Annotated in this window: 55 protein-coding genes and 1 other RNA gene (2 of these 56 only partly in view); 37 read left to right on the plus strand and 19 right to left on the minus strand. The window is 66.2% G+C overall.

The window, feature by feature from the left end:
* The 3 genes in view from fdhF to GJG85_RS05085 are tightly spaced (at most 17 nt apart) and all read right to left on the minus strand, a layout consistent with a single transcriptional unit that may run on beyond the window.
* Positions 1-2496, minus strand: partial view of a formate dehydrogenase subunit alpha gene (gene fdhF, locus GJG85_RS05075; RefSeq protein ID WP_050011554.1) — the 5' portion only. It extends 456 nt beyond the left edge of the window; 2496 of the gene's 2952 nt are visible here — the first part of the coding sequence; the start codon lies at positions 2494-2496; its stop codon lies off the left edge, out of view.
* 17 nt (positions 2497-2513) lie between these two features.
* On the minus strand, positions 2514-4091 hold the full coding sequence (locus GJG85_RS05080) for a formate dehydrogenase beta subunit (protein ID WP_050011553.1): 1578 nt from the start codon (positions 4089-4091) through the stop codon (positions 2514-2516).
* Positions 4088-4588: an NAD(P)H-dependent oxidoreductase subunit E gene (locus tag GJG85_RS05085; protein WP_050011552.1), complete on the minus strand. Its 501-nt coding sequence runs from the start codon at positions 4586-4588 to the stop codon at positions 4088-4090. The genes GJG85_RS05080 and GJG85_RS05085 overlap by 4 nt, the downstream gene beginning before the upstream one ends.
* 131 nt (positions 4589-4719) lie before the next feature.
* On the opposite strand from GJG85_RS05085, the gene GJG85_RS05090 reads away from it, so the two are divergent.
* The 3 genes from GJG85_RS05090 to GJG85_RS05100 all read left to right on the plus strand — a co-directional run bounded on the left by GJG85_RS05090 (position 4720) and on the right by GJG85_RS05100 (position 6904).
* A complete protein-coding gene (locus GJG85_RS05090) occupies positions 4720-5826 on the plus strand; it encodes a substrate-binding domain-containing protein (protein ID WP_050011551.1) in 1107 nt (368 codons plus the stop codon).
* A 101-nt stretch (positions 5827-5927) separates the two neighbouring features.
* Positions 5928-6197, plus strand: a complete 270-nt coding sequence (locus GJG85_RS05095; protein ID WP_050011550.1) for a hypothetical protein — start codon at positions 5928-5930, stop codon at positions 6195-6197.
* Positions 6198-6550: 353 nt separating this feature from the next.
* Positions 6551-6904: a DUF4148 domain-containing protein gene (locus GJG85_RS05100; RefSeq protein ID WP_050011549.1), complete on the plus strand. Its 354-nt coding sequence runs from the start codon at positions 6551-6553 to the stop codon at positions 6902-6904.
* Positions 6905-7197: 293 nt separating this feature from the next.
* Here GJG85_RS05100 and ssrA read toward each other — a convergent pair.
* From ssrA to ompA, 4 genes are all read right to left on the minus strand, one after another.
* Positions 7198-7567: a transfer-messenger RNA gene (gene ssrA, locus GJG85_RS05105) on the minus strand.
* A 17-nt stretch (positions 7568-7584) separates the two neighbouring features.
* Positions 7585-8298, minus strand: coding sequence for a phosphoglycolate phosphatase (gene gph, locus GJG85_RS05110; protein ID WP_089488627.1), 714 nt, complete (start codon positions 8296-8298; stop codon positions 7585-7587).
* A 13-nt stretch (positions 8299-8311) separates the two neighbouring features.
* Positions 8312-9010 (minus strand): bifunctional 2-polyprenyl-6-hydroxyphenol methylase/3-demethylubiquinol 3-O-methyltransferase UbiG, encoded by a 699-nt coding sequence (ubiG, locus tag GJG85_RS05115; RefSeq protein WP_050011547.1) that lies wholly within the window; start codon positions 9008-9010, stop codon positions 8312-8314.
* A 152-nt stretch (positions 9011-9162) separates the two neighbouring features.
* The gene (gene ompA / locus GJG85_RS05120; protein ID WP_050011546.1) at positions 9163-9831 is read right to left on the minus strand and encodes an outer membrane protein OmpA; all 669 of its coding nucleotides are present in this window, start codon (positions 9829-9831) and stop codon (positions 9163-9165) included.
* A gap of 567 nt (positions 9832-10398) precedes the next feature.
* Between ompA and gyrA the strand changes: the two genes are divergently transcribed.
* The 16 genes from gyrA (at position 10399) to cysM (ending at position 28125) form a co-directional block, all read left to right on the plus strand.
* Positions 10399-13002 (plus strand): DNA gyrase subunit A, encoded by a 2604-nt coding sequence (gene gyrA, locus GJG85_RS05125; RefSeq protein WP_050011545.1) that lies wholly within the window; start codon positions 10399-10401, stop codon positions 13000-13002.
* A gap of 83 nt (positions 13003-13085) precedes the next feature.
* Positions 13086-13685: a DUF2059 domain-containing protein gene (locus tag GJG85_RS05130; RefSeq protein WP_006486966.1), complete on the plus strand. Its 600-nt coding sequence runs from the start codon at positions 13086-13088 to the stop codon at positions 13683-13685.
* Positions 13686-13842: 157 nt separating this feature from the next.
* Positions 13843-14925, plus strand: coding sequence for a 3-phosphoserine/phosphohydroxythreonine transaminase (gene serC / locus GJG85_RS05135; protein WP_050011544.1), 1083 nt, complete (start codon positions 13843-13845; stop codon positions 14923-14925).
* A 33-nt stretch (positions 14926-14958) separates the two neighbouring features.
* Positions 14959-16041: a prephenate dehydratase gene (pheA, locus tag GJG85_RS05140; protein WP_050011543.1), complete on the plus strand. Its 1083-nt coding sequence runs from the start codon at positions 14959-14961 to the stop codon at positions 16039-16041.
* A gap of 176 nt (positions 16042-16217) precedes the next feature.
* Entirely contained in the window at positions 16218-17144 is a 927-nt protein-coding gene (locus GJG85_RS05145) for a prephenate dehydrogenase/arogenate dehydrogenase family protein (RefSeq protein ID WP_204383722.1), read from the plus strand.
* Between the two features lie 13 nt (positions 17145-17157).
* Positions 17158-18462 (plus strand): 3-phosphoshikimate 1-carboxyvinyltransferase, encoded by a 1305-nt coding sequence (gene aroA, locus GJG85_RS05150; RefSeq protein ID WP_204383724.1) that lies wholly within the window; start codon positions 17158-17160, stop codon positions 18460-18462.
* Positions 18463-18474: 12 nt separating this feature from the next.
* A complete protein-coding gene (cmk, locus tag GJG85_RS05155; protein ID WP_006476573.1) occupies positions 18475-19161 on the plus strand; it encodes a (d)CMP kinase in 687 nt (228 codons plus the stop codon).
* A gap of 124 nt (positions 19162-19285) precedes the next feature.
* On the plus strand, positions 19286-21016 hold the full coding sequence (rpsA, locus tag GJG85_RS05160; RefSeq protein WP_011694214.1) for a 30S ribosomal protein S1: 1731 nt from the start codon (positions 19286-19288) through the stop codon (positions 21014-21016).
* 22 nt (positions 21017-21038) lie between these two features.
* Positions 21039-21362, plus strand: coding sequence for an integration host factor subunit beta (locus GJG85_RS05165; RefSeq protein WP_006486894.1), 324 nt, complete (start codon positions 21039-21041; stop codon positions 21360-21362).
* Between the two features lie 221 nt (positions 21363-21583).
* Entirely contained in the window at positions 21584-21877 is a 294-nt protein-coding gene (locus GJG85_RS05170) for a LapA family protein (protein ID WP_012328123.1), read from the plus strand.
* Between the two features lie 55 nt (positions 21878-21932).
* Positions 21933-23105: a lipopolysaccharide assembly protein LapB gene (gene lapB, locus GJG85_RS05175; protein ID WP_050011540.1), complete on the plus strand. Its 1173-nt coding sequence runs from the start codon at positions 21933-21935 to the stop codon at positions 23103-23105.
* Between the two features lie 66 nt (positions 23106-23171).
* Positions 23172-24572 carry a UDP-glucose/GDP-mannose dehydrogenase family protein gene (locus GJG85_RS05180; RefSeq protein WP_050011539.1) on the plus strand — a complete coding sequence of 467 codons (1401 nt, stop codon included), beginning with the start codon at positions 23172-23174 and terminating at the stop codon, positions 24570-24572.
* Positions 24573-24579: 7 nt separating this feature from the next.
* On the plus strand, positions 24580-25530 hold the full coding sequence (gene rfaE1, locus GJG85_RS05185; protein ID WP_080334140.1) for a D-glycero-beta-D-manno-heptose-7-phosphate kinase: 951 nt from the start codon (positions 24580-24582) through the stop codon (positions 25528-25530).
* A 63-nt stretch (positions 25531-25593) separates the two neighbouring features.
* Positions 25594-26586: an ADP-glyceromanno-heptose 6-epimerase gene (gene rfaD / locus GJG85_RS05190; RefSeq protein WP_050011537.1), complete on the plus strand. Its 993-nt coding sequence runs from the start codon at positions 25594-25596 to the stop codon at positions 26584-26586.
* A 74-nt stretch (positions 26587-26660) separates the two neighbouring features.
* Positions 26661-27008, plus strand: a complete 348-nt coding sequence (locus GJG85_RS05195; RefSeq protein ID WP_050011536.1) for a helix-hairpin-helix domain-containing protein — start codon at positions 26661-26663, stop codon at positions 27006-27008.
* A 214-nt stretch (positions 27009-27222) separates the two neighbouring features.
* Entirely contained in the window at positions 27223-28125 is a 903-nt protein-coding gene (cysM, locus tag GJG85_RS05200; protein ID WP_050011535.1) for a cysteine synthase CysM, read from the plus strand.
* A 76-nt stretch (positions 28126-28201) separates the two neighbouring features.
* Here cysM and mltB read toward each other — a convergent pair whose 3' ends face one another.
* A complete protein-coding gene (mltB, locus tag GJG85_RS05205) occupies positions 28202-29551 on the minus strand; it encodes a lytic murein transglycosylase B (protein ID WP_080334139.1) in 1350 nt (449 codons plus the stop codon).
* Between the two features lie 43 nt (positions 29552-29594).
* Between mltB and GJG85_RS05210 the strand changes: the two genes are divergently transcribed.
* Positions 29595-30518: a histone deacetylase family protein gene (locus GJG85_RS05210; protein ID WP_050011533.1), complete on the plus strand. Its 924-nt coding sequence runs from the start codon at positions 29595-29597 to the stop codon at positions 30516-30518.
* A gap of 30 nt (positions 30519-30548) precedes the next feature.
* Here GJG85_RS05210 and GJG85_RS05215 read toward each other — a convergent pair whose 3' ends face one another.
* Positions 30549-31466 carry an alpha/beta hydrolase gene (locus tag GJG85_RS05215; protein WP_204383725.1) on the minus strand — a complete coding sequence of 306 codons (918 nt, stop codon included), beginning with the start codon at positions 31464-31466 and terminating at the stop codon, positions 30549-30551.
* Between the two features lie 219 nt (positions 31467-31685).
* Between GJG85_RS05215 and GJG85_RS05220 the strand changes: the two genes are divergently transcribed.
* From GJG85_RS05220 to GJG85_RS05240, 5 genes are all read left to right on the plus strand, one after another.
* Positions 31686-32720: a methionine ABC transporter ATP-binding protein gene (locus GJG85_RS05220; RefSeq protein WP_050011531.1), complete on the plus strand. Its 1035-nt coding sequence runs from the start codon at positions 31686-31688 to the stop codon at positions 32718-32720.
* On the plus strand, positions 32710-33363 hold the full coding sequence (locus GJG85_RS05225; RefSeq protein ID WP_204383726.1) for a methionine ABC transporter permease: 654 nt from the start codon (positions 32710-32712) through the stop codon (positions 33361-33363). The genes GJG85_RS05220 and GJG85_RS05225 overlap by 11 nt, the downstream gene beginning before the upstream one ends.
* Before the next feature lie 29 nt (positions 33364-33392).
* A complete protein-coding gene (locus GJG85_RS05230) occupies positions 33393-34187 on the plus strand; it encodes a MetQ/NlpA family ABC transporter substrate-binding protein (protein WP_089488260.1) in 795 nt (264 codons plus the stop codon).
* Positions 34188-34414: 227 nt separating this feature from the next.
* Positions 34415-35164, plus strand: a complete 750-nt coding sequence (locus GJG85_RS05235; RefSeq protein WP_014897713.1) for an electron transfer flavoprotein subunit beta/FixA family protein — start codon at positions 34415-34417, stop codon at positions 35162-35164.
* Positions 35165-35180: 16 nt separating this feature from the next.
* On the plus strand, positions 35181-36128 hold the full coding sequence (locus GJG85_RS05240; protein WP_050011528.1) for an electron transfer flavoprotein subunit alpha/FixB family protein: 948 nt from the start codon (positions 35181-35183) through the stop codon (positions 36126-36128).
* 326 nt (positions 36129-36454) lie between these two features.
* On the opposite strand, the gene GJG85_RS05245 is transcribed toward GJG85_RS05240, so the two are convergent.
* The gene (locus tag GJG85_RS05245) at positions 36455-37741 is read right to left on the minus strand and encodes a D-amino acid dehydrogenase (protein ID WP_050011527.1); all 1287 of its coding nucleotides are present in this window, start codon (positions 37739-37741) and stop codon (positions 36455-36457) included.
* A 145-nt stretch (positions 37742-37886) separates the two neighbouring features.
* Here GJG85_RS05245 and GJG85_RS05250 point away from each other — a divergent pair, with 145 nt between their 5' ends.
* A complete protein-coding gene (locus GJG85_RS05250; RefSeq protein ID WP_050011526.1) occupies positions 37887-38375 on the plus strand; it encodes an Lrp/AsnC ligand binding domain-containing protein in 489 nt (162 codons plus the stop codon).
* An 89-nt stretch (positions 38376-38464) separates the two neighbouring features.
* Positions 38465-39643, plus strand: a complete 1179-nt coding sequence (locus GJG85_RS05255; RefSeq protein ID WP_124557544.1) for a PA0069 family radical SAM protein — start codon at positions 38465-38467, stop codon at positions 39641-39643.
* A 51-nt stretch (positions 39644-39694) separates the two neighbouring features.
* On the opposite strand, the gene GJG85_RS05260 is transcribed toward GJG85_RS05255, so the two are convergent.
* Positions 39695-40162, minus strand: coding sequence for a TM2 domain-containing protein (locus GJG85_RS05260; protein ID WP_050011523.1), 468 nt, complete (start codon positions 40160-40162; stop codon positions 39695-39697).
* A 111-nt stretch (positions 40163-40273) separates the two neighbouring features.
* Positions 40274-41413: a PQQ-dependent sugar dehydrogenase gene (locus tag GJG85_RS05265; RefSeq protein ID WP_050011521.1), complete on the minus strand. Its 1140-nt coding sequence runs from the start codon at positions 41411-41413 to the stop codon at positions 40274-40276.
* 152 nt (positions 41414-41565) lie between these two features.
* Here GJG85_RS05265 and rpsP point away from each other — a divergent pair, with 152 nt between their 5' ends.
* The 6 genes from rpsP to GJG85_RS05295 all read left to right on the plus strand — a co-directional run bounded on the left by rpsP (position 41566) and on the right by GJG85_RS05295 (position 45693).
* The gene (gene rpsP / locus GJG85_RS05270; protein WP_006476550.1) at positions 41566-41820 is read left to right on the plus strand and encodes a 30S ribosomal protein S16; all 255 of its coding nucleotides are present in this window, start codon (positions 41566-41568) and stop codon (positions 41818-41820) included.
* 40 nt (positions 41821-41860) lie between these two features.
* Positions 41861-42538 (plus strand): ribosome maturation factor RimM, encoded by a 678-nt coding sequence (gene rimM / locus GJG85_RS05275; protein WP_050011517.1) that lies wholly within the window; start codon positions 41861-41863, stop codon positions 42536-42538.
* 1 nt (position 42539) lies between these two features.
* Positions 42540-43334 (plus strand): tRNA (guanosine(37)-N1)-methyltransferase TrmD, encoded by a 795-nt coding sequence (trmD, locus tag GJG85_RS05280; protein ID WP_006476548.1) that lies wholly within the window; start codon positions 42540-42542, stop codon positions 43332-43334.
* Positions 43335-43467: 133 nt separating this feature from the next.
* A complete protein-coding gene (gene rplS / locus GJG85_RS05285) occupies positions 43468-43860 on the plus strand; it encodes a 50S ribosomal protein L19 (protein ID WP_006486838.1) in 393 nt (130 codons plus the stop codon).
* 87 nt (positions 43861-43947) lie between these two features.
* Entirely contained in the window at positions 43948-44634 is a 687-nt protein-coding gene (locus tag GJG85_RS05290) for a CoA pyrophosphatase (RefSeq protein ID WP_089488263.1), read from the plus strand.
* A gap of 120 nt (positions 44635-44754) precedes the next feature.
* Positions 44755-45693 (plus strand): CobD/CbiB family protein, encoded by a 939-nt coding sequence (locus GJG85_RS05295; protein ID WP_050011514.1) that lies wholly within the window; start codon positions 44755-44757, stop codon positions 45691-45693.
* Between the two features lie 81 nt (positions 45694-45774).
* Here GJG85_RS05295 and GJG85_RS05300 read toward each other — a convergent pair whose 3' ends face one another.
* The 3 genes from GJG85_RS05300 to GJG85_RS05310 form a co-directional block, all read right to left on the minus strand.
* Positions 45775-46092: a hypothetical protein gene (locus GJG85_RS05300; RefSeq protein WP_011351362.1), complete on the minus strand. Its 318-nt coding sequence runs from the start codon at positions 46090-46092 to the stop codon at positions 45775-45777.
* A gap of 64 nt (positions 46093-46156) precedes the next feature.
* Positions 46157-47098 (minus strand): ribosome small subunit-dependent GTPase A, encoded by a 942-nt coding sequence (gene rsgA / locus GJG85_RS05305; protein ID WP_050011511.1) that lies wholly within the window; start codon positions 47096-47098, stop codon positions 46157-46159.
* On the minus strand, positions 47095-48354 hold the full coding sequence (locus tag GJG85_RS05310; RefSeq protein ID WP_050011804.1) for a M48 family metallopeptidase: 1260 nt from the start codon (positions 48352-48354) through the stop codon (positions 47095-47097). Before GJG85_RS05310 ends, rsgA begins: the two co-directional genes overlap by 4 nt.
* A gap of 125 nt (positions 48355-48479) precedes the next feature.
* Here GJG85_RS05310 and orn point away from each other — a divergent pair, with 125 nt between their 5' ends.
* Entirely contained in the window at positions 48480-49100 is a 621-nt protein-coding gene (gene orn, locus GJG85_RS05315) for an oligoribonuclease (protein WP_050011510.1), read from the plus strand.
* Positions 49101-49134: 34 nt separating this feature from the next.
* Here the strand turns inward: orn and mog are convergent, their stop codons facing one another.
* Both mog and yjgA read right to left on the minus strand, forming a co-directional pair.
* A complete protein-coding gene (mog, locus tag GJG85_RS05320; protein ID WP_080334138.1) occupies positions 49135-49743 on the minus strand; it encodes a molybdopterin adenylyltransferase in 609 nt (202 codons plus the stop codon).
* On the minus strand, positions 49727-50329 hold the full coding sequence (gene yjgA, locus GJG85_RS05325) for a ribosome biogenesis factor YjgA (protein ID WP_275564760.1): 603 nt from the start codon (positions 50327-50329) through the stop codon (positions 49727-49729). The genes mog and yjgA overlap by 17 nt, the downstream gene beginning before the upstream one ends.
* Positions 50330-50456: 127 nt before the next feature.
* On the opposite strand from yjgA, the gene pmbA reads away from it, so the two are divergent.
* Entirely contained in the window at positions 50457-51827 is a 1371-nt protein-coding gene (pmbA, locus tag GJG85_RS05330; protein WP_048984630.1) for a metalloprotease PmbA, read from the plus strand.
* 90 nt (positions 51828-51917) lie between these two features.
* On the opposite strand, the gene GJG85_RS05335 is transcribed toward pmbA, so the two are convergent.
* Together GJG85_RS05335 and GJG85_RS05340 are read right to left on the minus strand one after the other, a co-directional pair.
* Positions 51918-52418, minus strand: a complete 501-nt coding sequence (locus GJG85_RS05335; RefSeq protein WP_050011507.1) for a dihydrofolate reductase — start codon at positions 52416-52418, stop codon at positions 51918-51920.
* Between the two features lie 289 nt (positions 52419-52707).
* Positions 52708-53034 (minus strand): hypothetical protein, encoded by a 327-nt coding sequence (locus GJG85_RS05340; RefSeq protein WP_089488264.1) that lies wholly within the window; start codon positions 53032-53034, stop codon positions 52708-52710.
* Between the two features lie 500 nt (positions 53035-53534).
* On the opposite strand from GJG85_RS05340, the gene GJG85_RS05345 reads away from it, so the two are divergent.
* Together GJG85_RS05345 and GJG85_RS05350 are read left to right on the plus strand one after the other, a co-directional pair.
* Complete coding sequence (locus GJG85_RS05345) at positions 53535-54932, plus strand: sigma-54 dependent transcriptional regulator (RefSeq protein ID WP_089488265.1); 1398 nt, start codon at positions 53535-53537, stop codon at positions 54930-54932.
* A gap of 42 nt (positions 54933-54974) precedes the next feature.
* Positions 54975-55833: the 5' portion of a thymidylate synthase gene (locus GJG85_RS05350; protein ID WP_089488266.1), read on the plus strand. 113 nt of this gene lie beyond the right edge of the window; the window shows 859 of its 972 coding nt (coding positions 1-859); it begins with the start codon at positions 54975-54977; its stop codon lies beyond the right edge, outside the window.

Consider the following 55833-nt stretch of genomic DNA (forward strand, 5'->3'; position numbering starts at 1 on the left):
TGTGACCTTCTCCGGCGTCGGAATGAACTTGGTGATCACGAACCGCCCCTTGCCGCGCACGAACGTGTCGATGTGCATGGTCGGCGTGCCTTCCGGCGCGTGTTCGTTGCACGGCCACTGGATGCTGCCGAGCGCGTCGAGCTTCTCGTACGACACGCCCGAGAAGGTCGGCGTGAGCCGCGCGATCTCGTCCATGATTTCCGACGGATGCGTGTAGTGCATGTCGTAGCCGAGCGCCTGCGACAGCAGCAGCGTGACTTCCCAGTCCGCGTAGCCCGCGAGCGGCGGCATCACCTTGCGCACGCGCGAGATCCGGCGCTCCGCGTTCGTGAACGTGCCGTCCTTTTCGAGGAACGTCGAGCCCGGCAGCAGCACGTGCGCGTATTTCGCGGTTTCGTTCAGGAAGATGTCCTGCACGACGATGCATTCCATCGCCGACAGCGCGGCCGCGACGTGCTGCGTGTTCGGGTCCGACTGGACGATGTCCTCGCCCTGGCAGTAAAGCCCCTTGAAGCTGCCGTCGAGTGCCGCGTCGAACATGTTCGGGATGCGCAGCCCCGGCTCCGGCTGCAGCGTGGCCGACCACGCCTGTTCGAACTGCGTGCGCACGACCTCGTCGCTGATGTGCCGGTAGCCGGGCAGTTCGTGCGGGAACGAGCCCATGTCGCACGAACCCTGCACGTTGTTCTGGCCGCGCAGCGGATTGACGCCGACGCCTTCGCGGCCGACGTTGCCGGTCGCCATCGCGAGGTTCGCGATGCCCATCACCGTCGTCGATCCCTGCGCGTGTTCGGTCACGCCCAGGCCGTAATAGATCGCGGCGTTGCCGCCCGTCGCGTACAGGCGTGCGGCCTCGCGCACCAGCTCGGCCGGCACGCCCGTCACGTCCGCGGTCGCCTCGGGCGAATTGTCCGCCTGCGCGACGAAGTCGCGCCATTGCTCGAACGCGCGCGTGTCGCAGCGCTCGGCGACGAAGGCGTCGGCCACCAGCCCTTCGGTGACGATCACGTGCGCCAGTGCGTTGACGATCGCGACGTTGGTGCCGGGGCGCAGCTGCAGATGATGCGTGGCCTTCACGTGCGGGCCGTCGACGACGTCGATGCGGCGCGGGTCGATCACGATCAGCTTCGCGCCTTCGCGCACGCGCCGCTTCAGCCGCGAGCCGAACACCGGATGGCCGTCGGTCGGGTTCGCGCCCATCACGACGATCACGTCGGCCTGGCCGACCGATGCGAACGTCTGCGTGCCGGCCGATTCTCCGAGCGTCGTCTTGAGGCCATAGCCGGTCGGCGAGTGGCACACGCGGGCGCAGGTATCGACGTTGTTGTTGCCGAACGCCGCACGCACGAGCTTCTGCACGAGATAGGTTTCCTCGTTCGTGCAGCGCGACGACGTGATCCCGCCGATCGAATCGCGGCCGTACTTCTGCTGCAGCTTGCGGAATTGCGTCGCCGCGTAGGTGAGGGCTTCGTCCCAGCTCACTTCGCGCCACGGGTCGGTGATCTTCTCGCGGATCATCGGCTTCGTGATGCGGTCCTTGTGCGTCGCATAGCCCCACGCGAAGCGTCCCTTCACGCACGCGTGGCCTTCGTTCGCGAGACCGTTCTTGTGCGGCGTCATGCGCACGACCTGCGTGCCCTTCATCTCGGCCTTGAACGAGCAGCCGACGCCGCAATACGCGCAGGTCGTGACGACCGAGTGCTCGGCCTGCCCGAGCTGCACGACGGATTTTTCCTGCAGCGTGGCCGTCGGGCAGGCGGCGACGCACGCGCCGCACGACACGCATTCCGACGCCATGAACGATTCGCTTTCGCCGGCGGCGACGCGCGATTCGAAGCCGCGCGCGGCGATCGTCAGCGCGAACGTGCCCTGCGTTTCCTCGCACGCGCGTACGCAGCGGTTGCAGACGATGCACTTCGACGGATCGTACGTGAAGTACGGATTCGATTCGTCCTTCGTGTCCTTCAGGTGATTGGCGCCATCGAAGCCGTAGCGCACTTCGCGCAGCCCGACCACGCCGGCCATGTCCTGCAGCTCGCAGTCGCCGTTGGCCGGGCAGGTGAGGCAGTCGAGCGGGTGATCGGAGATGTACAGCTCCATCACGTTGCGGCGCAGGGACTGCAGCCGGTCCGACTGCGTGCGCACCTTCATGCCGGCTTCGGCCGGCGTCGTGCACGACGCCGGATAGCCGCGCCGGCCTTCGATCTCGACGAGGCACAGCCGGCACGAGCCGAACGGCTCGAGCGAATCGGTCGCGCACAGCTTCGGGACGTTGACGCCGGCTTCGATCGCCGCGCGCATCACCGATGTGCCGGCCGGCACCGTGACCGGCTGGCCGTCGATTTCGAGCGTGACGTCGGTATCGGCGTACCGTTGCGGCGTGCCGTAGTCGGTCTCGTCGTGCGGATCGCGTGCGTGCGCCTGGGCGGCGCTCTTGCACGCGCATTGGCCCGAGCCGCAGCCGCCTTGGCGGACGTTGTTCGTGTCGAGGGACATGCAGGGCTCCTTCTGGGTCAGGCCGCAGCCTTGACCGGGCCCGACGCGGCATCCTTGCCGGCAGCGAGCCCGAAATCTTCGGGGAAATGGTCGAGCGCGGACAGCACCGGGTACGGCGTCATGCCGCCCATCGCGCACAGCGAACCGGCGAGCATCGTGTCGCACAGGTCGCGCAACAGCGTGATTTGCCGCTCCGACGTGTCGCCGTCGCGGATCCGCGCGATCGTCTCGACGCCGCGCGTCGAACCGATCCGGCACGGCGTGCACTTGCCGCACGATTCGATCGCGCAGAACTTCATCGCGTATTCGGCCAGCTCGGCGAGATTCGACGTGTCGTCGTGCAGCACGATGCCGCCGTGGCCGACCACCGCGCCGATCGCCGTGTACGCCTCGTAGTCGAGCGGCACGTCCCACTGGTGATCGGGCAGGTAGGTGCCGAGCGGGCCGCCGACCTGCGCGGCGCGGGCCGGCCGGCCGCTGGCCGTGCCGCCGCCGAAGTCGAACAGCAGCTCGCGCAGCGTGACGCCGAACGCGAGCTCGACGAGGCCGCCGTGACGGATGTTGCCCGCCAGCTGGAACGGCAGCGTGCCGCGCGAGCGGCCCATCCCGTAGTCGCGATAGAACGCGGCGCCGCGCGCGAAGATCACGGGCGCCGTCGCGAGCGTGATCACGTTGTTGATCACGGTCGGCTGGCCGAACAGGCCCGCGAGCGCGGGCAGCGGCGGCTTCGCGCGCACGACGCCGCGCTTGCCCTCGAGCGATTCGAGCAGCGCCGTTTCCTCGCCGCACACGTACGAGCCCGCGCCTTTCGCGACGTGCAGCTCGAACGCATGCGCGGAGCCGAGCACATGCTCGCCGAGCCAGCCGGCTTCACGCGCGCGAACGATCGCGGCTTCGAGCGTGGCGATCGCGTGCGGGTATTCGCTGCGCACGTAGATGTAGCCGACCGTCGCGCCGGTGGCGACGCCCGCGATGATCATCCCTTCGATCAGGCAGTACGGATCGCATTCCATCAGCAGGCGGTCGGAGAACGTGCCCGAGTCGCCTTCGTCCGCGTTGCAGACGATGTATTTTTGCGCGGCGCGGGCTTGCCGCACGGTACGCCACTTGATGCCGGCCGGGAACGCCGCGCCGCCGCGGCCGCGCAGCCCCGACTCGATCAGCGTTTCGCATGCGGCGTCGCCGTCGAGCGCCAGTGCGTTCTTCAGGCCGGCGAGGCCTTCGTGTTTCAGGTAGTCGTCGATCGACAGCGGATCGGTCAGGCCGATCCGCGCAAACGTGAGTCGTTGCTGGCGGGCGAGATACGGCAGCGCGTCGACGAGGCCGACACCGCTCGGATGCGCGCCGCCATCGAGCCAGTCGGCGTCGAACAGGGTCGGCACGTCGGCGGCCGACAGGTTCGCATAGCCGACGCGGCCCGCGGCCGTCCCGACCTCGACGAGCGGCTCGAGCCACAGCAGCCCGCGCGAGCCGTTGCGGACCAGTTCGATCGCGACGCCGCGCCGTTCGGCTTCGGCCGCGATCGCGGCGGCCAGTGCGTCGGCACCGAGCGCGAGCGCGGACGAATCGCGCGGAACATAGATGCGGGTCGTCATGCGGCCTCCGGCGTGTGGGCGACCGCGTCGGCCAGCAGCGCGTCGAACTTCTCCGGCGTGACCTTGGCGTGGAGCACGCCGTTGACCGTCATCGACGGCGATTGCGCGCACAGTCCGAGGCAGTAGACCGATTCGAGCGCGACGTCGTCCGGCGTGTGGCCCGCGGCCCCGTCGCCGTGCGGGGCGTCGAACCGGCAGCCCGTGCGGGCTTCCGCGTGGGCAGCGAGCGTTTCGCAGCCCATGCTGCGGCACGCTTCGGCGCGGCACATCTGGATCGTCACGCGCGCGGGCGGCGCGGTGCGGAAATGGTGGTAGTAGGTCAGGACGCCGTGCACTTCCGCGCGCGACAGGTTCAGCGCTTTGGCGAGCGGTGCGACGCAGCCCGAAGGCACGTAGCCCGCGTCGTCCTGGATCGCGTGCAGGATCGCGACGAGCGACCGGCCGGCGCGCGCATGGCGCTCGACGAGCGCGTCGGGCGCAGGGGAATTCGGGGACATCGGTTATGCTCCTCCAAAGTCTCATATGCGCTCGGAATTCATATAGTGCGCAGCGTGACTTCGTTCTGATTGATTTTCACCAACGATAAGCGGAAGATTTCGCGGTCGCAATAGGAAATCGGAGTACATAATTGATTCGGATCGAATGCGACGCGTATCTGACCGTGCGCGACACCGAAGGCCGGTCGGCCAGCCTGTCCGACGTCGCGCCGCTGCTGGAACTCGTGGCCGAGACGGGCAGCATCGCTCAGGCTGCGCAAGCCAAGGGGCTGTCGTACCGGCACGCGTGGGGCATGCTGCGCGCGCTGGAGTTGTGCGTCGGCGGCGCGCTGATCGAGACCGCGCGCGGCAAGGGGTCGACGCTGTCGGCGCTCGGGCAGGCGGTCGTCGATGCGCAGCGCCTCGCGCGCAGCCGCCTCGACGGGAACCTGCGCACGCTGGCGGCCGAGGTGGCCAGCGAACTGAACCGCCGGCTCGCGCAGCGCGACGGGGCCGTGCGCATTCATGCGTCGCACGGGTACGCGGTGGCGACGCTCGTCTCCGCGCTCGTCGATGCGCAGGCGGCCGTCGACATCAAATACCGCGAGAGCGTCGAGGCCGTGCAGGCGCTCGCGCGCGGCGAATGCGACCTCGCCGGCTTCCATTTGCCGCGCGGCGCGTTTCGCGCGCAGTGCGCGCAAATCTACCGGCCGTGGCTCGACGACACGCGCCACGTGCTGATTCACCTGACGCGCCGCCAGCAGGGATTGTTCGTTCCCCGCGGCAACCCGAAGCAGGTCCGTGGGCTCGCGGATCTGGCACGCAACGACATCCGCTTCGTCAATCGGCAGCCGGGATCTGGCACGCGCATGCTGCTCGATCTCGCGTTGCGCGCGATCGGCATCGATCCGGAGCGCATCGACGGCTATGCGTCGGCCGAACTCACGCATTCGGCGATCGCGGCGTTCGTCGCGAGCGGCATGGCCGATCTCGGTTTCGGCGTCGAGCCGGCCGCCCGTCATTTCGGGCTCGACTTCATCCCGGTCGTCGACGAGGACTATTACTTCGCCTGCGAACGCGCGCGGCTCGATGTGCGGCCGCTGGCCGATGTGCTGGCGCTGCTGCGCGACGCACGCTTCGTCGAGCGCGTCGCGCATCTCGACGGCTACGATCCGGCCGCGTGCGGCGCGCTGGAACACATCGCGACCGGGCTGGCCGGCGGCGACGGCGCGCCCGCGCCGGACGGCAATTCCCGGTAACGCGGCGGCGATCGAATCGCGCTGCAGCAGCGGGGGATTTGCGCTACGCTTGCCGCTCGATCAACGTTCCAACAAGCACGCCGTTCAGGCGTCATCCCGACATGAAATTTTCCGTTCCCCTTGCCGCGGCAGCGTTGACCGCGGGGCTGCTGGTCGTCGCTTCGCCGTTTGCGTTCGCGCAGAATTCCCCGGGTGTGCCCGGCGGCATCCTGAGCGAACAGTTCCGCCTGAACGAACACCCGCAGATGCCGTTCGCGGCGTCGGCGCCGTCGGAGAAATATCAGAGCGGCAAGAAGTCGGCATTGCGCCGCAAGGGTGACCTGGGCGACCCGAACGGCTGCAACCTGAAGTGCCCGATGGATACCCGGTAACGGGCAGGCAGCGTGTCGGCGCCCGAGCGGGGCGCCTCTTCTGCGCCGCAGCGTGATCCACTGACGGAGCTGCGTACGTTCCACCCCGATCTCGCTTTATTCGAGCCCCGCGAAGCCCGTCGCTTCGCGGGGCTCGTGCTTTCTGGCGAGCGTTCATGTAATGCGGGATGGACGAAGCGGCCGTTCGCCCGCATGGGCCGCGCCGACAGTGATTAAGGGTTAACCCGTAAATCAGGAAGGATGTCTTCCTCAAACCTGCCTTATTCTTAAGCATCCACCTACATAAACTTCGGTTTGTCGGCGCTGATCAAGGTGTTCACCGCCGAATCAGACAAATCTGGAGGTAGGTCATCATGAAGTCGCTCGTTCAAGCCGTTGTCGTTGCCGCTGCTCTCGTTGCTCCGGTCGTGTCGTTCGCCCAGTCGGGTTCGACGATCACCCGTGCGCAGGTCCGTGCCGAACTGGTTCAACTCCAGCAGGCCGGTTACAACACCGCCCGCGGCGAGGACCCGCATTATCCGGAAGCGATCCAGGCCGCAACGGCGCGTGTCGCGGAGCAGCAGCGCAGTGCGCTCGCACAGGCTCGAGGCGCCGACGCCGGCGGCTACGGTGCGCAGGCGCAGGGCGCATCGGCGTCGGGTTCGCGCGCAATGGGTGTGCGCCCGGCCAGCGCGGAGGAAATGAAGTCGCTGTATCGCGGCAGCTAAGCGGCACCTCGCCCGGTATGGGCGGCGCGGGCCCCGGCGCGGCGATGCGTCGCGCGCTGCCCGAAGCCTGACCACCGGGCCGGCCGCCACCCGGCGCAATCGACGATGGCGCGGGCGCGGGAGAAACATCCGTCACCTCCGGCCGCCGAACACCGGCGGCATTCCGCCCGGCCCGTCCGTGGCTGGGCGCTTTTTCGGAAGGGAAGGGAAGGCGTGGGGCGTGCGCGTTACGCCGGCAACAAAAAACCCCGCAGACTGGCGTCATGCGGGGTTCGTGCGACGAGCGCGGAATTTGGTGGAGGCGGCGGGAATCGAACCCGCGTCCAGAAGCGCTCCACGACTAGTTCTACATGTTTAGTCCAGTCTTTTGATTTAACCGCAGCGACGCGGACGAACACGCTGCACTACGGCGATTCGCTAGATTTTCGACCCTGGCGTCGCGACGCCGACAGGGCTTAACTGACGTAAATGACCTCTGGCGGTATTGCTACCGGTCTTGCGACACTAGCCCGTCAGTGAACTAGGCAGAGGACGGCGGCCCTTAGGCTGCCAGTGCGAACGTATCGTCGTTTGCAGTTACGATTTTCCCATTGATTAACGAGGTGACGGGTCCTCGACATGCCCTAGCCGCTTCACAACCCCTGTCGAAACCAGGTCGCCCCCGCGGATAAGATCGATCATTATAGCCCAACATCGCGCAGCAGGTCCCGCAGTTCCTGCGTCGTATCGACGAGGTGCTGGGCCTGCCAGTCGGTCGGCGCGACGCCGTCGCCGCAATAGCCGTATGCGGCTGCGACGGTGGCCATGCCGGCGGCGCTGCCGGCCTGAATGTCGCGCAGGTCGTCGCCGACGTAGACGATACGCTCGGGCGCGAGCGTCAACTGGTCGGCCGCATGCAGCAGCGGGGCCGGATGCGGTTTCGGGTGCGGCGTAGTGTCGCCCCCGACGATGCAGGCGGCGCGCGGCGCGAGGCCGAGCAGCTCGACGAGCGGCGCGGTGAGCCGCATCGCCTTGTTCGTGACGATGCCCCAGCGTACGCCGCGCGCATCGAGTTCGTCGAGCACGTCGCCGATGCCGGGGAACAGCGTCGTATGCACGCAGAGGTCGGCTGCGTAGTTGGCCAGGAACTCGTCGCGCATCGCTTCGTAGCCGGCCGTGTGCGGATCGATGCCGAACGCGCCGCCGAGCAGGCCGCGTGCGCCGGCCGAGGCCAGCGGCCGCAACACGTCGAGCGACGTTTCGGGCAGGCCGCGCGCGCGCTGCATCTTGTTGACGGCTGCCGCGAGATCGGGCGCCGTGTCGGCGAGCGTGCCGTCCAGATCGAACAGGACCGCATCGCAGTGCAGCAGGCGCGGTTCGTCTGCGATCCGCGCGGTCGAAAGGGGAGTCGTCATGCCGGTCAAAAGGTCATGCGCCGCGTCGGCATGCGACGAGGTAGTTGATGTCGGTGTCGTTCGACAGCGCGAAGCGCTTGCCGATCGGGTGATACGTGATGCCCTTGATCTCGGCGATGTGCAGATCCGTCGCGCGCACGAAGCCGGCCAGTTCCGACGGGCGGATGAAGCGCGCGTAATCGTGCGTGCCCTTCGGCAGCATTTGTGCGATGTATTCCGCGCCGATCACCGCGAACAGGTAGGACTTCAGGTTGCGGTTCAGCGTCGAGAAGAATACCCAGCCGCCCGGCTTCACGAGCGTCGCGCACGCGGCCACGATATCGGCGGGCGACGGCACGTGCTCGAGCATCTCCATGCACGTGACGACGTCGTAGCTGCTCGGTTCGCGCGCGGCGATCGCTTCGGCGGCGATCGCCTCGTAATCGACCGAAATGCCGCTTTCGAGACTGTGCAGATCGGCCACGCCAAGCGCTTCGGTCGACAGGTCGATGCCTTTCACCTGTGCGCCGAGTCCGGCCATCGATTCGGACAGGATGCCGCCGCCGCAGCCGATGTCGAGCACGCGCTTGCCGGCCAGGTGCGCATGCGCGTCGATCCAGCCGAGCCGTACCGGGTTCAGGTCGTGCAGCGGTTTGAATTCGGCATTCGGGTCCCACCACCGATGGGCGAGGTCGCTGAATTTCTGGAGTTCGTGCGGATCGGCGTTGGTCATGTCGGCAAACGGGCTACGAGAGGAGGGCGGTGCGTCGGTGCGTCAGCCCCGAGTATATAAGCGGGCGGACGGCGAGGCCAGCGAGCGCCTGGACGGGCGTCAATGAAAAAGCCCCGCCGGAGCGGGGCTTTGAAGCAGTCGAAAACCGCGGCTTAGTTTGCCGGAACGGTCGTCTTCTGGACTTCTTGCGTACCGACCACTTCGACTTCCACGCGGCGGTCCGGTGCGAGGCAGGCGATGAGTTGCTTGCGGTTCTTCTGGTTGCAGCCGGTCGTAACCGGGTTGCGCTTGCCCTTGCCTTCCGTGTAGATCTTGTTGGCCGGCACACCCTTGCTGACCAGGTACGACTTCACGGCTTGCGCGCGGCGCAGCGACAGACGGTCGTTGTACTTGTCCGAACCGATGCGGTCCGTGTAGCCCGTTGCGACGACCACTTCCGTGTTCATGCCCTGGATCTTCGACGACAGTTCGTCCAGCTTTTGCTTGCCCAGCGGCTTGAGCGTTGCCTTGTCGAAGTCGAACAGTGCGTCAGCTTGATACGTGATCTTCTGGCTCGTGATGGCCGGAGCGACCGGAGCGACCGGCGGCTGCGGTGCCTGGGCGACCAGTGCGCCATCGCACTTCGCGTTGGCGGTGGCCGGCGTCCAGAACGCATCGCGCCAGCAGAGCTCGTTCGTGCCGTTCATCCACACCCATTCGCCCGTGCCGTTCACCCAGTTGTCATTGACGGCTTGACGCGACGCCGGCACCGACTGTGCCGAAGCGGATGCAGCCATAACTGCGGTAGCTGCAATGAACGCGAGCTTTGAAAGTTTATTCATATTTCTCCTCTCGAAATTGAGATTACCGCAGGTTTACTGCGAGCCTGTTGACGGTGACAAGTCATACATTGCTCGAAGTATAACATTGGTGCGGCACAAAAAACGCGGCACCGCTCTGTGTAGACTTCGAGCAGCGTCTAACTTTCAGTGCGTTGGCATTTTGCCATATCGTTCCCTTCCTACGAAAAAAAATCCTCCCCACCCCAAGATCGCTTCAACTTTGTGGTGCATGCGCAACACCCGCCTGCCGTAACTTTTAGAGATTGTCAAGAGCGGGGCGGCGAAATTGCGCGATTGCATGCGGTTGTTTACTCGCGCGCAGGAAACGCGGCGGATGCGATCGCCTGCGACGTCGCGTCGCGTCGCGTACCCGCGTACCCTTTCGTCGGCCCGATTTCGACCGAGGATTTCGGCCGATTCGCCGCGGCCGCGATTTTTGCTGTTTACATATAGTGGGGGAGGCGGATTGGCGGCCGATGGGCGCATGTTAGAATCTCGCGTTGCGTTGCGCATGCAGCGCCCACGCGAAAGGCGTTCGCCGTCTTCGCTCCGAAACGATACGGATACATGGATCAATTCGCCAAAGAGACCCTGCCCACCTCCCTAGAGGAGGAAATGCGCCGTTCGTATCTCGATTACGCGATGAGCGTGATCGTCGGACGTGCCCTCCCGGATGTCCGCGATGGCCTCAAGCCCGTGCACCGGCGCGTGTTGTTCGCGATGCACGAACTGAACAACGACTGGAACCGCGCGTACAAGAAGTCGGCGCGTATCGTCGGTGACGTGATCGGTAAATACCACCCTCACGGCGATACCGCGGTCTACGACACGATCGTGCGGATGGCGCAGGATTTCTCGCTGCGCTACATGCTGATCGACGGGCAGGGCAACTTCGGCTCGATCGACGGCGACAATGCCGCGGCGATGCGTTACACCGAAATTCGCATGGCGAAGATCGGCCACGAGCTGCTCGCCGACATCGACAAGGAAACCGTCGATTTCGAGCCGAACTACGACGGCAACGAAATGCAGCCGTCGGTCCTGCCGTCGCGCATTCCGAACCTGCTGATCAACGGCTCGTCGGGCATCGCGGTCGGCATGGCGACCAACATCCCGCCGCACAACCTGAACGAAGTCGTCGACGCGTGCCAGCACCTGCTCGGCAACCCGGAAGCGACGATCGACGAGCTGATCGAGATCATCCCGGCGCCGGACTTCCCGACGGCCGGCATCATCTACGGCGTCGCCGGCGTGCGCGACGGCTACCGCACCGGGCGCGGGCGCGTCGTGATGCGTGCGGCCACGCACTTCGAGGAGATCGACCGCGGCCAGCGGATGGCGATCATCGTCGACGAGCTGCCGTATCAGGTGAACAAGCGCTCGCTGCTCGAGCGGATCGCCGAGCTCGTCAACGAGAAGAAGCTCGAAGGCATTTCCGACATCCGCGACGAGTCCGACAAGAGCGGCATGCGCGTCGTGATCGAGCTCAAGCGCGGCGAAGTGCCGGAAGTGGTGCTGAACAACCTGTACAAGGCGACGCAGCTGCAGGACACGTTCGGCATGAACATGGTCGCGCTCGTCGATGGCCAGCCGAAGCTGCTGAACCTGAAGGAAATCCTGCAGTGCTTCCTGTCGCACCGACGCGAAGTGCTGACGCGCCGCACGATCTACGAACTGCGCAAGGCTCGCGAACGCGGCCACGTGCTCGAAGGTCTCGCGGTCGCGCTCGCGAACATCGACGAGTTCATCGCGATCATCAAGGCCGCGCCGACGCCGCCGATCGCGAAGCAGGAACTGATGGCGAAGCCGTGGGATTCGTCGCTCGTGCGCGAGATGCTGACGCGCGCCGAGAGCGAGAACGCGGCGGCCGGCGGCCGTTCCGCGTACCGTCCGGAAGGCCTGAACCCGGCGTTCGGGATGCAGACCGACGGGCTGTACCGCCTGTCCGACACGCAGGCGCAGGAAATCCTGCAGATGCGTCTGCAGCGCCTGACCGGCCTCGAGCAGGACAAGATCATCGGCGAGTACCGCGACGTGATGGCGCAGATCGCAGACCTGCTGGACATCCTCGCGCGCCCCGAGCGGATCACGACGATGATCGGCGAGGAACTGACCTCGGTGAAGGCCGAATTCGGCGACGCGCGCCGCTCGAAGATCGAGCTGAACGCGACCGAGCTGAACACCGAGGATCTGATCACGCCGCAGGACATGGTCGTCACGATGTCGCACGCGGGCTACGTGAAGTCGCAGCCGTTGTCCGAGTACCGCGCGCAGAAGCGCGGCGGTCGCGGCAAGCAGGCGACGCAGATGAAGGAAGACGACTGGATCGAGACGCTTTTCATCGCGAACACGCACGACTACATCCTGTGCTTCTCGAACCGCGGCCGCGTGTACTGGGTCAAGGTCTATGAAGTGCCGCAGGGCTCGCGCAATTCGCGCGGCCGTCCGATCGTCAACATGTTCCCGCTGCAGGAAGGCGAGAAGATCAACGTCGTGCTGCCGGTCAAGGAATTCTCGGCCGACAAGTTCATCTTCATGGCGACGTCGCTCGGCACCGTGAAGAAGACGCCGCTCGAAGCGTTCAGCCGCCCGATGAAGAAGGGCATCATCGCAGTCGGCCTCGACGACGGCGACTACCTGATCGGTGCGTCGATCACCGACGGCGCGCACGACGTGATGCTGTTCTCGGACTCCGGCAAGGCCGTGCGTTTCGACGAGAACGACGTGCGTCCAATGGGGCGCGAGGCGCGCGGCGTGCGCGGCATGCAGCTCGAGGACGGGCAGCAGGTCATCGCGATGCTCGTCGCGGGCAGCGAGGAGCAGACCGTGCTCACCGCGACCGAAAACGGCTACGGCAAGCGCACGCCGATCACCGAGTACACGCGCCATGGCCGCGGCACGAAGGGTATGATCGCGATCCAGACGTCCGAGCGCAACGGCAAGGTCGTGGCTGCCACGCTCGTCGACGCCGAGGATCAGATCATGCTGATCACGACGGCCGGCGTGTTGATTCGCACCCGCGTGTCCGAGATTCGCGAGATGGGGCGCGCCACGCAAGGTGTTACACTCATCAGTCTCGATGAGGGTACGAAGCTCTCTGGCCTCCAGCAGATCGCCGAGGCCGAAGAGGGAGAGGGCGAAGCCGACGAGGCGTCGGACGGCGAAGCCTGAAGAACGGATGAGACTCTGGCCGCCGCGGGCGAAAAGCGCCGCGGCCGGCGAGCAACCATTCATATTTCCAAAAGGGAGTGATGATGCAAAAGCAATTCAAGCAACTGGTTCTGCTGGCTGCACTGGTGCCGACTTTCGCGATGGCGCAGGCGCTGTCGAATTCCGCACCGGCTGCTCCGGCGGCAGCTGCGCCGATCGACGCCGACAAGAAGGCAGCGATCAAGGATCTGCTCGACGCGATCGACGCGCCGAAGCTCGTGTCGGCAATCGGCAACAGCGCCGAAATGCAGGCCAAGCAGCTCGTGCCGGCCATCCTGTCGGACGCGCTGTCGGAAAACAAGACGCTGAACGACAAGCAGAAGCAGGCTGCCGTTCCGACGCTGCAGAAGAACGCGGTGCCGAAGCTGGTCGACGGCGCGGGCAAGGTGTTCGGCACGCAACAGTTCCAGAGCGACGCGATGTCGGCTCAGTACGACGCGTACGCGAAGTACTACAGCACGTCGGAGATCAAGGATCTGACGACGTTCTACAAGAGCCCGACGGGCCGCAAGTTCATCCAGGTTCAGGATCAGGTCGGTCGCGACGTGGTCAACGGCCTGATGCAGAAGTACATGCCGCAAGCGATCCAGGCAACGCGTACGCAGGCTGACAAGGAAGTCGCAGCAGTCAAGCCGGGCAAGTAAGCTGTCCGGGCGCGCGCCCCCGGCCGTTCGGCCGGGTTTGGCGGGAGCCTGACGACAGTGCGATAATGGCCGTTTGCGCGCGAGCGCAAGCGGCCATTTCTTTTCTGGCGCGTTTTGCCGGCGACAAGCCGGTCGCGTCCCTCCCGAGGTTTTCACGATGCGCGTCTTTAATTTCTCCGCCGGCCCTGCGGCGATGCCCGAGGAAGTGCTGCGGCAGGCCGCCGACGAAATGCTCGACTGGCACGGCAGCGGCATGAGCGTGATGGAGATGAGCCATCGCGGCAAGGAATTCATGTCGATCCACGAGGCCGCGCTGACCGACCTGCGCGACCTGCTAGGCGTGCCGGCGAGCCACCGGATCCTGTTTCTGCAGGGCGGCGGCATCGCGGAAAACGCGATCGTGCCGATGAACCTGCTGGGCGCGCGCAAGACGGCCGACTTCGTCGTGACGGGTTCGTGGTCGCAGAAATCGTTCGGCGAGGCGAACAAGTTCTGCACGCCGCATCTGGCCGCGAGCGGCAAGACGGAAGACGGCTTCACGCGTGCGCCCGTGCGCGCGGAATGGCAGTTGTCGGACGATCCCGCCTACGTGCATCTGTGCACCAACGAGACGATCGACGGCGTCGAGACGTTCGAGATCCCCGATCTCGGCGACGTGCCGCTGGTCGCGGATGTCTCGTCGCACATCCTGTCGCGTCCGATGGACGTCGCGAAGTACGGCGTGCTGTTTGGCGGCGCGCAGAAGAACATCGGGATGGCCGGCGTGACGGTCGTGATCGTGCGCGAGGATCTGCTCGATCGCGCGCTGTCGATCTGCCCGTCCGCGTTCGAATGGAAGACCATCGCCGCGAACAACTCGCTGTACAACACGCCGCCCACCTACGCGATCTACATCGCGGGCCTCGTGTTCCAGTGGCTGAAGCGGCAGGGCGGCCTCGAAGCGATCGAGGCCCGCAATATCGAAAAATCGAAGCTGCTCTACGACACGATCGACGCGAGCAGCTTCTATCTGAACAAGGTCGAGCCGGCAGCACGTTCGCGGATGAACGTGCCGTTTTTCCTGGCCGACGAAACGCGCAACGAAGACTTCCTTGCCGGCGCAAAGGCGCGCGGGCTGCTGCAGCTGAAGGGCCACAAGTCCGTCGGCGGCATGCGGGCGTCGATCTACAACGCGGTGCCGCTCGAGGGCGTGAAGGCGCTCGTCGAGTACATGAAGGACTTCGAGCAGCGCGGCGCCTGACGGCGGCGCTGCTCAAACAGCACGGCAAAACGCATGGACGACGAACTGAATTCCCGCCTGAAACCGCTGCGCGACCGCATCGACGCGATCGACGCGCAGCTGATCGCGCTCCTGAACCAGCGCGCCGCGGTGGCGCTCGAGGTGGGCGAGGTCAAGAAGCATTTCAACGCGCCGGTGTTCCGGCCCGAGCGCGAGCTGCAGGTGATCGCGCGGCTGCAGGACATGAGCGCCGGGCCGCTCGCGAGCGAGCACATCAGCGCGATCTGGCGCGAGATCATGGCGGCGAGTCGTGCGCTCGAGCAGACGATCCACGTCGCGTTCCTCGGGCCGGTCGGCACGTATAGCGAGCAGGCGATGCTCGAGTATTTCGGCCAGTCGATCGAAGGGCTGCCGTGCCCGTCGATCGACGAGGTGTTCCGCTCGGTCGAGGCCGGTGCGTCCGCGTTCGGCATCGCGCCGGTCGAGAATTCGACCGAAGGCGCGGTATCGCGCACGCTCGACCTGCTGCTGCAGACCCAGCTCGTGATCAGCGGCGAACTCGCGCTGCCGATCCATCACAACCTGCTCACGCAGAGCGGCACGCTCGACGGCGTGACGCGCGTCTGCGCGCATGCGCAGGCGCTCGCGCAATGCCAGCAGTGGCTCGCGGCGAATGCGCCGCAGCTCGAGCGGCAGGCCGTGGCGAGCAACGCGGAGGCCGCGCGCCTCGCGGCGGCCGATCCGACCGTCGCGGCGATTGCCGGCGACCGCGCGGCCGCACACTATGGATTGCAGATCGCGTTCTCGCTGATCCAGGACGATCCGCACAACCGCACGCGCTTCGTGATCGTCGGCAAGCAGCCGGCCGGGCAGAGCGGTCACGACCAGACGTCGCTGATCGTGTCCGTGAAGAACGAGCCGGGCGCCGTGTTCAAGTTGCTCGAGCCGCTCGCACGGCACGGCGTGTCGATGACGCGCTTCGAGTCGCGTCCGGCGCGCGTCGGCACGTGGGAGTACTACTTCTATATCGACATCGAAGGGCACCGTGACGATGCGGCGGTGGCGGCCGCGCTCGCGGAACTCGGCCAGAAGGCCGCGTTCCTGAAGATACTCGGTTCGTATCCGCGCGCACGCTGACGCGCGGCGGCCGTCGCGTGCTTGGCGCAGGCGGGGCGGGCAGGGCAGGCCGGTCCGCTGCCGAAGGCGGGTTCGGGCGGTATCCGGCGCAGGTGGCGCCGGGTGCGGGCCCGTTGCCCGGAATCTGGAATTCCGCGTGCGGGGCGTCGTTTCGCGCGCGTAACTTGGCTCTTGTCGTGTCAGGCTTTGCATTCAACAAACTGGTCATCTTCGGCGTCGGCCTGATCGGCGGATCGCTGGCCCGCGCGCTGCGCGAGCGCGCGCCGGGCGGCGCGGGCGAGATCGTCGGCGTCGGCCGTTCGCGCGCGTCGGTCGAACGTGCGTGCTCGCTCGGCGTGATCGACCGCGCGGCGGCGCTCGACGACGACGCGCAATTGCGCGACGCGCTTGCCGGCGCCGATCTCGTCCTGCTGGCCGCGCCCGTCGCGCAGACGGGCCCGTTGCTCGCGCGCATCGCGCCGTGGCTCGACGGCGCGACGATCGTCACCGATGCCGGCAGCACCAAGTCCGACGTCGTCGCGGCTGCGCGCGACGTACTCGGCGCGCGGATCGCGCAGTTCGTGCCCGGTCATCCGATCGCGGGGCGCGAATCGAGCGGCGTCGAGGCGGCGTTGCCGGACCTCTACGTCGGCCGCAACGTCGTGCTGTGCCCGCTGCCGGAGAACGCGCCCGACGTGGTGGCCCGGATCGACGCGATGTGGCGGGCGACCGGCGCCGACGTGCGCATGATGAGCACCGAGCAGCACGATCGCGTATTCGCGTCGATCAGCCATCTGCCGCACGTGCTGTCGTTCGCGCTCGTCGAGCAGATTCTCGGCGAGGCCGACGCGGAACTGAAATTCTCGTACGCGGCCGGTGGTTTCCGCGATTTCACGCGTATCGCGGCGTCGAACCCGGAAATGTGGCGCGACGTGTGCGTCGCGAACCGCGCGGCGCTGCTCGACGAACTCGACGGCTACACGCGCGTGCTCACGCGGTTGCGTGCGGCGATCGACGCCGGCGACGGCGCGGCGCTCGAAGCCGTATTCACGCGCTCGCGCGCCGCACGCAAGGCATGGCAGGAGCGCGGCGGCGCGCCCGCTGCCGAACCGGTCAAGAAATAACAGGACGATTCCCATGGACTACCTCGATCTCGGCCCGTACTCCAGCGCTTCGGGTACCGTGCGCCTGCCCGGCTCGAAGAGCATTTCGAACCGCGTGCTGCTGCTCGCGGCGCTCGCCGAAGGCGAAACGACGATCACCAACCTGCTCGACTCCGACGACACGCGCGTGATGCTCGACGCACTCGGCAAGCTCGGCGTGAAGCTCGCGCGCGACGGCGACACCTGCGTGGTCACCGGCACGCGCGGCGCGTTCACCGCGAAGACGGCCGACCTGTTCCTCGGCAACGCGGGCACGGCCGTCCGGCCGCTGACCGCCGCGCTCGCGGTAAACGGCGGCGACTATCGCGTGCACGGCGTGCCGCGCATGCACGAACGGCCGATCGGCGATCTCGTCGACGGCTTGCGCCAGATCGGCGCGCAGATCGACTACGAGCTGAACGAAGGCTACCCGCCGCTGCGGATCAAGCCCGCGACGATTGCGGTCGATGCGCCGATTCGCGTGCGCGGCGACGTGTCGAGCCAGTTCCTCACCGCGCTGCTGATGACGCTGCCGCTCGTGAAGACGAAGGACGGCACGACCGTCGTCGAAGTCGACGGCGAACTGATCTCGAAGCCGTACATCGACATCACGATCCGGCTGATGGCGCGCTTCGGCGTGACCGTCGAGCGCGACGGCTGGCAGCGCTTCGTCGTGCCGGCCGGCGTTCGCTACAAGTCGCCGGGACGGATCATGGTCGAGGGCGATGCGTCGTCCGCGTCGTACTTCCTCGCGGCCGGTGCACTGGGCGGCGGCCCGCTGCGGGTCGAGGGCGTGGGGCGCGCGAGCATCCAGGGCGACGTCGGTTTCGCGAACGCGCTGATGCAGATGGGCGCGAACGTGACGATGGGCGACGACTGGATCGACGTGCGCGGCATCGGCCACGATCACGGCAAGCTCGAGCCGATCGACATGGACTTCAACCTGATTCCCGACGCGGCGATGACCATCGCGGTTGCGGCGTTGTTCGCGAGCGGCGCGAGCACGCTGCGCAACATCGCGAGCTGGCGCGTGAAGGAGACGGACCGCATCGCCGCGATGGCGACCGAGCTGCGCAAGGTCGGCGCGATCGTCGAGGAAGGCCCCGACTATCTCGTCGTCACGCCGCCGGAAAAGCTCACGCCGAACGCGGCGATCGATACGTACGACGATCACCGGATGGCGATGTGCTTCTCGCTCGTCAGCCTCGGCGGCGTGCCCGTGCGGATCAACGATCCGAAGTGCGTCGGCAAGACGTTCCCCGACTATTTCGACCGCTTCGCCGCGCTCGCCAAGGCCTGACCCACTGTTCCGATGAAATCGACCCGACCCTTTCACCCGACTCCCGTCATCACGATCGACGGCCCGACCGCTTCCGGCAAGGGCACCGTCGCGGCGCTCGTCGCCGCGCACCTCGGCTTCCACCTGCTCGACAGCGGCGCGCTGTACCGGCTCGCCGCGCTCGCGAGCGTGCGCTACGGGATCGCCGCGGAGGACATCGACGCGCTGGTGAAGCTGATCGACGATCTGCACATCACGTTCCGTGAAGGGTGCGCGCAGCTCGACGGCGTCGACGTGTCGAACGACATTCGTGCCGAAGCGGTCGGCAACCGCGCGTCGGCCATTGCCGTGCACGGCCCCGTGCGCACCGCGCTCGTCGCGCGCCAGCGCGCATTCCGCAAGACACCCGGCCTCGTCGCGGACGGGCGCGACATGGGCACGGTGATCTTCCCGGACGCCGTGCTGAAGGTGTTCCTGACGGCCAGCGCCGAGGCGCGCGCGACCAGACGGCATAAGCAATTGATGCAAAAAGGTTTTTCTGCTAATATAGATGACTTGCTACGGGATCTTCGTGAACGTGACGCGCGCGACAGCAATCGCGCAGCCGCGCCGCTGAAGCCTGCGGCAGATGCCAAGCTGCTCGATACGTCGGCGCTTTCGGTCGATGAAGCGGTCGATCAGGTGCTGCAGTGGTACCGGGCGCTCGGCCAGCCCGCCTGAGAAGGCGGGCAGCGGTAGGTGCTTCGCGTCGCAAGCGCGGAGCGTGTTTCGAACCCTTAACCCCGTGTGGTCCTCGATCTGGCCCTTTCAGCCTGCCATTCCGGCCGGCGTGGCACAGCGAGCCATGCACAATCAGATTTTTATGTCCGACCTGCAAACCTCCACCCCGAATACCGAATCCTTTGCGGCTCTGTTCGAAGAGTCGCTGACCCGCCAAGACATGCGCGCCGGCGAAGTGATTTCCGCCGAAGTCGTGCGCGTCGACCACAACTTCGTGGTCGTCAATGCAGGCCTGAAGTCCGAGGCTTACATTCCGATCGAGGAATTCCTGAACGATCAGGGCGAGGTTGAGGTGCAGTCGGGCGATTTCGTGTCCGTCGCGATCGACGCACTCGAAAACGGCTACGGCGACACGATCCTGTCGCGCGACAAGGCGAAGCGCCTTGCATCGTGGCTGTCGCTGGAAAAGGCCCTCGACAACAACGAACTCGTCACCGGCACGATCACCGGCAAGGTGAAGGGCGGCATGACCGTGATGGTCAACGGCATCCGCGCGTTCCTGCCGGGTTCGCTGGTCGACACGCGTCCGGTCAAGGACACGACCCCGTACGAAGGCAAGACGCTCGAGTTCCGCGTGATCAAGCTCGATCGCAAGCGTAACAACGTCGTGCTGTCGCGTCGTGCAGTGATCGAAGCAACCCAAGGCGAAGAGCGCGCGAAGCTGCTCGAGACGCTGAAGGAAGGCGCGATCGTCAACGGCGTGGTCAAGAACATCACCGACTACGGCGCATTCGTCGACCTCGGCGGCATCGACGGCCTGCTGCACATCACCGACATCGCATGGCGTCGCGTGCGTCACCCGAGCGAAGTCCTGTCGGTTGGCCAGGAAGTCACCGCGAAGATCCTCAAGTTCGACCAAGAGAAGAACCGCGTCTCGCTGGGCATCAAGCAACTGGGCGACGATCCGTGGGAAGGCATCTCGCGCCGTTACCCGTCGGGCACGCGCCTGTTCGGCAAGGTCACGAACATCACCGACTACGGCGCATTCGTCGAAGTGGAATCGGGCATCGAAGGCCTCGTCCACGTGTCGGAAATGGACTGGACCAACAAGAACGTCGCGCCGTCGAAGGTTGTCCAGCTGGGCGACGAAGTCGAAGTCATGGTCCTCGAGATCGACGAAGACCGTCGTCGTATCAGCCTCGGCATGAAGCAGTGCAAGCCGAATCCGTGGGATGACTTCAGCCGCAACTTCAAGAAGGGCGACAAGATCACGGGCGCAATCAAGTCGATCACCGACTTCGGCGTGTTCATCGGTCTGCCGGGCGGCATCGACGGCCTGGTCCACCTGTCGGACCTGTCGTGGAGCGAAGCCGGCGAAGAAGCCGTTCGCAAGTACAAGAAGGGCGACGAAGTCGAAGCAATCGTGCTCGGTATCGACGTCGAGAAGGAGCGCATTTCGCTCGGCATCAAGCAGCTCGAAGGCGACCCGTTCAGCAACTACGTTGCAATGAACGACAAGGGCTCGATCGTCGACGGCGTCGTGAAGACGGTCGATGCGAAGGGTGCGGTCGTCACGCTGACGGGCGACATCGAAGGCTACCTGCGTGCGTCGGAAATCTCGCAGGATCGCGTCGAAGATGCACGCAACGTGCTGAAGGAAGGCGACAAGGTCAACGCGATGGTGATCAACATCGATCGCAAGTCGCGCGGCATCAACCTGTCGATCAAGGCGAAGGATTCGGCTGAACAACAGGAAGCGATCCGCGGCCTGCAGTCGGACTCCAGCGCTGCTGCGACCGGTACGACCAACCTCGGCGCGCTGCTGAAGGCGAAGCTCGACGGCCAGAACCAGTAAGCCTTACGAGGTCTGCTGAAGTATGACCAAATCCGAGTTGGTCGCGCAGCTGGCATCGCGATTTCCGCAACTTGTCCTCAAGGATGCGGATTTCGCGGTGAAAACGATGCTCGATGCGATGTCCGACGCCCTGGCGAAAGGGCATCGCATTGAAATTCGGGGTTTCGGCAGCTTCGGCCTCAATCGTCGCCCGGCGCGCGTCGGACGCAACCCGAAGTCGGGGGAGAAAGTGCAGGTGCCCGAGAAGTTCGTGCCGCACTTCAAACCTGGCAAGGAATTGCGTGAACGCGTCGACGGCCGCGCCGGTGAACCGCTGAAGGCTGACGATCCGGACGACGAGCGTTGAGCGTCGTTCGGTGAGCCCGGAACCTGTCCGGCGAAGGCTGAAAAGAAAAGCGCCCCTTGTGGGCGCTTTTTTCATTTCCGGCGGCATGTCCGGTAACCGACCCGCAACGCCGCGCACAGGATCTGCGCAGCCGCGGAAACGCTTCCTTTACAATACGGGTCGATTCGGTGCGACGAAGGGGAGTCGCGCGCCGCGGCAAACCTCAACAAAGAGAGGGCTTCATGAAGTTTATCGTCTGGCTGATCCGGGTATTGGTGTTCGTCCTGCTGCTGGTGCTTGCGCTGGCCAATACACAAACCGCGACGCTGAATTTCGTTGCCGGCTATGCATGGCAAGCGCCGCTGATCCTGATCGGCCTGGCATTCTTCGCCGTGGGGCTGCTGGCCGGCCTGCTGTCCGCGCTGCCTTCGATCTTTCGTTTGCGTCTCGAGAACGGGCGTTTGAAGCGCGATCTGCGTGCGGCGCGCGAAACGCCTGCCGTCATCGACCAGCCGCCGATGCCGCCCGTCATTTAACCCCGGACGCCGCGCGATTCCTCGCGCGGTTTTCGTCTCTGCTTCGATATTTCGCATGGATCTGGATTTCTGGTGGTTGCTCGCGATTCCGGTCGCGTTCGCGCTCGGTTGGGCGGCGTCACGCTATGACCTGAAGAATCTCCTGTCGGAGAGCGCTAACCTGCCGCGCTCGTATTTTCGCGGCCTGAATTTTCTGTTGAACGAACAACCCGACAAGGCGATCGATGCGTTCATCGAGGTGGCCAAGCTCGACCCCGAAACGGTCGAGCTGCACTTCGCGCTCGGCAACCTGTTTCGCCGTCGCGGCGAGACCGACCGCGCGATCCGCGTGCACCAGAACCTGCTGAGCCGCACCGACCTGCCGGTCAACGAGCGCGACCACGCGCTGTACGAACTGGGTCAGGATTTTCTGAAGGCCGGCCTGCTGGATCGCGCCGAAGAGGCGTTCCACAAGCTCGCGGACGGCGACTACGCGCTCGGCGCACAGCGGGCGCTGCTGACGATCTACGAGATCGAGAAGGACTGGAACAAGTCGATCGATACGGCGAAACGTATCGAATCGATGAGCGACAAGCCGCTCGGCATCGAAATTGCGCAGTTTCACTGCGAACTCGCGCAGGACGCGCTGCAGCGCAAGCAGGCCGACGTGGCGGCCGAACAGTTGCGCCGTGCGCTGACCGTGAATCCGCAGAACGTCCGTGCGACGATCCTGTCCGGCGACGCGGCGCAAGCGGCGGGCGACCACGCGGCCGCAATCGAGCACTGGAAGCGCGTCGAAGCGCAGAACCCGGCGTATCTGCCGCTCGTCGCCGACAAGCTGATGAAGGCGTACGTCGCGCTCGGCAAGAACGTCGAAGGCGCCGAGCTGCTGATGGGGTACGTCGATCGCTATCCGTCGAACGACCTGCTCGACATCGCCTATCAGCATATCGCCGGGTTGCGCGGCCAGGATGAGGCGCACACGCTCGCGCGCACGCAGATGGAAAAGTCGCCGAACCTGTCGGGGATGCTGCACCTGCTCGATGCGCAGATCGCGGCGGCCGACGAACCGCGTCGTAAGGAACTTGAAATGATGCGTGCGCTGATCAAGCAGCGTACGAAAAATCTGCCGCGGTATACGTGCCAGAATTGCGGTTTCCGGGCACGGCTCTTCTACTGGCAGTGCCCCGGATGCAGCGGCTGGGAAACCTATGCGCCGCGCCGCGTCGAACCCGCGATGCCGGGCTGATCCCGGCACGCGGAGCCAACGCGCTGCGGCCAAGTTAGTCTATTACCGGGAAGTACCGGAACATCTATGAAAATCACCATCATCGGCACCGGCTATGTCGGCCTCGTCACGGGCGCGTGCCTCGCGGAGATCGGTCACGACGTCTTCTGTCTCGACGTCGATCCGCGCAAGATCGACATCCTGAACAACGGCGGGATGCCGATTCACGAACCGGGGCTGCTGGACATCATCGCACGCAACCGCACGGCGGGGCGCCTGCGCTTCTCGACCGACATCGAGGCGAGCGTCGCGCACGGCGAGATCCAGTTCATCGCGGTCGGCACGCCGCCCGACGAGGACGGCTCGGCCGACCTGCAATACGTGCTCGAGGCCGCGCGCAACATCGGCCGCCACATGACGGGCTTCAAGGTGATCGTCGACAAGTCGACGGTGCCGGTCGGCACCGCGCGGCGCGTGCACGGCGTGGTCGACGAGGCGCTGGCCGCACGCGGGCTCGCGGGCAGCGTCGCGCATCGCTTCTCGGTCGTGTCGAACCCGGAATTCCTGAAGGAAGGCGCCGCGGTCGAGGACTTCATGCGCCCGGACCGGATCATCATCGGCGTCGACGACGACGAAACCGGCACGATCGCACGCGAGAAGATGAAGAAGCTCTACGCGCCGTTCAACCGCAATCACGAGCGCACGATCTACATGGACGTGCGTTCGGCCGAATTCGCGAAGTACGCGGCGAACGCGATGCTCGCGACGCGCATCTCGTTCATGAACGAGATGTCGAATCTCGCCGACAAGGTCGGCGCCGACATCGAGGCCGTGCGCCGCGGGATCGGCTCCGATCCGCGCATCGGCTATCACTTCCTGTACGCCGGCGTCGGCTACGGCGGCTCGTGCTTCCCGAAGGACGTGCAGGCGCTGATCCGCACCGCGGGTGAGAACGGCCAGCCGCTGCGTATCCTGGAGGCCGTCGAGGCCGCCAACCATGCGCAGAAGGACGTGCTGATCGGCAAGATCGAGCAGCGTTTCGGCGCCGACCTGACGGGCCGCGAGTTCGCAGTCTGGGGCCTGGCGTTCAAGCCGAACACCGACGACATGCGTGAGGCGCCAAGCCGCCGCCTGATCGCCGCGCTGCTCGAGCGCGGCGCGACCGTGCGCGCCTACGATCCGGTTGCCGTCGACGAAGCGCGGCGCGTGTTCGCGCTGGATTTCGGCGACGATGCCGACGTGCTGGCGCGATTGCACCTCGTCGACACGCAGGACGCCGCGGTCACGGGCGCGGACGCACTCGTGATCGTGACCGAGTGGAAGGAATTCCGCAGCCCCGATTTCACGCGCCTGAAGGCCGAGCTGAAAGCGCCGGTGATCTTCGATGGGCGCAACCTGTACGAGCCGGATGCGATGGCCGAACTCGGCATCGACTACTACGCGATCGGTCGGCCGTACGTCGATCCCCAGTCGTTTTCCCGTGGCTGAACGTACGATGAATACTCTTCGTGAAGTCGTTCCGGTGCCGCGCGAGCAACTCGCGCGTTCGCGTGTGCTCGTCGTCGGCGACGTGATGCTCGACCGCTACTGGTTCGGCAACGTCGATCGCATTTCGCCTGAAGCGCCGGTGCCGGTCGTGCACGTGCAGCGTCAGGAAGAGCGGCTCGGCGGCGCGGCCAACGTGGCGCGCAATGCGGTGACGCTCGGCGGCCAGGCCGGGCTGCTGTGCGTCGTCGGTTGCGACGAACCCGGCGAGCGGATCGTCGAGCTGCTCGGCAGCAGCGGCGTGACGCCGCATCTCGAGCGCGATCCGGCGTTGCCGACCACGATCAAGCTGCGCGTGCTCGCGCGCCAGCAGCAACTGCTGCGCGTCGACTTCGAGGCGATGCCGACGCACGAGGTGCTGCTCGCGGGGCTCGCGCGCTTCGATGCGCTGCTGCCGCAGCACGACGTCGTGCTGATGTCGGATTACGCGAAAGGCGGCCTCACGCACGTCACGACGATGATCGAGAAGGCGCGTGCGGCCGGCAAGGCGGTGCTGGTCGACCCGAAGGGCGACGACTGGGCACGCTATCGCGGCGCATCGCTGATCACGCCGAATCGCGCGGAACTGCGCGAGGTGGTCGGGCAGTGGAAATCGGAAGACGACCTGCGCGCGCGCGTCGCGACCCTGCGTGCGGAGCTCGGCATCGACGCGCTGCTGCTCACGCGTTCGGAAGAGGGCATGACGCTCTTTTCCGCGGGCGGCGAACTGCATGCGCCGGCGCTCGCACGCGAAGTGTTCGACGTGTCGGGCGCGGGCGACACCGTGATCGCGACGGTCGCGACGATGCTCGGCGCCGGTGTGCCGCTCGTCGATGCTGTGGTGCTCGCGAATCGCGCGGCAGGCATCGTGGTCGGCAAGCTCGGCACGGCCACCGTGGACTACAACGAACTGTTTCACTGAGCGCATTCGGCGGCGCGACGAGCGCGCCGCACGAGTGGCTCGCACTTTTCAGGCAGGACGATCATGACCCTCATCGTCACCGGCGCAGCCGGTTTTATCGGCGCGAACATCGTCAACGCGCTCAACGCGCGCGGCGAGACGCGCATCATCGCGGTCGACAACCTGACGCGCGCGGACAAGTTCCGCAATCTCGTCGACTGCGAGATCGACGACTATCTCGACAAGACCGAATTCGTCGAACGCTTCGCGCGCGGCGATTTCGGCAAGGTACGCGCGGTATTTCATGAAGGCGCCTGTTCGGACACGATGGAAACCGACGGCCGCTACATGATGGACAACAATTTCCGCTACAGCCGCGCGGTGCTCGATACCTGCCTCGCGCAGGGCACGCAGTTCCTGTATGCATCGTCGGCCGCGATCTACGGCGGCTCGACGCGCTTCGTCGAGGCGCGCGACGTCGAGGCGCCGCTGAACGTGTACGGCTATTCGAAGTTCCTGTTCGACCAGGTGATCCGTCGCGTGCTGCCGAGCGCGAAGAGCCAGATCGCGGGCTTCCGCTATTTCAACGTGTACGGCCCGCGCGAGACGCACAAGGGCCGCATGGCGTCGGTCGCGTTCCACAACTTCAACCAGTTCCGTGCGGAAGGCAAGGTGAAGCTGTTCGGCGAGTACAACGGTTATGCGCCGGGCGAGCAGACGCGCGATTTCGTGTCGGTCGAGGACGTGACCAAGGTGAACCTGTTCTTCTTCGATCATCCGGAGAAGTCGGGCATCTTCAACCTCGGCACGGGGCGCGCGCAGCCGTTCAACGATATCGCGTCGACGGTCGTCAATACGCTGCGCGCGCTCGACAACCAGCCGCCGCTGACGCTCGCGCAGCAGGTCGAGCAGGGATTGATCGAATACGTGCCGTTCCCCGATGCGCTGCGCGGCAAGTACCAGTGCTTCACGCAGGCCGACCAGACGAAACTGCGCGCGGCCGGCTACGACGCACCGTTCCTGACCGTGCAGGAAGGCGTCGACCGCTACGTGCGTTGGCTATCCGGCCAGGTTTAAACCGGCGCGTTGCATCGATAGACTGGGTCTCACGGTCGGCAGCCGCCGGCCGTTTTTCTTCGGAGATCCAGCACATGATCAGGAAATGGTTTGCCGCAGCGGTCATGCTCGGCGCAGTGGCGTCGGCCTGGGCGGCCGTCGACGTCAACACCGCGAACGAGGATGCGCTCGTCGGCATCAAGGGCATCGGCCCGGCGCGGGCGAAGGCGATTCTCGACGAGCGCGGTGCACGCGGTCCGTTCAGGAATGCGGACGATCTCGCCGCACGCGTGAAGGGCATGGGCGGGCATACCGTCGAGCGGCTTCAGCAGGAAGGGTTGACGGTCGGTACGGCGGCGGGCGCGGGCACGACGCCGGCGGCCGCGGGCAAGCCGGCGGCAGCGAAGCCCGCCGCCGTGCCGGCCCGCACCGCGCAGAAATAACGGGTCGCGCGTACCCGACACCGGGCTCCTTCAGTCGCCGTCGTTGCGACGGCTTCCCGCGGCATGCCGCGGGTTTTTTGCGTGGGGCCGCGCGCGCGGCGAAACGCGAACCGCGCGGTACGCGTATTCCATCGTCGCAAAGGGGTTGCCGGCGCGCGTGCCGGTGCTGGTTTACAATCGATCGATTGATCGGCCTCGCACTCACGGTATATCCATGGCTTACAAAACTATCGAAGACACGATCGGCAATACGCCGCTCGTGCAACTGGTCCGCCTGCCGGACGACGAGATTCGCGCGCGCAACAACGTGCTGCTCGCGAAGCTCGAGGGCAACAATCCGGCCGGTTCCGTGAAGGATCGCCCGGCGCTGTCGATGATCAGCAAGGCCGAGGCGCGCGGTCGCATCAAGCCGGGCGATACGCTGATCGAGGCGACGAGCGGCAACACGGGCATCGCGCTCGCGATGGCCGCGGCGATCCGCGGCTACAAGATGGTGCTGATCATGCCGGAGGATCTGTCGGTCGAGCGCCGCCAGAGCATGGCGGCCTACGGCGCCGAAATCATCCTGACGCCGGTGAAGGGCGGGATGGAGCTGGCGCGCGACCTCGCGGAGCAGATGCAGCGCGAGGGCAAGGGCGTGATCCTCGACCAGTTCGGCAACCCCGACAATCCCGTCGCGCACTACGAAGGCACGGGGCCGGAGATCTGGCGCGATACCGAAGGGCGCATCACGCACTTCGTGTCCGCGATGGGCACGACGGGCACGATCATGGGCACGTCGCGCTATCTGAAGGAACAGAATCCGGCGATCGAGATCGTCGGTGCGCAGCCGGAAGACGGCTCGCGTATTCCGGGCATCCGCAAATGGCCGGAAGCGTACATGCCGACCATCTTCGATCGCAGCCGCGTCGACCGCGTCGAGAGCGTGAGCCAGGCTGCGTCGGAAACGATGACGCGCCGGCTGGCGGCGGTCGAAGGCATCTTCGCGGGCATTTCGTCGGGCGGCGCATGCGAAGTCGCGATGCGCATCGCGCGTCAGGTCGAGAACGCGACGATCGTGTTCATCATCTGCGATCGTGGCGACCGCTACCTGTCCACGGGCGTGTTTCCAGCGTGAGCCCGGGCGGCACGCACTGCCGCCACACGCAAAAAAAACGCCGCATATGCGGCGTTTTTGTTTTGTGCGGGCGTGCTTATTGTGCAGGTGCTTCCGTGTCCGCCGCAGGCAACGGGAGCGCGCCGCTCGCTTGCATCTGCGCTTTCACGGCTTCGCCGAGCTGGTACACGGTGAGTGCGTAGAAGAAACTGCGGTTGTAGCGCGTCAGCACGTAGAAGTTCTTCAGGCCGAGCATGTATTCGGTCGCGCGCCCCGGCGTCGGCAGGTCGACCACGGTCACCGGCGTGCCGGCTTCGGTCGTGATGTTGACCGTCGGCTCGTTCAGCGTCATGCCTGCGCGCAGCAGTTGCGACAGCGCCCAGTGCGGTTCGGGCTGGCCGTCGGCGGCGGCCTGTGCGATGCCCAGGCTGCCCGTATCGGGCGTGATTTGCCAGACCACCGGGCGGTCGGTTTCCCAGCCGTGCTGTTTCAGGTAGTTCGCGACGCTGCCGATCGCATCGACAGGACTGCTGCGCAGATCGACGTGGCCCGTGCCGTCGAAGTCGACTGCATATTCGCGGATGCTGCTCGGCAGGAACTGCGGAATCCCGATCGCGCCGGTGTACGAGCCGAGCACGGTGGTGGGGTCGAGCTGGTTGTCGCGGGTCCAGACCAGGAAGTCTTCGAGGTTCTTGCGGAACGTGGCCTGGCGGCTGTCGCGATTCGGCGTGTCCGGGTAGTCGAACGTCAGTGTGGTCAGCGCGTCGAGCACGCGGAAATTGCCCATGTAGCGGCCATAGATCGTCTCGACGCCGATGATGCCGACGATCACCTCGGGCGGCACGCCGAACTGCTCGGACGCGCGCTGCAGCGTCGCCTGGTTCGCCTTCCAGAACTTCACGCCCGCATTGATGCGGATCGGCTCGATGAAGCGCGAACGATAGACGCGCCAGTTCTTCACCGAAGGCGTCGGTGCGGGCCTCACGAGCTTGACGGCCGTGGCCGAGTAGCTGACGCGCGAGAACAGCGCATGCAGGCTCGCCGAATCGAAGCCGTTGCGGCTCACCATCTCGTCGATGAACGCGTCGACCTTCGCGTTGCTCGCGTAACGCTGCGGAACGATTTCCTCTTCGAACGTCTGGCCTTGCGGCGTCGGCTGCTGTGGCTGGGCCTGGGCGACGAGCGTGCCGGCGGGCTTCGCCGGCTGCGTCTGCGCGACGGCGGGCGCGGTGCCGAGGGCCGCCGCGACGGCAGCGACGACGAGCGGAGCGCGAACACGGAACAGCGCGGAGAGAAGGGCGGCGGGCTTGCTGGAATTCATGTCGAAGCGGGCGGACAGGGCGATTGTGTTCGGCGCAGTATACCCGACGCATCCGGCGCGCCGGGCCGAAGCCGGCCGCCGTTGTGGTAAGTTAGCGGCGAATTCGCGGCAGACGATGGACATCATTGACGGAGACCTGCGACGCACCGCGCGCCGCGGACGACAGCTTATGGCAACCGCTTTCTATACGCACCCCGACTGCATGCTGCACGAGATGGGGGAATGGCATCCGGAATGTCCGGCCCGCCTGTCGGCGATCCAGGATCAACTGATCGCGAGCCGCATCGACGACCTGATCGTGCACGAAACCGCGCCGTTCGCGAGCGAGGTCGCGCTCGGCCGCGTGCATACGCAGGCGCACATCGACTACATCCGCAGCATGACGCCGGTCGACGGTTACGTCGAGATCGATCCCGATACGCTGATGAATCGCGACACGTGGCGCGCGGCACTGCGCGCGGCCGGCGCCGCGGTCGCGGCGACCGATGCGGTGATCGAAGGCCGCTACGCGAATGCGTTCTGCGGCGTCCGGCCGCCCGGTCATCATGCGGAGCCGGCGCGCGCGATGGGCTTCTGCTTCTTCAACAACGTCGCGATCGCCGCGCGGCACGCGCTCGACGTACACGGCATCGAGCGTGTCGCCATCATCGATTTCGACGTGCACCACGGCAACGGCACCGAGGCGGCGTTCGCGAACGACGAGCGCGTGCTGATGTGCAGTTTCTTCCAGCATCCGCTGTATCCGTTCTCGGGCGTCGATCACCAGGCGCCGAACATGGTCAACCTGCCGATGCCCGCACGCAGCAACGGGATGGCGATCCGCGAAGCCGTCGACATGCTGTGGCTGCCGCGCCTCGACGCATTCAAGCCGCAGATGCTGTTCGTGTCGGCCGGGTTCGATGCGCATCGCGAGGACGACATCGGCAATCTCGGTCTCGTCGAGGCCGACTTCGAATGGCTGACCGCGCGGATCGTCGACGTCGCGCGCCGGCATGCGCAGGGCCGTATCGTCAGCTGCCTCGAGGGCGGTTACAACCTGTCCGCGCTCGGCCGCAGCGTCGTCGCGCACCTGCGCGTGCTCGCCGGGATCTGATTCCCGCTCGACCGGCCGGTCAGGGCGCGCTCAGCGCGCCGGCACGCGCGCGTGAATCCACGCGATCAGCGCGTCGATCACGCGGTCGCGTTCGAGATCGTTCATCGTTTCGTGGAAGCCGCCCTCGTACAGCGTCAGCGTACGATCGGGCGAGCCGACGCGTGCGCCGAACGAACGGCTGCCGTCGGGTTCGGTCAGCTTGTCCTCGGTGCCGTGATAGACGAGCACCGGGACGCGCAGCGCGCCGCGGCCGGCTTCGATGCGCGCCATCGCGTCGAGAATCTCCGCGCCGGTGCGGGCGGGCACTGCGCCGTGATGCACGAGCGGATCGGCGCGATTGGCCGCGACGATGGCCGGATCGCGCGACAGCAGGGCCGCGTCGATCCTGATCGCGGGGAAGGTGGGCCACACACGGCTGATGACGCGGCTGACCGCGAGCATCCAGCGCGGCACGTCGCGCCCTGGCGCAAGCGCCGGGCTCGACAGCACGAGGCCCGCCAGCGCGTGGCAGCGGGCGGGTGCGCGTTCGATCGCGTAGAGCGCCGCGACCGCGCCGCCCATGCTGTGCCCCATCAGGAACAGCGGCGCATCGCCGCGCGCGGCTTCGGCGACCAGCGCATCCGCGTCGTTCAGGTAGCCGTCGAAACGGTCGACCCACACGCGCGCGCCGGGCGACTGGCCATGCCCGCGCAGATCGATCGCCAGCACGTCGATGCCCGCTGCGTTCAGTCGGCCGGCGAGCGCGGCATAGCGGCCCGCGTGTTCGGCGAGGCCGTGCACCAGCGCGATCGTCGCGTGCGGCGGCGCGGCGCCGTCGCCGGCCGGCCAGCGGTACGACGCCAGTTCGAGCCCGTCCGCGGTACGCAGGCGGCCCATGCGCGGCGCGGGCGCCGAAGGTACCGACCCGGCGGTGGCGGGCGCGGCGGCCCGCGGGGTGGTGGTGCTCATCGGGCGTGTCTCCTGGTCGTTGGCATGTGCGTTTCGCGATCATAGTCGCGGCCCTCCGGCGCGGGCCCAGCAGCACCCCTCTAATTTCGTCTGGTTATGAAAAGATCGAAATCGATTATTAAGGGGAATGAGGGGTTTGCGGTAAAATCGCCGGCTATTCCAGATGCATCGGCGGCCGACTGGCGGGCCAACTCGCCGGCCGGCCGCCATTTTGTTTACATGATCGAATTACGCAATCTTTCGCAGCGTTTCCCCGGCCCGGGCGGCTGGGTCGAAGCGTTGCACAACGTCAACCTGACGATCCCGCAAGGCGAGGTGTTCGGCATCATCGGCCGAAGCGGCGCCGGCAAGAGCACGCTCGTGCGCACCATCAACCTGCTGACGCGGCCGACCGAAGGCAATGTCGTCGTCGGCGGGCGCGATCTCACGCTGCTGTCGGCCGGCGCGCTGCGCGAAGCGCGCCGCGAGATCGGCATGATCTTCCAGCACTTCAACCTGCTGTCGTCGCGCACGGTGTTCGACAACGTCGCGCTGCCGCTCGAGCTGGCCGGCGCGAGTCGTGCCGACATCGAGGCCGCCGTGCTGCCGCTGCTCGACCTGGTCGGGCTGTCCGCGCAGAAGGATCGCTATCCGGCGCAGATCAGCGGCGGGCAGAAGCAGCGCGTCGGTATCGCCCGCGCGCTGGCGAGCCAGCCGAAGGTGCTGCTGTCGGACGAAGCGACGTCCGCGCTCGACCCCGAAACCACGCGCTCGATCCTCGATCTGCTGAAGCGCATCAACCGCGAGCTCGGCCTGACCATCGTGCTGATCACGCACCAGATGGAAGTGATCAAGCAGGTCTGCGATCGCGTCGCGGTGCTCGATGCGGGTCGCGTGGTCGAGGAAGGCCGCGTGATCGACGTGTTTCTGCAGCCGCACCACGAAGTGACGCGCGCGCTGATCGGCGACGTGATCGCGCAGGAACTGCCGCCCGCGCTGAAGGCGCGCGTGGCCGAGCGGCTGAAGACGGGCCGCGGGCATCTGCTGCGGCTCGCGTTCACGGGCTCGGGGGTCGACCAGCCGATCCTGTCGGAGACGATCCGCCGGTACGAACTCGATTTCAACATCCTGCACGGCCAGATCGACGAGATCCAGGGGCAGGCATTCGGTTCGCTCGCGGTGCTCGCGGGCGGCGAGCCGGGCAAGGTCGGGCAGGCGCTCGCGTTCCTGCGCGAGCAAGGTGTGGTGGTAGAGGAGCTTTCGTATGTTGAGTGAGATGTTCGATATGTTCGTGCAGTCGTTCTGGGAGACGCTGATCATGGTCGGCATCGCCGGGGCGGTCGGCGCGCTCGTCGGCCTGCCGCTCGGCGTGCTGCTCTACCTGACCGACCGCCAGGGCGTGCTGCAGAACCTCGCGGTGAATCGCGTGCTCGGCGGCATCGTGAATGCCGTCCGCTCGACGCCGTTCATCATCCTGCTGGTCGCGGTGATTCCGTTCACGCGGCTCGTCACGGGTTCGTCGATCGGCACGGCCGCGGCGGTCGTGCCGCTGACGCTCGCGTCCGCGCCGTTCATCGCGCGTCTCGTCGAAACGGCGCTGCGCGAAGTCGACCGCGGGCTGATCGAGGCCGCGCAATCGATGGGCGCGACCACGTCGCAGATCGTCTTCAAGGTGCTGCTGCCCGAATCGCTGCCGGGCATCGTCGCGGGCCTGACGATCACGTTCGTGTCGCTGGTCGGCTATTCGGCGATGGCGGGCGCGATCGGCGGCGGCGGGCTCGGCGATCTCGGGATCCGCTACGGTTACCAGCGCTATCTGCCCGAAGTGATGTGGACGGTCGTCGCAATCCTGATCGTGTTCGTGCAGATCGTGCAATCGTTCGGCGACTGGCTGGTGCGCCGGCTCAGCCACAAATAAAACCAAACCGATCCGATAGGGGAGAAACGATGCAACGACGCTTCATGCTCAAGTTCGCGGCGGCGCTGGGCGCGGCCGCACTGTTCGCGGGCGCGCATGCGCAGGCCGAAACCATCAAGGTCGGCGTGACGGGCGGCCCGCACGCGCAGATCATGGAAGTGGTGAAGAAGGTCGCGGCGAAGGACGGCCTGGAGATCCGCATCGTCGAATTCTCCGATTACGTGCAGCCGAACGCCGCGCTCGCGTCGGGCGACCTCGACGCGAACAGCTACCAGCACGATCCGTATCTGCAGGCGCAGGTGAAGGATCGCGGCTACAAGCTGCTCAAGGTCGCGGACACCGTCACGTTCCCGATGGGCATCTATTCGAAGCGCGTGAAGTCGCTGGCCGAACTGAAGCCGGGCGCGCGCGTCGCGGTGCCGAACGATCCGACCAACGGCGGCCGCGCGCTGCTGTTGCTGCAGAAGCAGGGGCTGCTGAAGCTGCGCGCGGATGCGGGGCTGAAGGCGACGCCGCTCGATATCGTCGACAATCCGCGCAAGCTGAAGATCGTCGAACTCGATGCCGCGCAGATTCCGCGTTCGCTCGGCGACGTCGACGCGGCCGCGATCAATACCAACTACGCGATGGAAGCGGGGTTGAAACCGAAACAGGACGCGATCGCGATCGAGGGCCCGAACGGCCCGTACGCGAACATCCTCGCGATCCGCGAGGCGGACCGGAACAAGCCGTGGGTCGCGAAGCTGATCGCCGCGTATCACTCGGCCGACGTGAAGCAGTTCATCGAAGGCAAGTTCGGCGGCGCGGTCATTGCCGCCTGGTAACCGGCAGCGCACGGACGCCCGGCGGGATTAGAGTCGATGATCGAAAACCCGGGCTTTGCGTCCGGGTTTTTTCTCTTTTAAAATAGAACGACCGTTCGCTATCATTGGCGCGTCGCCAAGAAGCGGTATCCTCGACAACCATCATGGTTGGGTCCGCCTGGCCGCGCAGTCATGAGGCCGCGCTATAAAATGGCCTCTGGTCGTATTCGTAACTTTGGAGCGTGTGCATGAAAATCCTGGTGCCAGTGAAAAGAGTGGTCGATTACAACGTGAAGGTCCGCGTGAAGTCGGACAACACGGGCGTCGACATCGCGAACGTGAAGATGTCGATGAACCCGTTCGACGAAATCGCGGTGGAAGAAGCGGTGCGCCTCAAGGAAGCGGGCGTCGCGACCGAAGTGATCGCGGTGTCGGTGGGTGTCACGCAAGCGCAGGAAACGCTGCGCACGGCGCTGGCGATCGGCGCGGATCGCGCGATCCTCGTCGAATCGAACGACAGCGTCGAGCCGCTGGCCGTCGCGAAGATCCTGAAGGCGCTGGTCGACAAGGAGCAGCCGCAGCTGGTGATCCTCGGCAAGCAGGCGATCGACGACGATTCGAACCAGACGGGGCAGATGCTGGCCGCGCTGGCAGGTCTGCCGCAAGCGACGTTCGCGTCGAAGGTGACGATCGCCGACGGCAAGGCAACCGTTGCGCGGGAAGTCGACGGCGGCGCGGAAACGCTGTCGCTGACGCTGCCGGCGGTGGTCACGACCGACCTGCGCCTGAACGAGCCGCGCTACGTGACGCTGCCGAACATCATGAAGGCGAAGAAGAAGCCGCTGGAAACCGTGAAGCCGGAAGACCTCGGTGTGGACGTCGCGCCGCGTCTGAAGACGCTGAAGGTGGTCGAGCCGCCGAAGCGCGCGGCCGGCGTGAAGGTGCCGGACGTGAAGACGCTGGTCGAGAAGCTGAAGACCGAAGCCAAGGTGCTGTAAGAGGGAGCGCAAAGAAATGACGATTCTGGTGATTGCAGAACACGACAACGCGTCGATCAAGGCCGCGACGCTGAACACGGTGGCGGCGGCGGCCGAAGTTGGCAAATTCGTCGGCGGCGACATCCACGTGCTGGTCGCGGGCCACAACGCGCAAGCGGCGGCCGATGCGGCAGCGAAAATCGCGGGCGTTTCGAAGGTGCTGCTGGCCGACGCGCCGCAACTGGCCGAAGGCCTGGCGGAAAACGTTGAAGCGACCGCGCTGAACATCGCGAAGGACTACTCGCACATCCTCGCGCCGGCGACGGCCTACGGCAAGAACATCGCGCCGCGCATCGCCGCGAAGCTGGACGTCGCACAGATCTCGGACATCACGGCGGTCGATTCGGCCGATACGTTCGAGCGTCCGATCTACGCGGGCAACGCGATCGCGACGGTGCAGTCGAGCGATCCGATCAAGGTGATCACGGTGCGTGCGACGGGTTTCGATCCGGTGGCGGCGGAAGGCGGCAGCGCATCGGTCGACAAGATCGAAGCGGCAGCCGACGCCGGCAAGTCGCAGTTCGTGAGCCGTGAAGTGACGAAGCTGGACCGTCCGGAACTGACGTCGGCGAGCATCATCGTGTCGGGCGGCCGCGGTCTGGGCAGCGGCGAGAACTACACGAAGGTGCTGGAGCCGCTGGCCGACAAGCTGTCCGCAGCGCTCGGCGCATCGCGCGCGGCAGTCGACGCCGGCTACGTGCCGAACGACTACCAGGTCGGCCAGACCGGCAAGATCGTCGCGCCGCAGTTGTACATCGCGGTCGGCATCTCGGGTGCGATCCAGCACCTGGCCGGCATGAAGGATTCGAAGGTGATCGTCGCGATCAACAAGGATCCCGAAGCACCGATCTTCAGCGTGGCCGACTACGGCCTTGTCGGCGATCTGTTCTCGCTCGTGCCGGAGCTCGTGAGCGAGCTCGGCTGACGCGGCGTGACGCTTCAGCGGTAAGCACACAAGAAGAGGGGCGCGACGAGCGCCCCTTTTTTCGTTGTGTGGTCGTTGAATGAGGAGCGGATATCGCTCGTCCGGACGATTCGCGCTCGTACCGTGCCGCGCCGAACATATCGTCGCGCAGGCACGGCGGGTAACGTCGATTCGTTCAACGGACGACGCGTGCATGCGCGCGTCGACTGAAGCGTCGTGCCGAGTGGCCACTCGCAGTCGAGTCGCAGTCGCCAAAACGAGAAAAGCGCCCTCGGGCGCCTTTCTCGTTGATGCAATCGGCCCGCATCGCAGCGGGCCGTTCCGGTTTACGCGTAGGCCGGGCGCGTCTGGCCGGGCACGTCCTTCAGGTAACGATGCACCGACAGGTCGTCGGCCTGGATCGCGGGCATCTTGCCCGAGATCAGGTCCGCGAGCAGTTGGCCCGAGCCGCACGACATCGTCCAGCCGAGCGTGCCGTGGCCGGTGTTCAGGAACAGGTTCGACACCGGCGTGCGGCCGACGATCGGCGTGCCGTCCGGCGTCATCGGGCGCAGGCCCGTCCAGAACGTGGCCTTCGACGTGTCGCCGCCGCCCGGGAACAGGTCGTTCACGCACATCTCGAGCGTTTCGCGGCGCGCCGCGCGCAGCGTCTTGTCGAAGCCGACGATTTCCGCCATGCCGCCGACGCGGATGCGCTGGTCGAAGCGCGTGATCGCGATCTTGTAGGTCTCGTCGAGCACGGTCGACACCGGCGCCGCGGCTTCGTTGACGATCGGCGCGGTGATCGAATAGCCCTTGAGCGGATAGACGGGAATCTTCATCAGGTGGGAGATGAAGCGGGTCGAGTACGAGCCGAGCGCGACGACGTACGCGTCGGCACGCACCGTCTCGCTGCCGCACTGCACGCCGGCGATCTTGCCGCCCGCGATCGCGAGCGCATCGATCGGCGTGTTGTAGCGGAACTTGACGCCGAGCGATTCGGCGAGCGCGGCGAGGCGCGTCGTGAACAGCTGGCAATCGCCGGTTTCGTCGCCCGGCAGGCGCAGGCCGCCCGTCAGCTTGTGCGAGACGGCGGCGAGCGCCGGTTCGGCATGCTTCAGTTCGGCCGGCGACAGCAGTTCGAACGGCACGTTCGCTTCCTGCAGCACGGCGATGTCCTTCGCCGCGCCGTCGAGTTGCTGCTGCGTGCGGAACAGTTGCAGCGTGCCACCCGTGCGGCCTTCGTATTCGATGCCGGTATCGGCGCGCAGCGCCTGCAGGCAGTCGCGGCTGTATTCGGCGAGACGGACCATGCGGCCCTTGTTGACTGCATAGCGCTCGGCCGTGCAGTTGCGCAGCATCTGAACCATCCACTGGAGCTGGAAGCGCGTGCCGTCGAGACGGATCGCGAGCGGCGCATGCTTTTCGAACATCCACTTGACGGCCTTCAGCGGCACGCCGGGCGCGGCCCACGGTGCCGCATAGCCGGGAGAGATCTGGCCTGCGTTCGCGAAGCTCGTCTCCAGCGCCGGGCCGGCTTCCCGGTCGATCACCGTGACTTCATGACCGGCGCGCGCAAGGTAATACGCGCTTGCCACGCCCACTACACCGCTGCCCAGAATGACGACTCGCATAGCTGCTCCAGATGGAAGGAACCAGGTCGAGGCCGGGCGCACCTGCGGCTCCGTGTAACCTCTAGCTGATCTAGTTTTTTGAGCTATGGTATTGTCGAATGTGCAGTTTTTGTTATTGTATTTTTCTGGTTTTCAGCATAAACAAATGAGAACGCAACGTCAGCCCGTACGTACGCTCGACAAGCTCGACCGGCGCATCCTGAAACTGCTCCAGGACGACGGCCGGATGGCGATGAAGGACCTCGCGGAACAGGTCGGACTGACCGTCACGCCGTGCATCGAGCGCGTGCGGCGCATGGAGCGCGACGGCGTGATCACCGGCTATCACGCGCGGGTCGACCCGCATCAGCTGGATGCCGCGCTGCTGGTGTTCGTCGAGATCACGCTCGGCCACAAGGGCGGCAACATGTTCGAGCAGTTCCGCCGGGAAGTGATGAAGATCGACGAGGTGCTCGAATGCCATCTCGTCTCCGGCGATTTCGACTACCTGATCAAGGCGCGGATCGGCGAGATGGCCGACTACCGGAAACTGCTCGGCGACATCCTGCTGCAGTTGCCCGGCGCCGTGCAGTCGAAGAGCTATGTCGTGATGGAGGAAATCAAGGAAACGCTGACGATTGCGGTCGGCGAGTGACGCTGGGCGGCCCGTCGTCGGGCCCTTTATCCCACCCTTGGCATGCTGCGCCCAATACTGTATAAATGTACAGTATTGGGCGCAGGCGAATGGGTGGGCACATGGACGATCGGTCCGACAACGAATTTCCGGTAGCGCCGCCCGTGCCCCGCAAGGGGCGCGGCGCGGTCGACAACCTGCAGGGGCGGTATGAAATCGCGCAGCGCGAAGCGGTGGACGACGGCTGGACGCACGCGTCCGACGATGCCGATTTCCCCGCGCCGCTGCGCACGCAGGTCTTCGAGGAGCGGGCGAAGAGCATCCTGACGCGCAACCAGTCGCCCGATATTCCGTTCAGCGTGTCGCTCAATCCGTATCGCGGCTGCGAGCACGGCTGTATCTATTGCTTCGCGCGGCCGACGCACAGCTACCTCGGGCTGTCGCCGGGGCTCGATTTCGAAAGCCGCATCTACGCGAAGGTCAATGCAGCCGAACTGCTCGAGCGCGAGATTTCGCGCAAGCGCTACGTGCCGGAGCCGATCGCCCTCGGCGTCAACACCGACGCGTACCAGCCGGTCGAGCGCGACCTGCGCATCACGCGCAGCGTGATCCAGGTGATGCACGACCGCGGGCTGCCGTTCGCGGCGATCACGAAGTCGTCGCTGATCGAGCGCGATCTCGACCTGCTCGCGCCGATGGCCGAACGCGGGCAGGTGATGGCGGCGGTCACGATCACGACGCTCGATGCCGAACTGGCGCGCACGCTCGAGCCGCGCGCGGCCACGCCGGCGCGGCGGTTGCGCACGATCCGTGCGCTGCGCGATGCGGGCGTACCGGTCGGCGTGAGCATTGCACCGGTGATTCCGTTCGTGACCGAGCCCGACATGGAGCACGTGCTGGAGGCCTGCGCGGAAGCCGGTGCGACGCATGCGAGCTACATCGTCCTGAGGTTGCCGTGGGAGGTCGCGCCGCTGTTCAAGCAGTGGCTTGCCGCGCATTTTCCCGATCGCGCGGAGCGCGTGATGAATCGCGTGCGCGACATGCGCGGCGGCAAGGATTACGACTCGGATTTCTCGAAACGGATGAAGGGCGAGGGGATCTGGGCCGACCTGCTGCGGCAGCGCTTCCGTCAGGCCGTCAAGCGGCTCGGGTTGAACGAACGCACGAACGGCATCCTCGATCTGTCGCGGTTCCGCGGTGCGCCTGCCGCCGGGGCGCCGGCGCCGCGCGTCGCGGTTCGTGCAGCTGGCGCGAAATCGCGCGACGACATGCAGTTGAACCTGTTCTGACCGGCGAGCAACGCAGTCGCCGGTGGGCCGTATCGACTGTATTGGTCGTGCTTACTGCGAAATCTGCTTGGCCGCTTCAACCTGCGATTCGAAGTACGTCTGGAACGACAGCGCGAGTGCGGTCATCAACAGGAACGCACCGATCAGCAGCGAGAAGATCACGACGAAGATCACGGTCCAGCCCGACTGGCTCTGCTTGCCGGTGTCGGCGTTGAATTGCGCATCCCATTTTTCATCGGGGCGCAGCCCGTAGACGAGTGCGGCGAGGAACGCCGCCAGCAGCGAGATTGCACCGGGCACCGCGAGCCACCAGCCGAGGCCGGCGCTGCGCTGGGTTGCGGCAAGCAGCAGGAAGCCCGGGATGCCGACGATCGTCGCGAGCAGGTGGGCCCAGCCGTATACGTCGCGAAAGCCGTACAGATAGAAGCGATGCGCGCCGATCGACCCGAGCAGGAACGCGAGGGCGGCGGTGAGCGTCTTGGAGCGGAAGCGGCGGGGCGATGCGGTGCTGCTGGACATGGATGGCGGCGTAGTGTCGTTGGCATGGGCGGGGCCGGCAGGCCGGCGCGGGCGCGCGGCCCGGCACGCATTCTACGATGCCCGGTCGGGGCCGGTCACCCCTCGCGTGCGTCAGGGTGCCGCATACGTCACGCGGTAGATCGCGCCCGCGTAATCGTCGCTGACGAGCAGCGAACCGTCCGGCAGCGGCAATACATCGGCCGGGCGTCCCCATGCCGTGCCGTCGGGCCGCAGCCAGCCCGTGACGAACGGCGTTTGACGAGCATGGCTGCCGTCCGCCGAGACGACCACGCGCATCACGCGGTAGCCGACCTTCGTGCGGCGGTTCCACGAGCCGTGTTCGGCAATGAAGACGTTATTGCGATAAGACGCCGGAAACATCGGCCCGGTGTAGAAGCGCATCCCGAGCGCCGCGACGTGCGCACCGAGTTTCAGGACCGGCGGCACATAACGTCGGCACGCGTCGGCGCTGCCGAATTCGGGGTCGGGCGTATCGCCGCCGTGGCAGTATGGAAAACCGAAGTCGAGGCCGGCGCGCGGCGCGCGGTTCAGCTTGTCGTCCGGTACGTCGTCGCCCATCAGGTCGCGCCCGTTGTCGGTGAACCAGAGCTCGCCCGAATCCGGGTGCCATGCAAAGCCGACCGTGTTGCGTATGCCGCGCGCGACCACTTCACGCCCGCTGCCGTCGGCGTTCATCCGCGCGATGATCGCGTAGCGGCTGCGATCGGCGAGGCAGACGTTGCACGGTGCGCCGATCGGCACGTACAGCTTGCCGTCGGGGCCGAACGCGATGAATTTCCAGCCGTGATGGTGATCGGTCGGCAGTGCGTCGGTCACGACGACGGGCGCGGGCGGTTTCGCGAGCCGGTCGTCGATATGATCGACGCGCAGGATGCGCGACACGGCGGATATATAAAGGGCGCCGTCGAGGTAGGCCACCCCGACGGGCATGTCGAGCCCGGACGCGATCACGTAGCGTGCGCTGATCCGGCCCTCGTGCATCACCAGTGCGTGGACGCGGCCGTCCCGCGTGCCGACATACAGGATGCCGCGCGGCGACCACGCCATTTCCCGTGCGGCCGGGACGGCGTCGGTCAGCACGTCCACATGGAAGCCGGGCGGCACGACGAGTTCGTTCACAGGCAGCGGCGCGGCAAACGCCGGGGCCGACGCGAGGCAGGCGAGGCCGGCAAGCAGCGCCGCGAACAGGTGCTGCACGCGGCGCATCGGGGCGGCGCGAAGAGGCGGCATGACGGTCGGTAGCATCCTGGACACGACGATTGTATGCCCGGCGGACGGGCCGTCCGCGGATTTTTACGCGTAAGTGTTTGTTGTACCTCTGGTTTCCGGCTATAATCGCGTGTTTCAGTAGTTTCGAACCCGGTTTTCCCGAAGGACATCATATGGTTATCATCCGTCTGGCTCGTGGCGGCTCGAAGAAGCGCCCGTTCTACAACATCGTTGCTACCGATTCGCGCAACCGTCGTGACGGCCGCTTCATCGAACGCGTCGGCTTCTACAACCCGGTCGCCACGAAGGGCGAATCGCTGCGTATCGCTCAGGATCGCCTGACGTACTGGCAAGGCGTTGGCGCGCAACTGTCGCCGACCGTCCAGCGTCTGGTGAAGGAAGCGCAAAAGGCGCAACCGGCTGCCTAATGGCACGGTGTGCCGGTCGTGCCGGCTGTGAGGTGCATTGATGGCGGGTCACGATTCCGGTAATGCAAGGCGCGGGCGTGCGTCATTCGGCGCATTCGTCCGCAAGCCGGTCGAGCGCGACGCGGTCGCGAACGCCGGTCAGGCTGCCGAACCAGGCAGTCCCGACGCGACGCAAGCCTGGCCCGACGATGCCGTCGAGGTCGGGGCGGTGGTCGACGCCTACGGCCTGAAGGGCTGGGTCAAGGTGGCGACGCATGCCGATGCCGGTCGCGGCGGCGACGCGCTGCTCAACGCGCGTCGCTGGTGGCTGGAACGCGGTGCGGAGCGGCTTTCCGTCCGCATCATGCAGTCGAAGACGCACAGCGATACTGTCGTTGCGCAACCCGCGGGCGTCAGCGACCGCGATGCCGCGCTGTTCATGCGCGGCTTTCGCGTGTTCGTGCGCCGGGAAGATTTCCCGGCACTGGCCGCGGACGAATTCTATTGGGTCGACCTGATCGGTCTCGAGGTCGTCAACGAGCAATCGGTGGCGCTCGGGAAGGTGAGCGGGATGATCGACAACGGCGTGCATTCGATCATGCGTGTCGAGTATCCGGCAACCGGTAAAGACGGTCAGCCGACCACCGACGAGCGATTGATTCCGTTCGTCGGCGTCTACGTCAAAACGGTGGATCAGGCGGCGCGTCGCATCGTCGTCGATTGGGAAGCCGATTACTGAAATGAACCAGGTTACCGAGAGCGCGGTGCAGTTCGACGTCGTCACGCTCTTTCCCGAGATGTTCCGTGCACTGACCGACTGGGGAATCACCAGCCGGGCCGTGAAGCAGGGGCGCTTCGGGCTGCGCACCTGGAACCCGCGTGATTTCACGACGGACAACTACCGCACGGTCGACGATCGTCCGTACGGCGGCGGTCCGGGCATGGTGATGCTGGCCAGGCCGCTCGAAGCCGCGATCGACGCCGCGAAAGCGGCGCAGGCGGAGCAGGGCATCGCGAGCACGCGCGTCGTGATGATGTCGCCGCAAGGCGCGCCGCTCACGCACGATCGGGCGGTGCGGATGGCGCAGGAACCCGGCGTCGTCGTGCTGTGCGGTCGCTATGAGGCGATCGACCAGCGCCTGCTCGACCGTTGCGTCGACGAGGAAATCAGCCTCGGCGATTTCGTGCTGTCGGGCGGCGAATTGCCGGCGATGGCGATGATGGATGCGGTCGTGCGGTTGCTGCCCGGCGTGCTGAACGATTCGCTGTCGGCCGTGCAGGACAGCTTCGCGGACGGCCTGCTCGATTGTCCGCACTACACGCGCCCCGAGGAATACGACGGCGTGCGCGTGCCGGACGTGCTGCTCGGCGGGCATCATGCCGAGATCGAGAAGTGGCGGCGCCAGGAAGCATTGAGGAATACGTTGCGGAAGCGGCCGGACCTGATCGTCCGGGCGCGCCGCGAGAAGTTGCTGAGCCGGGCCGACGAGGCGTGGCTCGCGAACCTCGCACGCGAAGCGAAGGACGCCTCCTGAGGCGGCTGCGCGAGCGGGAATTGGCGGTGCCGTACATGCGTGTGCGGCGCCTGATGTGAATCCATCCTCTATCGGGGCCAGGCCTGGAAGCAGGCGGGTGTGAACGCCGACACGATGGCATAAGGAGTCAGTAATGAATCTGATCGCAAAACTTGAGCAGGAAGAGATCGAGCGCGCGCTCGCCGGCAAGACCATCCCCGATTTCGCCCCGGGCGACACGGTGATCGTGAACGTGAACGTGGTTGAAGGTAACCGCAAGCGCGTTCAGGCTTACGAAGGCGTCGTGATCGCGATTCGCAATCGTGGTCTGAACTCGAACTTCATCGTCCGTAAGATCTCGTCGGGCGAAGGCGTCGAGCGTACGTTCCAGACGTACTCGCCGCTGCTGGCAAGCATCGTCGTGAAGCGTCGCGGTGATGTGCGTCGTGCGAAGCTGTACTACCTGCGCGAGCGTTCGGGCAAGTCGGCTCGTATCAAGGAAAAGCTGGTGTCGAAGGATCGCGCCGCAGCAGCTTCCCAAGAGTAAGAGCTGTAAGGAAAAAGCACCCAACCGGGTGCTTTTTTCATTCTGGCGCGACAATATGCTCGATACGACACGAACCCGAGAGCCCCATTGAATCGCCGCCCCATCATCGATCCCGAAGTATTGCCGGTCGAAGGCACCGGCGCCGGCCTGCCTGTCATCGATTCCAGGCTAATGACGCCGTCCGGCCTGCGAGAACGCTTCGCGCGCACGCTCGAGTGGAGCGTCGAACCCGGCGAAGCGAGGCTGCAGGAAGGCGTCGATCCGCGTAGCGCGGCCGTCCTCGTGCCGCTCATCGTCCGCGAGTCGGGCCTCACCGTGCTGCTGACGCAACGCGCCGATCACCTGAACGACCACGCCGGACAGATCAGCTTTCCCGGCGGCCGTCGCGAGCCGTTCGACCACGACGCGACCGCCACCGCGTTGCGCGAGGCGAAAGAAGAGATCGGGCTGGCCGCCGAACGCGTCGAGATTCTCGGCGCGCTGCCCGACTACCTGACCGGCACGGGTTTCTGCGTGACGCCGGTCGTCGGCCTCGTGCATCCGCCGTTCACCGTGCAGGCCGACACGTTCGAAGTCGCCGAGATTTTCGAAGTGCCGCTCGCGTTCGTGATGAATCCCGCGAACCATCAGATCCGCGTGTTCCGGTGGGAAGGCGGCGAGCGTCGTTTTTTTGCCATGCCTTACCCGAACGACGAACCGGACGGGCATTACTTCATCTGGGGCGCAACTGCCGCCATGTTTCGCAATCTGTATCGCTTCTTGGCGGCCGGTTAGGCGGGCGCGCCGGCCGGCGCGCGCGAGCGGCTGCCCGGCGACCGCGCCGGCAGCCATGCGCGGCTGACGCTGTGCTATCGTTATGCAAAAAATGACATAACTCCGAAGACGGCGCCACGCATGACTTTCTTTTCGGTTCTCCTCGCTCTCATCATCGAACAGGTCCGCGCGTTGTCGCCGAGCAATCCGGTGTTCGCACTGTTCCAGTTTCATGCGGAAACCGTCGCGCATGGCCTCGACGCCGGCAAGCAGAAGCATGGGCTCCTCGCCTGGCTCGCGGTCGTGCTGCCGTGGGTGCTGATCGTCGCGCTGATCTATTTCCTGCTGTACAAGGTGAGCTTCGTGCTCGCGTTCCTGTGGAACGTCGCCGTCGTGTATTTCACGCTCGGCTTCCGCCAGTTCAGCCACTACTTCACCGATATCCATCTCGCGCTCAACAACGACGACGTGCCGCGTGCGCGCGAAATCCTGCACGAGTGGACGGGCATCGACACGGTCGACATGCCGGTCGGCGAAATCGTCCGCCATACGCTGATCCACGCGGTCGTCGCGTCGCATCGGCACGTGTTCGGCGTGTTCTTCTGGTACGTGCTGCCGATCGGCCCGGCCGGCGCCGTGCTGTACCGGATTTCCGAATACCTCGCGCGCAGCTGGTCGACGCCGGGCGACGACCGCACGGCCGCGTTCTCGACGTTCGCGCAGCGCGCATTCTTCGTGATCGACTGGATTCCGTCGCGCCTGACGGCGCTCGGCTTCGCGATCGTCGGTAACTTCGAGGATGCGATCTATGCGTGGCGCAACCATACGCGCCAGTGGCCCGACCCGAACGACGGCGTATTGCTGGCCGCGGGCAGCGGCGCGCTCGGCGCGCGTCTCGCGGGGCCGCTCGCGGAACCGTCGAGCCTCGATGCGCTGGCGGTCGGCGACAGCGGTCCGTTGACGGTCGGTGACGATTGCACGCCGCGCACGCTGCAGTCGGCGGTTGGCCTCGTGTGGCGCGCGGTGATCCTGTGGATGATCCTGCTGCTGATGCTGACGCTGGCCGTGTGGGTATCGTGAGTGATGCGCTAGCCCAGCGCTCGCCAAAATGAGAAGGCCGGCTCGATGCCGGCCTTTTCGCTGTGCGTCGGGGCAGTGCGTTCAGTCGTCGAGCGGGTCGCGCACGGCGCCGCATTGCCAGCACGCGGTGAATTGCGCTTCCAGCGCTTCGCCGCACTGCCGGCAGCGCCAGGGTGCCGCGCCGGCCGACGGGCCGTGCGACGCGGCATCGAGGAGCCGACGGGCGAGCGCGTCGTCGCGTTCGTCGTCGAGCCACAGTTCGGGCGTGCACGCATCGGCGGGCAGGCCGCCGAGCGCGCCGGTCGCATAGCAGTTGTGCAGCTCGCAACCGATGCCGGCCACTTGGAGCACGTTGGCCCAATGCTGTGCGGTCGCGAGGTCGGGTGCCTTGAAACGCATCGCGGCTCCTGTAGATGAAGGCCGGCCCGGCTGGCGCCGGCCGGCCGTCGCACACGTCGAGCGGTCAGCGGACGATCTGGCTCGCCTCATGCACGAGCTGCGCGTACAGCGCGTGCCGGGACGGCGCGATGCGGCCGTCGGCGACGGCTTCGAGGATCGCGCAGCCGGGCTCGTGCAGATGATGACAATTATAGAAACGGCAGTCCGCGAGCAGCGGACGGAATTCCGGAAACGCGCGCTCGAGGCGGCCTTCGGTCAGGTGGTAGAGGCCGAATTCCTGGAATCCCGGCGAATCGATCAGCGCACCGCCGCCTTCCAGCGGGTACAGGCGTGTGAACGTGGTCGTGTGACGGCCGCTGTTGAGCGCGGCCGAAATCTCGCGGGTCGCGGCTTCGGCATCGGGCACGAGCAGGTTCACGAGCGTCGACTTGCCCATCCCGGACTGGCCGAGCAGGATCGTCGAATGCCCGGCGAGATGCGGCATCAACTGCGCGCGCGCGTCGTCCGGCGCGCCTTTCACCGACAGCTCGAGCACGTCGTAGCCGAGCGCGCGGTACGGCGCGAGACGCTCGCGCGCCACCGGCAGCGCGGCTTGGACGTCGATCTTGTTCAGCACGACGAGCGGCTTCAGCTCGTTCGCCTCGGCCGCGATCAGCGCGCGGCCGAGCAGATCCTCGCTGAAATAGGGCTCGGTCGCGAGCACGATCAGCAACTGGTCGAGGTTCGCCGCGAACAGCTTCGACTTGAACTGGTCGGAGCGGTACAGCAGGTTGCGCCGTTCGCCGATCTCCACGATCACGCCCTGGTCGGCCGATGCGAGCTCGTACGCGACGCGGTCGCCGACCGCGATGTCGCTCTTCTTGCCGCGTGGGAAGCATTGCAGCATCGGGCCGCCGTCATCGGGCGCGACGATGTAGTGGCGGCCGTGCGCCGCGATCACGCGGCCTTCGGCCCGCTGCGCGCCGGATGCGCGCGGGGCCGGCTGGCGGGAGGTCGGCCGGCTCATGCGTGCTGCAGCAGGCGGTCGATCCGCTGCGACGCGGGCGGATGCGAGTAGTAGAAGGCCGTGTAGACGGGGTCGGGCGTCAGCGTCGACGCGTTGTCCTCATAGAGCTTCACGAGCGCGCTGACGAGATCCTGCGCGTCGGTCTGGCTGGCCGCGAACGCGTCGGCCTCGAATTCGTGCTTGCGCGACGTGAGGCTGCTGAACGGCGTCGCGAAGAACAGGAACACCGGAATCGCGAGGAAGAACAGGATGAGCGCGGCGCCCGCGTTGCTGGTGTCGAGCGACGGCGTGACGCCGAGCCCCGTGTAGAACCACGTGCGTTGCGCGAGCCAGCCGAGCAGCGCGAGCAGCACGAGGCTCAGCACGAACGACACGAGCATCCGCTTCATCACGTGGCGGCGCTTGAAGTGGCCGAGCTCGTGCGCGAGCACGGCTTCGATCTCCTGGCCGGACAGGCGCGCGAGCAGCGTGTCGAAGAACACGATCCGCTTCGATGCGCCGAAGCCCGTGAAGTACGCGTTGCCGTGCGCGGAGCGGCGGCTGCCGTCCATCACGAACAGCCCCTTGGCCGCGAAGCCGCAGCGCTTCATCAGCGACTCGATGCGCGCGCGCAGCGCGTCGTCCTTCAGCGGCTCGAACTTGTTGAACAGCGGCGCGATGAAGGTCGGGTAGATCAGCAGCACGAGCATCTGGAACGCGACCCAGACGACCCAGGTCCACAGCCACCACAGGTTGCCGGCCTGGTTCATCAGCCACAGCACGACGAACAGCAGCGGCAGGCCGAGCACGGCGCCGAGCAACGTGTTTTTCAGCATGTCGGTGAAGAACAGCCGCTTCGTCATCCGGTTGAAGCCGAAGCGCTGCTCGATCCCGAACTGGCGGTAATACTCGAACGGCACGTCGATCACGCCCGTGATCGCGAGCACCGCGGCGACCAGCGCGACCTGTTGCCCGTAGCCGCGGCCGAGCCAGCCGGTCAGCAGCGTGTCGAGCGCGCCGACGCCGCCGAGCAGCGTGAGGCCGACCAGCACGGCCGCGCTGACGACGATCTCGAGCATCGTCAGCCGGGTGCGCTCGACGGTGTAATCGGCCGCGCGCTGGTGGGCGGTCAGCGGGATGGTGGCGCTGAACTGCGCGGGCACGCCGTTGCGGTGCGCGGCGACGAAGCGGATCTGCCGCGACGCGAGCCACAGCTTGGTGACGACCATCGCGAGTACGGCGATCGCGAACAGCAGGGTGAACGAAAAGGGTGACATCGAAGGCGCCAAAGGGTTCTATGCGAGAATTATATGTTCTTGCGGACCGGCCCCGCTGATGCGATGCCGACCGCCCGGGTGGCGCCGCGTCGGCGCGCCCGGTTCGCTATTTTCCAGGATGAATCATGACCGATACCGCCGCTTCCGCCAGCCAGCCCGCGCTCGTGCGCAACGAGTTGAACCTCGTCTGGCTCGACATGGAGATGACGGGCCTCGACCCGGATAACGACCGCATCATCGAGATCGCGGTCGTCGTGACCAATTCCACGCTCGACGTCGCCGTCGAGGGCCCGGTGTTCGCGATTCACCAGAGCGACGAGACGCTCGCGAAGATGGACGACTGGAACAAGTCGACGCACGGCCGCTCGGGGCTGATCGACCGCGTGCGCGCGTCGACCGTGACCGAGGCGGAAGCCGCCGCGCAACTGCAGGCGTTCCTCGCGCAGTACGTGTCCCCGGGCAAGTCGCCGATGTGCGGCAACTCGATTTGCCAGGACCGCCGCTTCATGGCGCGCTGGATGCCGGAATTCGAGCGGTTCTTCCACTACCGCAACCTCGACGTCAGCACGCTCAAGGAGCTGTGCCGCCGCTGGCAGCCGGCCATCTACAAAGGTTTCCAGAAGCGGGCGATGCACACCGCGCTCGCCGACATCCACGAGTCGATCGACGAGCTGAAGTACTACCGCGAGCATTTCCTGATTCCGGCCGCATCGGCGCCGGCAGGCGATTCCGTGCCGGCCGCCTGAGCGGGCCGGCACACGTGCGGCGCGCGGCAAACGCTCAGCGCCGCGCGCTTTTCGGGCGGAACGCCGCGACCACCGCGGCGTCGGTCTCGATATACGGGCCGCCGATCAGGTCGATGCAGTAGGGCACCGCGGCGAAGATGCCGGGCACGGTCGACTTGCCGTCGGCGTCGCGCAGCCCTTCCAGCGTTTCGCGGATCGACTTCGGCTGGCCGGGCAGGTTGATGATCAGCGCCGCATGGTCGGCCGTTTCGCGGATCACCGCGACCTGCCGCGACAGGATCGCGGTCGGCACGAAATTCAGGCTGATCTGCCGCATCTGTTCGCCGAATCCCGGCATTTCCTTCGTCGCCACGGCTAGCGTGGCTTCCGGCGTCACGTCGCGACGCGCGGGGCCCGTGCCGCCCGTCGTCAGCACGAGGTCGCAGCCGGCGACGTCGACGAGTTCGGTCAGCGTGGCCGAGATCGTCGGCGCGTCGTCCTGGATCAGGCGCGTTTCGGCGCGCCACGGCGAAACCAGCGTGCCGGCGAGCCATTCCTGCAACGCCGGAATACCCTTGTCTTCGTAGACCCCCGTACTCGCGCGGTCGCTGATCGACACGAGGCCGACCACGAGCTCGTCCGGGTGGTTAGGCTTCGTCGTCATGGTCGTCTCCGGCGTCGTCGGCCGCGTCGTCGTCGCTGTCGGACGCGCCGCCGGCCGCCTTGATCCACTGGAACAGCTCGCGGAAATAGCGCGGCGGCTTGCCTTGCTGCGCTTCCTTGCGTGCGTTGCGGATCAGCGTGCGGCCTTCCTGGATGTCGGCGTCGGGGTGCTGGCGCAGGAATTCGGTCAGCGCGTCGTCGCTCGCGAGCAGCTGCTCGCGCGTGCGCTCGATCCAGTGCAGGCGGGCCGTCGCGGCCTTGTTCACGCCGCGTTGCGCGTCGAGTGCGGTGCGCAGCGCGGCCGTTTCGTCGTCGGTCAGCGAGCGCATCACGCGGCCGACGTACTGGAGCTGGCGGCGCTTGCCTTCGTGATCGGTGATCCGGCGCGCCTCGCGCACGGCGTCCGCGAGACTTTCGGGCATCGGCATGCGCTTCAGTGCGTCTTTCGGCAGGTCGACGAGCGCCTGGCCGAGCACCTGCAACTCGTGCATTTCGCGCTTCAACTGGGATTTGCTGGGGCGATCGTAGCCGTTGTCGTCTTCTTCGGCGACAGGCTCGATCGGCTGGATTCGGGTTTTGCGTGTCATGGGCCGCATTGTATCGCGGTGCGGACACCCCAAGCTTGTCTGTGCGCGGCCCCGGACCTTGCTATGATCGCGGGATACGCAACATTTTGACCATGCGGGCGCCCGCCCGCCACCGGATACCAAGACGATGGCAGCCAATCTCGACGTACAAGCGCGCTATTTCCCGCACACGCAGGACCAGCTCAAGGAAATCGCATCGGACATCCTTCGCCATGCGAAGGCGCTCGGCGCGACCGACGCCGCGACCGAAATCTCCGAGGGCGACGGCCTGTCGGTGTCGGTGCGCCGCGGCGAAGTCGAAACGATCGAGCACAACCGCGACAAGATGGTCGGCGTCACCGTGTTCATCGGCAAGAAGCGCGGCAACGCGAGCACGTCGGACTTCTCGCCGGCCGCGATCAAGGATACCGTCGCCGCAGCCTACAACATCGCGCGCTTCACGGCAGAGGACGAAGCGGCCGGCCTCGCCGAAGCCGAGCTGCTCGAAACCGATCCGCGCGACCTCGATCTGTACCACCCGTGGGCGCTGAGCGCCGACGAGGCCGTCGAGCTCGCCCGCCGCGCGGAAGACGCCGCGTTCGCGGTCAGCCCGCAGATCCGCAATTCGGAAGGCGCGAGCGTGTCGGCGCAGCACTCGCAGTTCGTGCTCGCGACGTCGCGCGGCTTCCTCGCCGGCTATCCGTACTCGCGCCACTACATCGCATGCGCGCCGATCGCGGGCAGCGGCCGCCACATGCAGCGCGACGACTGGTATTCGTCGAAGCGCAGCGCGATCGATCTCGCCGCGCCCGAAGCGGTGGGCCGTTACGCGGCCGAACGCGCGCTCGCGCGGATGGGCGCGCGCCGTCTCGACACGCGCAAGGTGCCCGTGCTGTTCGAGGCGCCGCTCGCGGCCGGCCTGCTCGGCGCGTTCGTGCAGGCGGTGAGCGGCGGCGCGCTGTATCGCAAGACGTCGTTCCTCGTCGACAGCCTCGGCAAGCCGGTGTTCGCGCCGCACGTCCAGGTCGTCGAGGATCCGCACGTGCCGCGCGCGATGGGCAGCGCGCCGTTCGACGAGGAAGGCGTGCGCACGCGTGCGCGCAGCGTCGTGAAGGACGGCGTCGTCGAAGGCTATTTCCTGTCGACCTATTCGGCACGCAAGCTCGGCACGCAAACCACCGGCAACGCGGGCGGCTCGCACAACCTCGCGCTGCGCAGCTCGAACACGCAGGCGGGCGACGACTTCGACGCGATGCTGAAGAAGCTCGGCACGGGCCTGCTGCTGACCGAGCTGATGGGGCAGGGCGTGAACTACGTGACGGGCGACTATTCGCGCGGCGCGGCGGGTTTCTGGGTGGAGAACGGCGTGATCCAGTATCCGGTCGAGGAAATCACCGTCGCCAGCACGCTGCAGGAGATGTTCCGCCATATCGTCGCGATCGGGGCGGACTCGATCGTGCGCGGGACGAAGGAAACCGGCTCGGTGCTGATCGAGCAGATGACGATCGCGGGGCAGTAAGCCGCGCGTGGCGCAGGCCGCCAGGAAACGAAAAAGCCCGACCGGCGTATGTGAGCCGGTCGGGCTTTTTTCATCGTGCGGAAGAAGACGTCAGCCGCGCTTGCGCGTGTAGACGACGAACGCATAGCCGAACGTGTTCGGCGCGGCGGCCCGATGCGCGTCGCGTGAGACTTCCTGCCAGTGCGCGGCGTCGGGCGCCGGGAACGACGCGTCGCCGTCGAAATCGGCATCGATCTCGGTGACGATCAGCTTGTCGGCGAGCGTGAGACCTTCCGCGTAGAGTTGCGCGCCGCCGATCAGGAACGCCTCGGGCACGCCGTCGTGCGCGGCGAGCGCCAGTGCATCGGCGAGCGACGTGACCGTGTCGCAGCCTTCGAAACGGCGCGCGGCGTCGCGCGTGACGACGATGTTGCGGCGGCCGGGCAGCGGCCGGCCGATCGATTCGTGGGTCTTGCGGCCCATCACGATCGGCGCGCCCATCGTCGTGCGCTTGAAGAACGCGAGATCCTCGGGAAGTTTCCAGGGCAACTGGTTGTCGCGGCCGATGATGCCGTTGCGGGCGCGCGCGACGATCAGGGTCAACGTCGTCATGAAGGTCGGGGAAGAGGGAAGACGGAATGGGGCCGATTTTACCGGAACGGCGGCGCGTGCCGGATTCCGCCTGCCGGCGCGGGTATCCGCGTTTCTTGCATCATGCGCCGCGACGCGTGATGCCCCGCGCCGCGGCGGCCGTCCGAATAAAAAGAGTGCCCGCCGGGGGACGGAGCACAAAAACTTTTTGTGCTGCGAGATCGGCGATACCGGCTCTACCCGATGGCATTCCTTCCGACCGGATCGTCGATTCAATACGCAATCCTGATCGATTCGACGCGTCGAATGATCAGGGATGCGTATTGGCTCGCGCGTTGCCTTCCATCGCATGCCGGATATCGCCCGGTTGAGGCGCCGGCAGCGGCAGCGGCAAATGGGGCGGCGGTGGAATCTCGTCCCACAGCGTCACGGAGGCCTGGCGTGCCGGCAGCGGTTGCGGCGCCGACACGGTCACGATGCCGAACGCGTTGTCGTGTTGCCTGCCCGGCGTGTTGTCGGCAAGCAGCATCGCGCGCTGCGGCTGCATGCCTTCGTCCGCGCAGGCCGGTGCAGGCGGGCCGGCGGCCGACAGCACGAGCGTCATCGGCACGAAGGAAAGTAAAAAAAGTTTTCGCATGGCGACTGTCTCCGGTCGTTTCCGTATTCAGCGAAATACATGCCACCGTACCGGGACCGTTGCCGCCATTGCGATTCGTGCCCGAGCATTGCGAATGACGGCCGAAAACGCCTGAAAATGTTTCAGGCCTGAAACGAGGGGGCTCGGGAATATTGCTGATTCAACCGATACGCTCGAAGGATGAAAATCGGCGCGTGTGTTGGTGACGAAGCCCTTTCTGCGCATCCACTATGTGCAGAGGATTGATCTGCATCGACCTCCTGAGCGATTTGGCCGCATCGCCATCGGCGCTGAAACGGGTTTGTCGTATTCAGCGCCTATAACCAAGCTGTCTTGTCAAAAATTATTGGACGCGAGATAAGCGCCATCATGCGAGGCTTTGTCGTTGCCGCGCATCGGCATGGCGAATCGAGCCACCTCTGGCTGACCCGATTCGATCCTTTTGCACACGATCTGACGTGTGCGGCAATCGTTAGACGGTTGATGAACGGGGTGAGGATATGGGAGCCGATCAGCGGCACGTGATCTACTATTCGCGCGAACCGAACGACGCATTGCGCGGCCATTTCGACGAACGCGGCTGGCGCGTCGATCTCGCCGAGACCGTGCGCGACGTACGGCGCGTCGTGCAGCACGGCGTGGCAACCGCCGGCCTGCTCGATTTCTCGCCGGGCTTCAAGCCGTCGGATCTGCGCGAACTCGAAGCCTGCCTGAGCATCCAGCACATCGGCTGGATCGCGGCGACGCGGCGCGGTCAGTTGCAGGACGCGATGCTGCGGCATCTCATCCGCGACTATTGCTTCGACTACGTGACGATGCCGTACGAAACCGGGCGGATCGTCGAGACCGTCGGCCATGCGCACGGCATGGTCGCATTGACCGATCCCGTTGCGCCGCCCGTCGGCGCCGGGCGCAGCGAAGGCGAGATGGTCGGCACCTGCGATGCGATGCTCGGGCTCTTCAGGACGATTCGCCGCGTCGCGGCGACCGACGCCCCGGTGTTCATCTCCGGCGAATCGGGCACGGGCAAGGAACTGACGGCGGTCGCGATTCACGAGCGTTCGTCGCGCGCGCAGGCGCCGTTCATCGCGATCAATTGCGGCGCGATCCCGTCGACGCTGCTGCAGGCGGAATTGTTCGGCTATGAACGCGGCGCGTTCACCGGCGCGAACCAGCGCAAGATCGGCCGCGTCGAGGCCGCCAACGGCGGCACGCTGTTTCTCGACGAGATCGGCGACCTGCCGCTCGAAAGCCAGGCGAGCCTGCTGCGCTTCCTGCAGGAAGGCAAGATCGAGCGGCTCGGCGCGCACGTGTCGATGCCGGTCGATGTCCGCGTGATCTGCGCGACGCACGTGGACATGGAAACGGCGCTGCGCGAAGGGCGCTTTCGCGAGGACCTGTTTCACCGGCTGTGCGTGCTGAAGATCGAGGAGCCGCCGCTGCGCGCGCGCGGCAAGGACATCGAGGTGCTCGCGCGCCACATGCTCGAGCGCTTCAAGGGCGACGCGCATCGCCGCCTGCGCGGCTTTTCCCCGGACGCGGTCGCGTCGCTGTACGGCTATTCGTGGCCGGGCAACGTGCGCGAGCTGATCAACCGCGTGCGGCGCGCGATCGTGATGTCCGAAGGCCGGATGATCACCGCGGCCGATCTCGAGCTGAACGACTATGCGACGCTCGCGCCGGTGTCGCTGCTGGAGGCGCGCGAGGCGGCCGAACGGCAGGCGATCGAGCAGGCGCTGCTGCGCCATCGCGGCCGTTTTGCCGATGCCGCGCGTGAGCTCGGCGTGTCGCGCGTCACGCTCTACCGGCTGATGTGCGCGCACGGCATGCGCGATCGCGGCGACACGCTGGCAGGGTTTTCGGCGTCGTTGCCGGAGCTTCCGCGCCACGCTTGCTAAAATTGGCGGGTACGGCCGCCCCTCGCGGCCGAAGGAACCCGCATGAAACAGTATCTCGATCTCGTTCGTACCATTCTCGATACCGGCGCCTGGCAGGAGAACCGCACGGGCATCCGCACCATCAGCATGCCGGGCGCGATGCTGCGCTTCGACCTGCAGCAAGGCTTCCCGGCCGTGACGACCAAGAAGCTCGCGTTCAAGTCCGCGATCGGTGAACTGGTCGGGTTCCTGCGCGCGTCGCGCAGCGCGGCCGATTTTCGCGCGCTCGGCTGCAAGGTGTGGGATGCGAACGCGAACGAGAACGCGCAGTGGCTCGCGAACCCGTATCGCCGGGGCGAGGACGATCTCGGCGACGTATACGGCGTGCAATGGCGTCAGTGGCCGGGTTACAAGGTGCTCGACGCGAACGCTGACGCGCAGATCGCCGACGCGACGCGCCGCGGCTTCCGGATCGTCACGCGTTTCGACGAAGACGGCGCGCCGAAGGTGCTGCTGTACAAGGCGATCGACCAGCTGCGCCAGTGCCTGGACACGATCATGGAGAACCCGTCCGATCGTCGCATCCTGTTTCACGCGTGGAATCCGGCCGTGCTCGACCAGATCGCGTTGCCCGCGTGCCATCTGCTGTACCAGTTCCTGCCGAACGCGACGAAGCGCGAGATCTCGCTGTGCCTGTACATCCGCAGCAACGACGTCGGCCTCGGCACGCCGTTCAACCTGACGGAGGGGGCCGCGCTGCTGTCGCTCGTCGGCCGGCTGACGGGCTATACGCCGCGCTGGTTCACGTATTTCATCGGCGACGCGCACATCTACGAGAACCAGCTCGACATGCTGCAGCAGCAGCTCACGCGCGAGCCGTACGAAAGCCCGCGGCTCGAGATTGCCGAGCGCGTGCCCGAGT

The organism is Burkholderia sp. MS389, assembly GCF_016899425.1.
GTDB classification, from domain to species: Bacteria; Pseudomonadota; Gammaproteobacteria; order Burkholderiales; family Burkholderiaceae; genus Burkholderia; species Burkholderia sola.

Coding starts and splice junctions, on each gene's coding strand:
- gyrA (WP_050011545.1), top strand. CDS start 10,399: ATGGATCAATTCGCCAAAGAGACCCTGCCCACCTCCCTAGAGGAGGAA.
- rpsP (WP_006476550.1), top strand. CDS start 41,566: ATGGTTATCATCCGTCTGGCTCGTGGCGGCTCGAAGAAGCGCCCGTTC.
- ubiG (WP_050011547.1), bottom strand. CDS start 9,010: ATGACCAACGCCGATCCGCACGAACTCCAGAAATTCAGCGACCTCGCC.
- serC (WP_050011544.1), top strand. CDS start 13,843: ATGCGCGTCTTTAATTTCTCCGCCGGCCCTGCGGCGATGCCCGAGGAA.
- orn (WP_050011510.1), top strand. CDS start 48,480: ATGACCGATACCGCCGCTTCCGCCAGCCAGCCCGCGCTCGTGCGCAAC.
- GJG85_RS05095 (WP_050011550.1), top strand. CDS start 5,928: ATGAAATTTTCCGTTCCCCTTGCCGCGGCAGCGTTGACCGCGGGGCTG.
- mltB (WP_080334139.1), bottom strand. CDS start 29,551: ATGATGTCCATCGTCTGCCGCGAATTCGCCGCTAACTTACCACAACGG.
- cysM (WP_050011535.1), top strand. CDS start 27,223: ATGGCTTACAAAACTATCGAAGACACGATCGGCAATACGCCGCTCGTG.
- ompA (WP_050011546.1), bottom strand. CDS start 9,831: ATGAATAAACTTTCAAAGCTCGCGTTCATTGCAGCTACCGCAGTTATG.
- GJG85_RS05225 (WP_204383726.1), top strand. CDS start 32,710: ATGTTGAGTGAGATGTTCGATATGTTCGTGCAGTCGTTCTGGGAGACG.
- GJG85_RS05195 (WP_050011536.1), top strand. CDS start 26,661: ATGATCAGGAAATGGTTTGCCGCAGCGGTCATGCTCGGCGCAGTGGCG.
- rimM (WP_050011517.1), top strand. CDS start 41,861: ATGGCGGGTCACGATTCCGGTAATGCAAGGCGCGGGCGTGCGTCATTC.
- GJG85_RS05340 (WP_089488264.1), bottom strand. CDS start 53,034: ATGCGAAAACTTTTTTTACTTTCCTTCGTGCCGATGACGCTCGTGCTG.
- GJG85_RS05245 (WP_050011527.1), bottom strand. CDS start 37,741: ATGCGAGTCGTCATTCTGGGCAGCGGTGTAGTGGGCGTGGCAAGCGCG.
- mog (WP_080334138.1), bottom strand. CDS start 49,743: ATGACGACGAAGCCTAACCACCCGGACGAGCTCGTGGTCGGCCTCGTG.
- GJG85_RS05300 (WP_011351362.1), bottom strand. CDS start 46,092: ATGCGTTTCAAGGCACCCGACCTCGCGACCGCACAGCATTGGGCCAAC.
- lapB (WP_050011540.1), top strand. CDS start 21,933: ATGGATCTGGATTTCTGGTGGTTGCTCGCGATTCCGGTCGCGTTCGCG.
- GJG85_RS05335 (WP_050011507.1), bottom strand. CDS start 52,418: ATGACGACGTTGACCCTGATCGTCGCGCGCGCCCGCAACGGCATCATC.
- GJG85_RS05220 (WP_050011531.1), top strand. CDS start 31,686: ATGATCGAATTACGCAATCTTTCGCAGCGTTTCCCCGGCCCGGGCGGC.
- GJG85_RS05100 (WP_050011549.1), top strand. CDS start 6,551: ATGAAGTCGCTCGTTCAAGCCGTTGTCGTTGCCGCTGCTCTCGTTGCT.
- cmk (WP_006476573.1), top strand. CDS start 18,475: ATGAAATCGACCCGACCCTTTCACCCGACTCCCGTCATCACGATCGAC.
- GJG85_RS05345 (WP_089488265.1), top strand. CDS start 53,535: ATGGGAGCCGATCAGCGGCACGTGATCTACTATTCGCGCGAACCGAAC.
- GJG85_RS05180 (WP_050011539.1), top strand. CDS start 23,172: ATGAAAATCACCATCATCGGCACCGGCTATGTCGGCCTCGTCACGGGC.
- GJG85_RS05165 (WP_006486894.1), top strand. CDS start 21,039: ATGACCAAATCCGAGTTGGTCGCGCAGCTGGCATCGCGATTTCCGCAA.
- GJG85_RS05130 (WP_006486966.1), top strand. CDS start 13,086: ATGCAAAAGCAATTCAAGCAACTGGTTCTGCTGGCTGCACTGGTGCCG.
- rsgA (WP_050011511.1), bottom strand. CDS start 47,098: ATGAGCCGGCCGACCTCCCGCCAGCCGGCCCCGCGCGCATCCGGCGCG.
- GJG85_RS05210 (WP_050011533.1), top strand. CDS start 29,595: ATGGCAACCGCTTTCTATACGCACCCCGACTGCATGCTGCACGAGATG.
- GJG85_RS05255 (WP_124557544.1), top strand. CDS start 38,465: ATGGGTGGGCACATGGACGATCGGTCCGACAACGAATTTCCGGTAGCG.
- GJG85_RS05085 (WP_050011552.1), bottom strand. CDS start 4,588: ATGTCCCCGAATTCCCCTGCGCCCGACGCGCTCGTCGAGCGCCATGCG.
- GJG85_RS05265 (WP_050011521.1), bottom strand. CDS start 41,413: ATGCCGCCTCTTCGCGCCGCCCCGATGCGCCGCGTGCAGCACCTGTTC.
- aroA (WP_204383724.1), top strand. CDS start 17,158: ATGGACTACCTCGATCTCGGCCCGTACTCCAGCGCTTCGGGTACCGTG.
- rfaE1 (WP_080334140.1), top strand. CDS start 24,580: ATGAATACTCTTCGTGAAGTCGTTCCGGTGCCGCGCGAGCAACTCGCG.
- gph (WP_089488627.1), bottom strand. CDS start 8,298: ATGACGACTCCCCTTTCGACCGCGCGGATCGCAGACGAACCGCGCCTG.
- pmbA (WP_048984630.1), top strand. CDS start 50,457: ATGGCAGCCAATCTCGACGTACAAGCGCGCTATTTCCCGCACACGCAG.
- GJG85_RS05250 (WP_050011526.1), top strand. CDS start 37,887: ATGAGAACGCAACGTCAGCCCGTACGTACGCTCGACAAGCTCGACCGG.
- GJG85_RS05080 (WP_050011553.1), bottom strand. CDS start 4,091: ATGACGACCCGCATCTATGTTCCGCGCGATTCGTCCGCGCTCGCGCTC.
- rfaD (WP_050011537.1), top strand. CDS start 25,594: ATGACCCTCATCGTCACCGGCGCAGCCGGTTTTATCGGCGCGAACATC.
- GJG85_RS05215 (WP_204383725.1), bottom strand. CDS start 31,466: ATGAGCACCACCACCCCGCGGGCCGCCGCGCCCGCCACCGCCGGGTCG.
- GJG85_RS05240 (WP_050011528.1), top strand. CDS start 35,181: ATGACGATTCTGGTGATTGCAGAACACGACAACGCGTCGATCAAGGCC.
- GJG85_RS05230 (WP_089488260.1), top strand. CDS start 33,393: ATGCAACGACGCTTCATGCTCAAGTTCGCGGCGGCGCTGGGCGCGGCC.
- pheA (WP_050011543.1), top strand. CDS start 14,959: ATGGACGACGAACTGAATTCCCGCCTGAAACCGCTGCGCGACCGCATC.
- GJG85_RS05170 (WP_012328123.1), top strand. CDS start 21,584: ATGAAGTTTATCGTCTGGCTGATCCGGGTATTGGTGTTCGTCCTGCTG.
- rplS (WP_006486838.1), top strand. CDS start 43,468: ATGAATCTGATCGCAAAACTTGAGCAGGAAGAGATCGAGCGCGCGCTC.
- yjgA (WP_275564760.1), bottom strand. CDS start 50,329: ATGACACGCAAAACCCGAATCCAGCCGATCGAGCCTGTCGCCGAAGAA.
- GJG85_RS05260 (WP_050011523.1), bottom strand. CDS start 40,162: ATGTCCAGCAGCACCGCATCGCCCCGCCGCTTCCGCTCCAAGACGCTC.
- trmD (WP_006476548.1), top strand. CDS start 42,540: ATGAACCAGGTTACCGAGAGCGCGGTGCAGTTCGACGTCGTCACGCTC.
- GJG85_RS05310 (WP_050011804.1), bottom strand. CDS start 48,354: ATGTCACCCTTTTCGTTCACCCTGCTGTTCGCGATCGCCGTACTCGCG.
- GJG85_RS05295 (WP_050011514.1), top strand. CDS start 44,755: ATGACTTTCTTTTCGGTTCTCCTCGCTCTCATCATCGAACAGGTCCGC.
- rpsA (WP_011694214.1), top strand. CDS start 19,286: ATGCACAATCAGATTTTTATGTCCGACCTGCAAACCTCCACCCCGAAT.
- GJG85_RS05235 (WP_014897713.1), top strand. CDS start 34,415: ATGAAAATCCTGGTGCCAGTGAAAAGAGTGGTCGATTACAACGTGAAG.